Below are 57,671 nucleotides of genomic sequence, written 5' to 3' on the forward strand. Positions count from 1 at the left end.
ATGATGTCTGACTGGCTGCACAGCATCATATTGTTAAACAACGAACGACCGTGATAGACCACCTTACGTCGAGAAATGTCTATGTTGGTGTAGTGGCCTAAGCTGTAGGTTTGATTACGCGTGCGCTCTAAGACGGCATGGCTCTCTCCAAAATATTGCTCTTGAGTCATGCTGCCTTGAATTCGCGGATGCTGCTCGCGGCAAACAATCACAAAGCGCCCATCGAAAAGGTGGGCGCTTTCAATACTGGGTGACTCAGAAACTAAGATGTCGATCATCGCATCAAACTTTTGCGTCACTAACCCTTCATAACTCTTATCGTCATTATCCGGTTGATCGTAGATCTCAAGGGTCACTTGTGTGTCGCTCAACTTAGAGAAACCATCAAGCAAAACCCACTGCAAGTGCTCTGGCGCGGCCAAGACAAATTTACGCTGTGAGGTGCGTGGATTAAACTGTTCGAGCGCATTAAACACCCCACCGAGTTGCTGGATGGGGTCTCGTACTTGTTCGTAGAGGCTTAACGCATAAGTGGTCGGTACCACCCCTCGACCTTGACGGATAAACAGCTCTTGCCCGAGTTCTTGTTTAAGCCTTGCAATCGCCGTACTGATGGTGGATTGGTTGGTGCTTAAATGATCCGCTGCTCGGCTCAGTGAGCCATGCTCTATCACGGTGGCGAATACAGCCAGCAGGTTGAAATTAGGGATGTCGTTGTTTTTCATGAGCTTACTTACCTATCGTATCCGCCGATTCTACTTTTAATTATATATCGTAATTTCGATGGATTGAAATCGTATTGCTCTGTGTTTGCGATGGGTATCAAGTCATACAATCACTGCGAAAGATTAAATGTTTCCTGACAAAATTAAGGTCGTGAAAATGGCAATGACATTGAAAAAACTCGCGCTCCCACTGGCTATCGCAAGTGCGCTCTTCGCAACGGGCTGTGCGACGGAATCTAACACGCCAACCGTTGAAGCAACGTCAACGGTTGGTAGTGAGCTTCGCACTTCTCAAGCGGCTCAATACCAAAATATTGACTTACTGGCTCGCTACAGCAGCGATGTACTTTTTGAACACGAGTCGAACATGTTCTGGGGGCCAGGTGAGCGTATTCAAGTGTTGTCAAAAACGGGTGAATCTTTGGCGTTTACCCAGGAGTCTGACCATGTTCACCCAAGCCTCACCAAGCACGGCCTGAAAATGGACCAAGCCATTATCCAAGTGGATCACAACATCTACCTAGGTTACGGCTTTGGTCTTGATACACCAGTGATGATTGAAGGTGATGACGGCATCATCGTGATCGATCCAGGCGAATCGGTACAAATGGCACAATCAGTGAAAGAGCAATTTGAAGCTATCACAGATAAGCCAGTGAAAGCGATCATCTACACACACAACCACATTGACCATATTGCCGGCGTTCGCGCTTGGGTAACCGACGAGCAAGTGGCGTCTGGTGAAGTAAAAATCATCGCACAAGAAACCCTGACTGCGGCAGTGGCAAACTGGTCATCAAACCTAGGTCCACTGTTTGGTCACCGCACATCTTACACTGGCGCAAAACACGTTCCTGAAGGTGAGTTCGGTACTGTTAATGACGGCCTAGGTCCACGCTTTATGCAAGGCGACATCTCATTCATCGAGCCAAACCTTGAGTTTAAAGATCGTCTAGACATCACGATTGCGGGCGTCAAGCTTGAAATCGTTCACGTACCATCTGAAACGGCGGATGAGCTGGTCGTTTACCTACCAGAGCAAAAAGTACTGCACGCAGCAGAAGTATTGCAAGGTGAAAACTTCCCTAACCTGCATACGATTCGTGGTACCAAATTCCGTGACCCATCGGTATGGTTCAAAGGCATCGACATCATGCGTCAGTTCGACACTGAAGTCATGATTAACTCTCACGGTCGTCCTGTGGAAGGCAAAGAAGCGGTATCGAATGTCTTGACGGCTTACCGCGATGCGATTCAATACGTGCACGACCAAACCATCCGCAACATGAACAAAGGCCTAACACCTGATGAGCTTGTTGAAGCAGTGAAATTGCCAGCACACTTGGCTGGACACCCTTGGCTTGGTGAGCACTACGGTACCGTTGCACACTCAGTTCGTCAGATTTACGTGGGTTACAACGGCTTCTTCGAAGGTGACCCATGGCAGCTAGAGCCAATGGCGTACGAGCAACGCGCGAAAGCGTTTGTTGAAATCATGGGTGGCCGAGACAACATCATGCACACAGCGCAAGCGGCTATCGATGCAGGTAACCACACCTTCGCAGCAGAAATTTTGTCTTACCCAATCACCGTCAACAAAGACGACATGGGTGCGCGTGAACTAAAAGCGACCGCTTACAAAGCGTGGGCTGCTGAGCAGGTCAACATCAACTGGCGTAACTGGGCGCTAAACGCGGCGGCTGAACTTGAGGGTACACGCGACTTCTCTAATATGATCAGCTTTGCATCCGTTGACGTATTGACGGCGCTACCAAGCAAGCAAATCTTTGACATGATGACGGCGACACTGATTGCGGAAAACACGCTTGATGTGAACATGGCGATGACGTACCGCTTTAGCGATACCAACGAAGCGTTCACCATCGAAATCCGCAACGGTATTGCTCAGTTGCACACTACAGCGCTTGATAACGCGGACGTTCAGATTGATACCACTCGTGCTGTATTGAATGAGATTCTTCTTGCGGGACCAAATGCACAACAAGCGATTGGTAAAAATCTGCAAGCTGGTAAATTTGCCTTCGCAGCGGGTGATATTCAAGGCTTTGGTCAGTTCATGAGCTACTTTGATAAGCCAACAGCGCCGCAAGACTTGATGCTGATTGTTCGCTAAGTCGTACATAACGTAGAGTTCATTCATCACTCTACTCAAGGACATCATTGACGACAAAGGGACCTTCACGGTCCCTTTTTGTTAATAGAGTAATGGTTTAATGAGGAATCTTATGCGTACCAAGACGTTCACGCTTTACTGCACCACGCTCGCAAAACGCGGTTTTAGTCTGGTGTTATTGATGCTGTCACCGACGCTACTGGCGTGCGGTTTGCACCAAGCGGCGGGGTTTAACTTTGTCTCAGAGCCAGGCTCGCTTGGAGTGTTTGATAAGGTGATCACCGCACGCCAATCCAACCAGTTCGCCAATCAAGCGAAACCGGAGCAGTTTTACCTGTTTGCGTTTACTCAAGCGTTATCGAAATCGGCGGACACACCAATCCCATTCTCCCTCTTTGAAGCGGTCAAAGGCCACTACAGTGAGGTCGTGTTGGGCGAAAAAGTGTCCATGAAAGGCCGTGATACGCTACCAAGCGAAGATGACCTTTTGTTGGTGACCGAGCTGGATGTGCTGGATGCGTTAGCAACAGGCGTGATCGATTGGCCGCAAGCCAAATCCCAGGGTTGGGTCGTCATCAATGGACAGCCGGCAGAGGTGAAGCAGTTAGATGATTGGTTTACTGCTGTCTTTAAGGGTCAAAAAACAAATTGATGGATTAAGTTGAACGATCGTTCTTGTTGTGCTTGAATAAGTGTTCAAACAAGGAGAGCGAGTCATGCTGACATTCTATTTTCACCACACGCCAAACCCGATGAAGGTGGCGCTATTTCTGCAAGAGGCGGGGCTAGATTTTGAACTGGCGTCCGTTGATACCCTCAAAGGCGAACAACACACTCCAGAGTTTCGTCTCATTAACCCCAATGGCAAGACCCCAGCGTTGCAAGACGATGGCCAACGTGTGTTTGATTCCAACGCGATTTTGCTCTATCTGTCGGAGAAAACCGGTCAATTTGGCGGTGAAGCGAACGATCGCGCGGAACTGCTCTCTTGGCTGATGTTTATCGCCTCTGGTCTTGGTCCGTTCTCGGGTCAGTCGGTGCACTTTAAACGCGCCGCACCAGCAGGCAACGACTACGCGGCAAACCGTTATCACCGCGAAGCGCAGCGTCATTATCAAGTATTGGATTCACATCTTGAGGGGCGTGAGTTCATTGTCGGCGATAGCTACACCATCGTTGATATGGCGGCGTGGGGTTGGATTGATAAAGCGCCGATTGTGTTAGGTGACGACGCTGCCTTAGACTCATACCCGAATCTGAAGCGCTGGTTCAACGCGATCAATGCCAGACCGGCGGTAGAGAAGGCACGCGCGATAGCAAAAACGTGTGAGTTTAAAACTGAGGTGGACGATGTGGCGCGCCGAGCGCTATTTCCGTCTAACTTTCCTAAAGAGGATTAATTCGTTTTAGGCGCGTAATGAAAAACACGGCATCGAGCGCCGTGTTTTTTAGTTTTGGATCACGTGTTTTTAGTTTTGGATCAATGGTGGCTTACGTTCGTATGGGGGACTGGCTAAATACCGCGTCAATCATGTTTTCTATCAACAAGCGGTCGTCACAGGCGCGCGCGTAAGTGCGCAGGCCAATGATTTGCACTTGTAAATAGCGAGCCAGTTCCGCTGGATCTTGCGCCTCGCTCAGTTCACCTTGCGCTTTGGCGTCAATGAGCACCTGCTCAATCGCACTTTCTACCCGTCGAAGCAGCGTTTTCGCTTCAGCGAGCAGCTCAGGATTATCGGACTCGGTCAATTCAGCGACAGATTTTACGATCATACACATCGCGCTTGGCGCGCTGTCCCGGCTATCAATGATTAGGGCGCGCACAAATTGTTTTAGCCCCGCAAGAGGAGTATCGCTTTGCGCGACGCAGCGCTGTAGACGTTCACGACCCAACTCTGCATAGCGGTGCAACGCTTCACTAAAGAGCTTGTCTTTGCTGCCAAATGTGGCGTAGATGCTTCCAGGGCGCATATCAATGGCCTCTTGCAGCGCACGCATGGAGGTGCCGTGATAGCCCTTTTCCCAATAGAGGTCTTTGGCTTTGTCAATGACATCATCACGATTGAATTTGGCTCGGCTTGGCATAGGGATCCTTGATGTTGAGGAATGCGAGTTTGCTTTAGTATAGCGAAGGGAGTAACGATCGTTCAACTTGAGTGATTATGCGCCATGTCGCCGTGCAGAATCTTTCCTTGGTTTACTGAATCAATCAGGCGGTTTGTGTTAGCTTAGTCATATATGAGCTACAATTTGTTTATAACCTTCTTCAACTTGCTGATAAACAACAGAAACATGTGGCGATAATGCGAAGCGCACACTAGACATAGGCTAGGATACTGTTTATCTTTCGTTACAGTTAAAACCAGATGGGTCATTTTTAATGAGAGACTACAACTCACTCCAAGTTTTTCTCGTGTTGATGCAGACACATTCCACCCAATCGGCGGCGCGTAAACTTGGACGTTCTCAATCCTATGTGTCGAAAGTGTTGGCGCAGCTGCGTGAAGACCTCGATGACCCTCTGTTTATTCGCAGCGCAGACGGCCTCACCCCCACTTCCTATGCGATGAGCATTGAGCCCAAACTGCGCAACGCATTTGCGCAAGTCAAGCAGGCGCTCAATCCAGAAGAGTTTGACCCTAAAAACGTCCAGAAAGTCGTGATCCATATGGTGGAGCCATATGTGGTGCAAGCGGGCAAAGAGATCATTATGGCGATTCGAGAACAAACCGACGCCATCATCGAATTACGCGTTTGGAATAAACTCAGCGAATCCATGATCGAAGAGGGTGAAGTCGATATTGGTCTGCACATGCTCAATGACAAACCCCAAGTGTTCTATCAAAAGCGTATTCAGAGTGTGACGGGCGAATTTTCAGGCAATGTCGCTGGCGAATACGTCAAGTTTTTGGTCTCTGGCATCAACGACTACCACAACTACTTTCAGCGCCTTGACCCAAGCATCGAAGCGAGCATTTTTGTCGACAACTATGATTTAATGAATCAATTGATGGATCGTTGTTACACGGTTCGCTATCGACCTGTAAGACCTGATGACGGCCACGCCAAAGTGACGTTGGAAGCGGCGTTGATCACCAAATCATCACGTCGCAATTCGGCTAAAACCAAATGGTTGATGAACATCATTGAGCCCATCATTCTTAATCAAGCGTTGAACTGGCAGCAGTAACGTGTCAATCAAATAGAAAGCAATAAAAAAAGCGCGCTGTGATTCACAGCGCGCTTTTTTACGTCAAGAAATCATTACAAAGCAGAGAGGTAAGCTTTGTATGCTTTCAAACGTACGGTTGCACCACCAATGATGTCCATGAAACCGAGCATCTGGTGCGGCTTTTTCGCCGATACCCAACCTGAACCGGTTGCACCGATTGGGATGTTGTAACCTTCTGGTTCTACAAATTCGATGACAATGGTACGGCCGTGTGAGCCCATATTGTTCCCGACGTGCTGACGAACATGTTGGGAACCGTTGAAGACAGACACTTGCGCTTCACCGGTACCGGTTGTGATGCTGTGTACGCGGCCACGGAAGATTTCACCTGGGTAAGCATCGACGTAAAACTCAGCAAACTGACCAATTTCGATGCCGCTGTATGTTTGATCGGCGATACGCATTTCAACAAACTTTTTGCTGGTATCGTACAGGTGCATGTTACCAATGCGTGTACCTTGAACGATGTTGGTGATGCCTAGCTGACCATCAAACGGCGCGCGGATTTCACGGCGATCGTTTTGCCAATCAGCGGTGGCGATCTGTGCTTCAATATTAAGGATTTGCGCATTCACCGAGGCGATCTTCGCTTCCGTGGTCTCAATGCGAGTACGGGTGTCGTCGCGCTGCGCTTCGTTAGCAAAATCTTTCAGTTTATTGAGACGGTCGAGCGTTTTACGATCGTTGTCCATCTGGCGCACCAGTGCAAGAATTTCCGCTTCCGCCGCTGATTTTTGCGCGTTTAGGCTTTTCATTTGAGACACGGTATCTTCGGTTCTCAGCGTGTAAATCAAGTCGCCTTTTTTCACGTGTTGGTTGTGCGTGACATACACTTGATCGATCTCTTGACCAAGCAGTGGGCTAAGTACCGCGTGCGGCGCTTTAACTGTGGTACTGTCAGTCAGGTCCGCAGGCGACCAGAAGCGGTGAGCGGTAAACAGCGCGATCGCGATGAAAAAGCCTGTCCCGATCATGATAGCCGCGTTGCGTAGTGTCCATTGCACCACACCCGCCTTCACCAAGATCCAACAGATCAGAACGTAAGGTAGCATAATTTCTTTCATGGATTAGTCCTCGACGCGTGCTTGGCTTTCAGGCTTGCGGCCATTGCGAATAATGTTAGAGATTTCGTTGGCTAACACGTCCCAACGAGCGAATGCGATGATGATGGCAAGAACCCACCATGTTTTGTCGATGAACAGGCCACAAAGAGACAATGCAAAAACGATTTGAGTGTGCGCGCTCGACATCTCCGCCGCTTTGTGAACCGCGACTTCGTGAAGTTGCCAAAGTAGGTAGGCGACATAGACGATCAACGCGACGGTAACAAAGAAAACGAAGCCCATGAAGATTTCAGAATCGAGTAGGCGCAAAATGGTGGGATAACCGCCAGAAAAGTACTCTTCAGGGAGTGATTTACCGTGAATGCGACCCAGCTTTGAGAGAGCAAGCGAGGAGCCAACAAGGACGGAAATGGCGACCACAGCTTTGATAATGAACAAAGCTATGTACTTGACGATCCTAATGAATTTTGCACCCGCTCCTTGATTGGATGCTTCGCTTTTTGATGGATTCATGAGCTATATTGCCTTGGTAATTATTCCATCAGCGATAATACAAGAATCTTATGTGCGATTCGGAATAACGGATATTCTGAATCTATATCACAGAATAACACATTGTTTTCACCTCACATACACAGCGATATTTATGAAATACATCTCTATTGGTTATGTTTTAGCGCACAGCAGTATGGTCAAAATGGTCATGGCGAATGAAATGATCGATTTGCTGGGTCACAAAGCGGCTGAATATTAAACTGGTGTGACTGTAATCTTTGGCAATGTGATCAGTCATACCATCGATTTTGGTCTCTTCGAGCGTCACCGTACCATCGGAGGCGACGCTATTGTCCATCATCAACAAGGGGCGTGCGCCGACGGGCAAGGTACCGGCGATGCTGCCTAGTTTTTGTGGTACTCGCCAGACACTCTCCTCATGTTGAGTGAGCCCAAATTCAGGTGCGTTGCCTAAAATCGCGCCGATACCGAGCTTCTGTATTCGCGTTGCGATAGAGGCGCCTTGAAGCGGCGAGCCAATGGCGACAACGTGTGAGATCTCATCTGTGCTCGGTTGGGTCGATTCTAGGTAGTGTTTGACAATCAATCCTCCTAAGCTGTGACCGACCAACACATTTGGTTGATGGCGGCTGAGCGCTGAACTAATGTCAGAAAACACAACTTGCTCATTGATTGCCACACTGTTGTAGCTGACCGTCTTTGTGTCATAGCCAAGGTCTCGTAACCGCTGACTGAGTGGCAGCATTGCCAGGCCATGCATATAGAGTCCATGTAATATCACGATGTTCACAACTGCCTCCCAAGAGAAATCCGCGAAATAAAATGAAGAGTAAAAAGTGGGCGGAAAACAAAATGATGGCCAAGGACTATGATGACGCGCCCGGCCGCCAGAGACAAGAGTGAGCGGCAATGAATGTGTGTTGAGTGATTAATTAGCGAGTGGTTTGCTTGATGGTCATATCGTTGCGCTTACTTGATCCAATCAAAAAGCCCCTTGCGAAGCAAGGGGCGGAAGCGGTTATTTGGCGGCTTTTTTAGCTTGCTCAACCCAAGAGTCAAACAGCGAGCGGTTGGCTTTTATCCAACCTTCAACGTGGGCCTCTATGTCCGCTGAGCTGTTTTTACCTTTGCTCATCATCATATTTTGTGCACTGATATGATTGATATCGAGTTTCATGATTTCAAACAGCTTGGCCGCAGCAGGATTTTGATTGGCGAACGTCTTGTTGGCGACGATTTTCATCGAGTTCATCTCGAACCCGTAGTTTTTGCCATTCGGCAGTGAGGTGTCGACGTCTTTGCGCTCGCCGGGTAAGGCAGAGAAAGGGACTTCCAGCCAAACGACATCTTTGCCTGGGACCAGAACGCCACTTACCCAATACGGTGTCCAAGTGTAATATAGGATTGGCTCACCTTTGTTATAGCGTGAGATGGTGTCGGCAATAATGGCAGCGTAGTTACCTTGGTTGTGCGTCACCGTATCACGGAGTTTATAGGCGTCGAGTTGCGCTTCGACCACCATTTCACAGCCCCAGCCTGGGTTACAGCCAGTAAGGTCAGCCTTGCCGTCTCCATTAGCATCAAACAGCTTAGCAATTTTCGGATCTTGCAGCTGGCCGATGTTGGAGATATTGAACTGTTCCGCGGTCTTCTTATCAATCAAATAACCTTGAGCCGCACCACTGACGTATTCGCCTTGACGGTAGAACACGTCATCGCCGCCCGCCATGGTGTATTTATCGGCATGTAGAGGGAACCAACCGACGGCAAGAAATGTGGCATCGCCTTTTGCTACCGAGGTGTAAGCGACGTTGTAATCCACCTCTTTTGGTTCAGCCACTTCGTAGCCAAGCTCTTCGAGGGCACGGCTGACAACCAGTGTTTGAAAGGTCTCTTCTGCGACGGTGGATTGCACCGGTTGTACCGCGATCCCTTCGCCCGGTAGCGATGCAGCAAAAGCAGCACCTGATAATACCAAGGCCGAGGCCGATGTCAGTTTGAATGTCTGTTTCCATAGATTATTCATTATTGTTTCTCCCTAAGTGAAGTTCCTTGTTTTTGACTGCGTGGGCTGAGTGACTGCCTCGAGCAAGCTTGAACACTGCGCCAACAGGACCAGTGTGATACCAACGGCGCTTGGTATTGCCTGCGTTTTCGCCCAGTGCTTGAGTAATGCGATCAAGCAGTATGGCAAGAATGACGATGCCCAATCCGCCTACGGCGGCTAAGCCCATATCTAAGCGACCAATTCCGCGCAGCACCATTTGACCTAGACCGCCGACTGCGATCATCGATGCAATCACCACCATAGAAAGTGACAGCATTAAGGTTTGGTTTACGCCGGCCATAATCGTAGGCAGCGCTAGCGGCAGTTGGATGCGATACAGCATTTGCTTCTTGTTGGCACCAAAGGCGTGCCCTGCTTCAATCAAGTCTTTGGGCACTTGAACGATGCCGAGTATGGTGAGCCTGACCACAGGTGGCAGCGCGAATATGATCGTCACCACAACGCCGGGCACATTACCTATACCAAAGAGCATGACAATCGGCACCAAGTAGACAAAGGCTGGGGTGGTTTGCATCGCGTCGAGCAGTGGCCTGACGACTTTCGCGGCAGTTGGGTTACGAGCCAATGCGATGCCTAAAGGTAACCCTATGAGCAAACAGAAAAAGACTGAAGTGAGTACCAAGGCCAAGGTGGTCATCGCTTGGCTCCACGCACCAATCAGACCGATAGTGAGCAGCGAAACCAAGGTCGCTACGCCCAGACGCCAATTTGAAAACTGCCATGCCAAAAGAAACAAGGCGAGTATCATGAATGGGGCAGGAGTGGAGACAAGCGCCAGTTCGAATGAGCTCAGGATCAAGTCGATGGGAACGCGGATCGCTTGGAAAAGCGGGCGACCGTGTTCGACCAGCCAGTTTAGGCCCGTCTCAACCCACGCATCGACGGGCAAGAGCGCCTCGTTGAAGGGGTGCATTAAATCGAGCGCTTGAGTTTGCGTCACTTCGGATGTAAGCCAGTCTGCGCCCTCGTCGGATGTCGCCGTTGCCCAAGGATCCGATGGTGTTGTGTTGTCTGCCGTGGTTTGCGACCACGGGTCCGTTTGAGAAGTTTCTTCTGACACCGCGTTACTCCTTATCTAGCGTCTGTAATAGGCGAGATTTGGTGATGACTCCATAGTAGTGGCCGTCTTCTCCAATGACCGGTACGGCATATGGTGAATCGGCAACGATACCAAGAATGTCATTGATGGATTGCTCGGGTGACAATGTCACCTCGTCATCTATTTGAGCACTGGTTAAAGATCGCTTCTCTTTGTGCGCTTGGCGCAGCGAGTCGAGAGAGACGATGCCGGAGTAGCGGCTAGCACGATCGACCACAATGCCAAATTCGCGGTCGTGATTCATCAGCATTTGCAGCGCTGAGCCGGGACCATCGTGCTCAGATTTTTTAAACACGGCGGTCGGCTGTTTTCGGGCGATGTCTTTCGCTGTGAGGACGCTGGCCACATTGACGCCTTTGAAGAAGGCTTCAACGTAATCATTGGCAGGGTTGTTGAGAATATCATCTGGTGTGCCGACTTGGACCACTTGTCCGTCTTGCATGATGGCAATGCGATCTCCAATTCGCATCGCTTCATCAAGATCGTGCGATATAAATACGATGGTGCGTTTATCATCGTTTTGAAGACGAATCAGTTCGTCTTGCATTTCGCTACGGATCAGCGGGTCAAGGGCGGAGAAGGCTTCGTCCATCAACAGAATATCAGGGTCACAGGCTAGCGCCCGAGCCAGTCCGACACGCTGCTGCATACCGCCAGAGAGCTCATCGGGGAAGGAATCCGCATAGCTTTCTAAGCCGACGCGCTCTAGTGCCGATAGAGCACAGCGATTTCGCTCTTCCAAACTAATACCAGCGAGTTCTAGGCCAAAAGCGGCGTTCTCAACCACAGTCATGTGAGGCATTAGGGCGAAGTTTTGAAACACCATGGAGATGTTGTGGCGACGGACTTCTCGCAGTGCCTGCTCTGAAATCGAAGCGATGTCATTGCCTTTAAACAGAACACTGCCACGTGTTGGCTCAATCAATCGATTGAGCAGTCGCACTAAGGTGGACTTGCCAGAGCCCGATAGACCCATGATGACGAAGATCTCGCCTTCATTGATCGAGAGTGAGACATCATTGACCCCGACAGTGAGGCCAGTTTTGTCGAAGATAGTGTCTTTATCCAACCCTTTTTCCAACAGGTCGAATGCGTGATTGGGTTCATCACCAAACACTTTGTACAGTCCCTTTACTTCCAGTATGGGATCCATCAAAGATTTCCTTTTTTGCTCAAAAACGTTAGTACACTAAACAATATTTAATGGAATTTCAAATCGGAGGTGATAAAAATCACATAACCAAATCGGTCTGTTAATGAGTTTTTTGTCACTACATGTCGGTTTTTTTTTGCTTTTTTTGTGATGATTGATAGGTTGTGAATAGGGCCGTACGCCAGTGTTGAATAGCGATGTACAACCCTTGAGAAGCGGTTTTTATTTGAGGTGTAATCAATCTTCTTGGGCAGCGTAAAACGCAGCAACATCGCGCAAGTCTTGTTCGTTGAGTTTGGAAAGTTGCGCTTTCATCATCTGCGCGAGTGGGCCAGTTCGCTCATCTCGTTGATAGGCACGCATCGCGTTGAACAGGTAAGTGGCATCTTGACCGTTGAGATTAGGGTAATTGGGATTGGCGCTTTGGCCGGTGCTGCCGTGACAAAAAACGCAACTGGGTGATTTGACTTGTCCAAGCTGCGCGTCGCCGAAAGGTTTCGCATGTGCCCCGCTAGCGAGTGTTAACGCGGTGCTAGTGGCCAGCAGGCATACGTGGCGTATCCATCGATTCATTTGTACTCTCAATGTCGGTGTGTGTGGACTGAGAATAAAGCTTCCCCTAGGGGGAAGCTCAATGGGCGAGATCAAAGCACACGTTGAATGTGCGCGCAGAGTGTGGAAATGTCGTCTTGGGTCACATCTTTGTGAGTAACAAAGCGGATGGGATTGGATGGTGTGATGAGAATATTCTCTTTGGCCAACGCTTCTGCGATGGCATCTATATCAAGGTGTTTCTCTAGTTTGGCAAAGACGATATTGGTTTGCACGAATTCTGGATTGACTGAAAAACCGGGCAATGTATTTAGGGTATGCGCGAGCTGTTTGGCGTTAACGTGGTCAATAGAAAGCTGAGCTACCTGCTCAGTCAGCGCTAATTTACCGGCAGCGGCCAATATGCCGGCTTGACGCATGCCGCCACCGAGCATTTTTCGGATGCGTCGTGCTTTGGCAATGTAGGCGTGACTGCCGAGCAGCAATGAGCCCACAGGCGCTGCAAGACCTTTAGAAAGACACACGGTCATGGAGTCGAAGTGACGTGCGATCTCAGTGACATCAACATCCAACGCGACGGCGGCGTTGTATACGCGAGCCCCGTCTAAATGCAGGCTTAAGCCGTGTCGGTCGACAAATTCTCGCGTTTGTGCCAGGTAATCGAGTGGCAGAACTTTACCATTAATGGTGTTTTCCAAGCTCAGTAAACGGGTTTTAGCAAAGTGACAATCATCGGGCTTGATGGCGGCTCGAAGTTTGTCGAAATCGAGAGTGCCATCCGGGTTGTTTTCAATCGGCTGGGGCTGAATTGAGCCAAGCACCGCAGCGCCACCTGCCTCAAAGCGATAGTTGTGCGCTTGTTGTCCACATAAGTACTCGTCGCCACGTTCACAGTGTGCCATCAACGCCAGTAGGTTGGCTTGCGTGCCAGATGTGGTAAAAAGTGCCGCCTCAAACCCATGACGCTTGGCCGCGAAGGACTCAAGTTCGTTGACGGTTGGGTCATCGCCGTATACATCATCGCCAACAGCGGCGTGGGCCATCGCTTCACGCATAGCTGGAGTGGGTCGAGTCACGGTGTCAGAGCGAAAATCCATAACCTATCCTTGTTAATGAGGGAAAACGAAATTCAAGAGAGATAGCCGCACAGTTTCGCTTTGCTGATGCATGCGATGGTTTTGGCGTCGGTGATCTCACCTGAAATGATGCGTTGTTCGATGTCGCGCAGCGATAAAGTCAGTACTTCAATCACTTCATCATCATCGCACGTTAAGCGTTTAGAAGCCGTGAGATCTTTGGCCACAAAAAGGTATTGAATCTCATCACAAAAACCTGCGAGCGGTGTGACTTGCCCTAAAGAAATCCACTCTGAGGCGCGATAGCCCGTTTCTTCCTCCAATTCACGTGAAGCGCAGTCGACTATGGCTTCGTTCGCTTCTAGTGTGCCTGCTGGGAGTTCAAGTAGCCACTTTTTAAGTGACGGCCGATATTGGTTCAGCATGACGATATCACCATTGTCATCGATAGGCAGCATAACCGCCGCGCCCGGGTGAGATATCGTGGTATGGGTAATCTGTTGACCATTGGGTAAGGTCACGGGTTCTTCAATAAGAGCAATCCGTTTCCAGGTGTGAATCGTGGTTTGTTTGTCCATTGGGTATGTGGTGTCCCTAGCATGTTGACCCTACCTTACCCATTTCGGCACCCGATGAAAAGTAATGAAGAGCGATGCGTTGGAATGGATTAATAACTCGGTGTGATGAATCGCGCAAATATGCAAACATTGATTACAGAAAATTAAGTAAAAAGCGAATCTGATATAACAAAGGGCTGATTATAATAAACTATACTTGTAACAAAGTAATAACAAATGTATAAAGCACGTTATACATTACGCTCGCTTAGCGCCCCGAGGATCGCCCAATAATGTTCAGTCAAAATAGAGTCCCCCACTCGCAAAAAGCGTTACTGTCGGAACGAATCAATAAGTTGGCTCACGCCCTATCTGACGGTGTCTACGAACGTGAAGATACCATCAAAATGTGTTTACTTGCGGCCCTGGCCGGTGAAAGCGTTTTTCTACTGGGCCCTCCAGGCATAGCAAAAAGTTTGATTGCTAAGCGCTTGATTCAAGCGTTTGATAACTCGTCCTATTTTGAATATTTGATGACACGTTTTTCTACACCAGAAGAGGTGTTTGGCCCGCTAAGCATACAAGAGCTGAAAGACAATGGCCGCTACGTGCGTCTGACTAATGGATATTTACCTACCGCGCAAGTCGTCTTTCTCGATGAGATATGGAAAGCCGGCCCCGCCATTCTCAACACACTCTTGACCGTGGTGAACGAGAAAACGTTTAAAAATGGCAGTGATATTGAGAAAGTGCCCATGCGTCTTTTAGTGTCGGCATCAAATGAATTGCCTGATGAAGACAGTGGTCTCGAGGCACTCTATGACCGCATGCTGGTGCGTTTGTTTGTTAATCGAATTCAAAATAAGCAAAACTTCAAATCCATGCTCACCGTTGGCACGACGCAAGAAGCCAAAATTCCAGAAGGCCTGGCGATTACCGATGAAGAATACCACCTCTGGCAGCAAGAGCTTGATACGCTTGAGCTGAGCGATGATGTGTTTGAAAAGCTGTTTGAACTCAAAAGCTTACTTGAGAAAGAGACTGGCGAAGTGCCCGGTTCGAGTGTGGATAAGGACATGTATGTGTCTGATCGACGCTGGAAAAAAGCCGTTAAGCTGTTGAAAGCCAGTGCCTACTTTAACGGCCGCGATGCGATCAACGCATTGGATCTGTTGCTGCTACAAGATTGCTTATGGAACAGCCCTGAATCTCGTGATGTGGTGCGCCGCGTCATTCGTCAGTTTGCGCTCAATTACGCGTTTGATCAGCAAGAGGTAGAGCAACAAATTACCCTCTGCCGTGAAACGCTACAAGACGTTCAAGAAGAACTCGAAGAGACGTTTGCTATCCAGCTCTCTCTTGAATCTTCAACGGGATTACTGAAGAAGCAGGTTCAGTCGTACGATTTCTCCGATGCACGTTTGTATAAAGTGGGTGTGACTCCGGGTCTTATCAAGTTGGTCCTTCTTCAGGCCAATATGTCGGTGTCTGAATCCGAAAAAGGTGACAGTCGCTGTGTGTTCGTCAGTAAACCCGATCTCGAAAAACTGGTTCGTGATGGCCACGGCGAAGTGAGTGGTTATGTCAACCAATCTACGGCGATTTGTCGTCTTCGTTTTGATGTGGATGCAGCCAATAACTTAGTCATTAAAGACATTGCGAATCGCGCAGTATTGTTGACCCCTGTCACGAGTGAAGGGCTAGACCACGACCGCTTCCAAACTTGGTTAACGCGTTCAGAGGAGGCGTTGAAATCGTTAGAAGAAGCAGAGCACCGCTTGCGTAAAGCGCGCTCCAGTTTCCACGCCGCACTGCCACACAACTTTATCGACGAGGCGATCCCTCGTGAGATGGAAGCTGGGCTACAAGGCTTAACCCAGGCATTGGAAGCGGCCAAATCAGAGAGCGAAAAAGCGCTTTATCGATTGCAAACTTTGCCACCGGTTTTTGAGTAAGGGGAAACGTTGTGCTGGGTGCAGATGGACTTAATTTAGCATTAATGATCGCCGATTCGGGCATCGTTGAAAGCGCGATGAACGATATTGTTGCGCGCTCACAAGTGATGATCATGGCTGAGAACCGAGGAATGAAATCCTCGGTGAAAAATCATCTGTTGAAATGGCGCGGCAGTGTCAAAAAGCGCATCACTAAGGTGTGTGAAACGGAACGTTTTCAACAAGAGCTCGCGCTGTATCAAGAAGTCATTTATTGGGACGAAGCCACGTTTCACGCTCAATTGCCTGAGGTCATTAAAAAGTTGGAGTGGCACTCGGCTTTCTACATGCAGGCGAGGCGTCTTGTAGAGAAGAATAAAGGGGTTAAGAACCCAATGTTCGCTCACTATTTTTGCGATCAATGGTACAAAAGCTTGGTGGATGCGATAAAAACTGCCCAGTTAAGTGAGCTAGAAGCGAGCAAAGAAAAAGCCCTCAAAGATCTCTATCAACGCATGGAAACCATGAAAAACATGGATAACGTTGCGAAAGAGGGAGACGAAGCGAGTGTCGGGCGTCTGTGGGATATGGCTGCGGCGAAGCTGAGTAAAACTGATCTCGGCACCATGAAAAAACACGCGGAGTTTTTGAAAAAGAACAGCGGACTACAAAAAATTGCAGAGCAACTCGGCCGCATGGCGGGGCAAGTCAATGATCCTGATTTAAACCAAGCACCAGTGGAAGCGATTGAAGTCGTGGAAGAGAAAACCGACGAAGCGACAGATGACATTGTCGGTATCCACGAAAGTGATGATCTCAACAAGCTACTGCCCAACGAGACGATGTTTTTGGCATACCCAGAGCTTGAGGTGGTTTTTTACAAGCACCTAGCGGATAAGCGTTTGATGAATTATCGCGTGCAAGGGAAAAATCGCACGTTGCGTAAAGTAACGGCTCAACAGCCTGACAGTAAAAGTATTGAGATTGAAAAAGGACCTTTTATCGTCTGTGTGGATGCCTCTGGCTCTATGAAAGGGGCGCCAGAGCAATGTGCCAAAGCGATGGCCTACGCCTTAATGCAAATCGCGCTGGCGGATGATCGCGATTGCTTTGTTATTCTGTTTTCTACGGAGCAGATTACCTACGAACTGACACGTCAAGATGGTTTGCGTGAAGCGAGTGATTTCTTGTCGTACAGCTTTCACGGCGGCACGGATCTCGAGCCTGTGATTCTTAAATCGATTGATTTGATGAGCAGTGAAAAGTACAAAAACGCCGATATGGTGGTGATTTCGGACTTTATTGCCCCGAAACAGTCACAAGAGGTACTGGATAAGGTCGCGGGCTTAAAAGAGAACAAAAACCGCTTCCACGCCTTGAGCGTGTCAAAGTATGGAAACCCAGAGCTGATGAGCATGTTTGATCATTGTTGGTCTTACCATCCAAATCTAGTCGGTAGATTGATGAAGAAATGGTAACGCCATAGTCTGCCCCAGATCATTATCCAAGTTGATTGAACAATGCCTCGCTTTCGCGGGGCATTGTCGTTTTATGACTTGCTAATTTATATGTGTATGGAAAATTCCGCGCGGTGATCCATTTGTGATATAAATCAATTTATGTGCAATTTAGCGGACTACTTCTCGCCAAGGCAATGATAAGTTTGTATATTTATCAGATAATTATTCGCTGAATGTCACATTTTTTTGCCTTTTTATGCTACCAAGGGGAAATGAGACCACTCAGTACGTTTGACGTATTTTCCTTGCGTGGTTTTTCACATGGACAGTAAAGAAAAAAAAGTAGTTAGACATTACCTGTTCTTCTTTTTAGCCAGTTTATCGTTTGCGCTTGTGACTTTTGCCATCATTCGCTCACCGCTAAATCAAGCCTCTTTCCAGGTACTAGGCCACGCAAATATTGCGCCGCTTACCGCAGGAAACAATGACGCGGGTGCTAAGTTACTCAATGTCTCTGAACGAGGTGTGTCGATACGTTGTAGTGATGCACCTCAAGCAGAGCTTGACATGTGCGGCATCGTATTCCCATTACCTCATGACGTACAAAATGGCCATTTTTTGTCCCTCAGCAAAAAAGCAACACTGAATGTGGAGGTTGAGTCGCTTTGGTCGGGTAGCACAGAGCAGCCGGGGGTCACGATCTTTGCTAAATCCTTATTAACTAAGGAGAAGTCCGAGCATTACGCTGTCAAAGATACCAAATATCAAGCTGTACGGTTTGAACCTAAAAGTACCCAGTCTATCCCTTTGAGTCGATTTCGGGTCGAAACGTGGTGGGAGGAGCTGTTTGATATCCCTTATGAGCAAGCCGATTTAGATTTTAGCCGACTCGTTGCACTTGAGTTCTACACTGGAGGTGTTCCTGTAAAAGCGGACGGAGAGTGGGGGATGACGATTAAAAGCCTCTCGTTTAGTTGGCAAATCCACAATGAATCAACGTTTGTTAAAGTGATGTTTTTTTATTGGCCGCTTCTTCTCGTGGGCTGTTTGGCACATTACCTTTTTTATACTAAGTCACTCCTACTCCTTGCCAAGGATAATGTTTATAGAGACAAGAAAACAGGCTTTTACACGGTAGAGCACTTTGTCAAAAATTATTCAGCTCTAGCCCAATACAATGAACCCGTGAGACTGTACTTGGTCAAGATCAGCAACTATCACGCCTTAAACCACCATTTTGGTAATCCTGCGGTCATCAAAGTTATGGAACGAATGTGGCAAAAAATGGTGCGAGAATTATCTAATCATAAGCTGACGATTTATCGGGTGACAGAAGATGAATTGTTGATCGAGTGTGTGGGTGAGAATTTAACTTCTCAGCAGTCTCAGTATGTACTTGATTTGAATGATTTAGGTGTCAATCTTGATGGGATTGGTCATCTAATGCTGGAAATCGTCATTGGCTACGTATCCAGTGACTTTTTACCTGAAACGGGCGTGAAAGCATTAGAGCGAGCGCGATTTGCTGTCAATATTGCCAAGCGAAATGAGCAGCGATCCGCCGAATTCAACTTCGATACTATGATGGCTCATGAAGAAGAGTATCAAATTGCAGACAGTGTGCGTATGGCGCTACAGAGTGAGCAGTTCTACTTGCTGTTTATGCCGATATACGATGCCGAGAAAGAGCAAATTGTTGGCGCGGAAGCACTGTTGAGGTGCCATTCGGAGAGTTTACGTCAACTCTCACCTGAGGTGTATATTACGGTCGCAGAACAATATGGATTGATTCGTGACATTGATCTTTGGGTTGTCGAAGCGTGCTTTAAAACATATCAAACCTATCGTGATAAATTGCCGGATGATTTTCGGTTGTCTATCAACATTTCATCACGAGAACTTCTTGATAAACAATTTATCAACGATTTTAAACGCCTACTTCGCCAGTATCGTGTACCAGAGCGTTTAGTTTGTTTAGAAATCACGGAAACCTTCTTTGTTCAGATGAAAGATTTCCATCTCAAAAGTATTGAGATTCTGCGTGAAATTGGCTGCCATGTTTCTCTGGATGATTTTGGTACCGGTTACACCTCTTACAACCATCTGGTTAATATCCCAGTTGATGAAATTAAAATTGATCGTAGTTTTGTCAATCAAATGGACACTGTCCAAGGTAAGGCCATTATCGAATCCATGATAAAGATAGCAGACTCGTTCAAATATGATGCTGTTGCGGAAGGTATTGAAACACAGAAACAATTTACTGAACTTCGAGCCATGGGATGTCGTTACTATCAAGGTTACTGGTTCTCGAAGCCGATCTCGATTGACGCGCTATGTTGTTTTGTAGATAAACCGGTTCACCTCACTTCTTAAATGGCCTGTACCCATAATTTTTCGATGGTTAATAGATATGTAATTCATTGAATTAACGAATGAAAAAACTACTATGCATTTGGTTTTATAGTCTAAACTAAAGCATGAGTTGGCTATGGAAGCAGAGCAATGAGAATTACAGATAAATCCTTGGTTGAGCAACAACAGATCTCAGAATCTGAGCTCAAACAACGGCTTCAGTTATTTCGCCTAACGTCGAGTGAGCTAGTGGAGCTACGTTCACTGAAAGGCGTAATAGTTCGCCAGTTAGATTCAATCGTTGCAGGCTTTTATGAGCATCAGACGAATACACCTGATGTAGAGACTTTAATTGGCGATGCCGGCACTCTGCAACGCTTGATGAGCGCTCTGCGTCAGTATGTGATTGATTTGTTCTCTAAAGAAGTCGATCTCGACTACGTTGAACATAGATTGAGAATCGGGTTGGTACACAAACGCATTGGCGTTGATCCAAAACTCTACTTGTCTGCCGTCAGTTACCTCAAAGAAGTGCTTTCATCGACGATCCGCTCGAATATTTCTGATGCCACCATAGCCAATTATCAATGCGAAATTTTAAGCCGTTTGATGGATTTTGATGTCTCTTATGTCTTTGATACTTACATTAAAAGCATGATGAATGAAATCGAGATGGAGCGGAATAAATCCTACCAATACGTCAATGAATTGGAGGAGATGGTCAGGGAAAGGACCAAGCACATTGAACTGATGGCAAGCCAAGATCCTCTCACCAATTTATACAATAAACGCGCATTTGAAGAAGTGGCAGAAAAGCTCTTCACAGAGTGTCATGAGCACGGAGATGGTATCACCGTGCTCTATATGGATATCGATAATTTTAAGGCGTTTAACGATAACTTTGGTCATGAGGAGGGGGATAACGTTTTGATCGCGGTGGCGGATGCTATTCGAGGGATTTCTAGGGGCATTGACAAAAGTTTCCGCTTTGGCGGCGATGAGTTCGTGGTGTTGATGCCAAGCTGTAAAAAGCAAGATGCTCAGAAGACCTATGTGCCACGTCTGATTGAACGTTTGGCGGAAATCCGCGATGACGTCTCGATCAGTATTGGTGTCTCTGAATCAACGGCGCAGCACCCAGTGTCGATGCGAGACGCGGTGAGACTCGCCGATCAACAAATGTATCGTGATAAAAAAAAGCACAGTGAGGCGGCCAGATCGCAGGTCATCACCAGTATTGTCAGTAAGCAAAAGTCGACATAACAGCGGCGTTCACTGAATGGCGAGTCGCGCTATTTCACAAACGACATATCGAACTCGGTTGATCGGTTTCGTCCGGATTCTTTGGAATAGTAGAGCGCTTTGTCTGCATGTTGTAACCAAGTTAGGTGGTTGGGTTGTTGTTCGGTCAACTCGCACACCCCGAGGCTGATGGTGTAGCGAACAGCGTACCCTTCGCACTCGACAATCGACTGTTCGATACGTTTTCTAAGGCGCTCGGTAAAATAGAGCGCTTGCTCAGAGCACGTACCTGGTAAGATAACCGTAAACTCTTCACCGCCGTAGCGGCCACAAATATCACTGCCACGAGAGGCTTTGATGAGCTCTTTTGCCGTGTGGCGGATCACCATGTCCCCGACAGTATGACCATAGTTATCATTAACTCGCTTGAAGTGATCAATATCGAAAATAACCAGTGACGCTGGTTTCCCGGTCACTTTAGCGTGATCAAACTCTTGCTGAAGACAACTTTCCCAGTAGGCACGATTGTAGAGTTGAGTTAAGCCGTCTGTGCGACTGAGATCCGACAGTTTTTGATTGGAATCGATGAGGTGGGTTTTGTTTTTCGCGACGTCCGTGACGTCATTGATGATAAGACTGACATGAGAGACTTCGCCGTTCACTGACGTTAAAGGGGAGAAGGTGATGTTTTGGCGCATCTCAGGTAAGCCGTTGGAGATTGGGCTGAAGTTTTTAAATTTGAACAGGTAAGGGCGGTCTTCCCAGCAAGAGAATCCGCGGCTGTTCAAACGAAACGAGGTGTCGACTTTATTACGCAGCCAAGTTTCAGGTAAGTCTTGCATAACGTCAAACAACACTTGGCCAATGATTGCTTCGGCGCGAATGCCACTGTACGACTGCATAAACGAATTCCACGCCAAGACTCGGTAGTGCTTATCCAAGACGATAAGTCCTGCATCCAGCTCGCCAATGATCTGCATCGCCCAGTGAAAATCCCCCATATCATGCTTGATCACATTACACACTCCAATACGGATTCGATGGACTTCATTGAGTCATTGTCCATAAGGAAAATCACGTCACAGGCGACATCGAGATTTTCGGCGTGATAAACAAACTCAATGGTAAAAATCTCTTGCTCGTAGCCGTTTAAAAACTGAGAGCAGCTTAGCGCTCGTTGTAGCGGCTCTTTTTCCAGCACGATGGGCTGGCGTAAAGAGATAGCAATGTCGAGCTGCTTGCTAAATGACACCAAAAACGAGGAGACTAATAAGTTAGCAATATCCAGGATCGCTTCGTTGGTTTCGGCATGAAAGTTGTCAACCGTAACAGCCGAAAATTGATCAATGCCTTGCCCGTGTAAGCAGACGAGCGCCTCACCATTGATGCCATTGCCAACAAAGCGCTGTGACACGGCGCGATATTCTGCATTGTTGACGATGTCTTGAATCGTCATTTTGAGTTCCGATTGATGCAAGGAGGCAACGTTAGGCAAAGGCATTTCAATAAATCGCCCGGTTTGTTCTGCGATGAGTGAGGCACTGGCACCGAGAGCGATATTGCTGATCTCTTTGATGTTATTGAGTAGCTCGTGAGCGGAGAGCTGCCGTGTGGGCTGTGTGTGCACCGAAGGGCACAGTGGGATCCCATAGCGTTCAAATACCGCGTGAAGATCCATCGCGCTGAACGGCTTCTCAATGAAGTCGTGGGCGCCGAGCTCCCGGCAGCGCTGTTTTGCCTGATTTTGAATATCCCCTGATACCACGATAACCTGGGTCGGGTGCGCATGGACAGGTAGCGAGGCAAGCACTTCGAAACCATCCATGACAGGCATGGTCAAATCGAGGAACAGGACGTCGATAGGCTCAGATGCAAGGCGCTCTAAAGCGCTCTTTCCATTTTCTGCTTGGTAAAGAGTGATTGCCTGTGTATCAATGTTCGATAAAATCGCTTTGCGCGCGATTTTAGAGTCATCACAAACCAGAATCTTCATAAGATGATGGTTGACCCAGTCGTCGTTGCCATAAAATCAAACCCTCTCGGCTTGCATTGGTGTCAATAATGAGACATTGCTTCAAAATTGCTGCGGGTTAGTAAACCCTTTTGCTATTGATTTTTCGAGTTATTTTTTTCTATCAGTAAAAGAAATTAGACTTTACGCACATATTACACTTGCATAAGTGTTTGGTTGGTTATGGTTTTTGTGTGTTTGATGTGCCACATGAATCGTGTCTATTTTGAAATACTGAGTGATTGGTTCATCTTCTCCTTTTGCCATCGAGGACGATCCCGTAGACTTGGCCCTTTATGACATAAGGAGCTTAACCAAATGGAACTCACCACCTTCATCCACACCCTTGAACACTCTCCGGAGACGATAGAGTTTGATCAGACCATGGCAATCATTGAGCGTTACTACACGTTTACGCCTACCGCGTTCACCAATGGTGACACCTTTAATGAGGTGAATCAGAACAATGGGTCTTGCAAGATTTTTGCGTTTGGCCAAAAGAATCAACTGTCAGAGTCACAAACCCTCGCTTGCTTTGGGCGTTATTATCGTGAAGATGTCCTCAACCATCCGGCAGGGGATGATCACGCGAACATCCGCAATTTTATGCAAACCGGTTGGCAAGGTGTGAATTTTGAAGGTCAAGCATTAGCAGATAAAGGGTAAGCGTCGTCAAAGACAGGCGAGAGGTGGACGACTATATTGGATGACCATTTCGAACAATGTCTGCTCTAATTGGCGCATTTGTCAGCGAACACGCCTAAAATAGGGATTTTTGTTTGACTCCTCGTGCTGAATACGTAAAGTAAGCGCCGAACACAGCACTGAGACTCAGTGCTGTTCTAAAAAGGCGCGTTGGCAGAGTGGCTATGCAGCGGATTGCAAATCCGTGGACCTCGGTTCGACTCCGGGACGCGCCTCCATTCTTTCTCTATCTTGTTATTCCATCAACTCAGACAATAGCTGATAAGAACGCAGTTTTTCGCTCTGATCATACACCATTGCGTTGACCATAATCTCATCGGCACCAGTCCGTTCAACCAGTGATTCAATAGCGTGTTTAACATGAGCTTTGTCACCATGAATCGACTCTCGCAACTGGGTTTCAACGTGCAGTTTTTCTTGCGCCGACCAAAGCGGTGCCATGCTGTGTACCGGAGCGGGCAGCTTTTCACGACGGCCGCGTACCATTTTCAAAAACTTCTGTTTTTCTGTCGTCGCCAAATACTCTGCGTGCGATTGGCTCTCTGCAACAATGACGTTAGCACCAATCATCACGTAAGGTTTTGCTAAGTGCTGCGACGGAACAAACTCATCACGATAATAAGCTAACGCTCGAGACATCGCGTCTGGTGCGAAGTGTGCGGCGAACGCAAAGGGCAGTCCTTTCTGCGCGGCCAAACGAGCGCTGTACGTACTCGATCCCAGCAACCAAATCGGTATTGACGTGTTGTTACCAGGATAAGCCGCAACGGGTTGGTTTTGGGATACGGGACCGAGAAAAAATGTCAACTCTTCTAGCAGCTCAGCGAAGTCGGGATCCATACGCTCTGGATCGCGCCTTAGCGCATGCATTGTCGGATAGTCGGTGCCAGGCGCTCGTCCCAGCCCAAGATCGATCCGCCCTGGGTAGAGCGCGTCCAATGTGCCAAATTGCTCTGCAATAACAAGGGGCGCATGGTTGGGCAACATAACGCCACCGGAGCCTAAACGGATCGAGTGAGTGTGAGCGCCGATATGGCTGAGCAACACACTGGTGGCGGCACTGGCAATATCAGGCATATTATGGTGTTCCGCCATCCAAAAACGGTGATAGCCCCAAGATTCGACGGCTTGCGCCAATTCAACTGAACGTTGAAAAGTCTGAGAGAAGTCTGTGCCGTCAGAAACGGGCGCCAAATCAAGAACGGATAAGCGTGGGAAAGACATAGATGAGTATGGCCTGTTGATGAATGTTATCTAACACATGGTGTCGAGTACGTAGGTTTAAAAGGGCAAATTTGCCCTTTCACAGTGGACAAATTTGTCCTTAATCTCCGCTTAGATGAGACGCGTGATCGCTGCTGCGGCAATACCTGCTGCGATTGCTGGCAACGGTTTTTTGGTGGTAAAGCTCACGATGGCAGTCACCAAAAGTGCAACGCGAGCCCCTATGTCACCTTCCACCGCTAAGGGGGCCAACAGCGCGATTAACACCGACCCCGACATAGCGGTGATAAATTGCTGCACTCGGTAGCTAATTGGTACAAACGACATGACGAACACGCCACCCCAGCGTGTGAGCAGGGTGATCAGTGCCATGGCGATAATAATGATTAACGTGCCTTGCCAATCGGTTGAGATCATCATGCTTGTTTCTCCGTCCAAAAGGCGCCGAGCAACCCTCCTGCGAGCGCGCCAACCACAACATGGCTATTGTCGGGCAAATAATAATAGGCCAGCAAGGATGCGCATGCGGCCACGCCCCAAATAACGAACATACGCAGGCTCTTAGGTCCAATTGCTACCATAGAGAGTAAAAAGCAGCCCATGACCATATCGAGGCCTAAACTGATTGGGTCACTGATCAAGTTGCCAAACGCATAGCCAAGCCAGGTGCCTAGCATCCAAAAAGACCACAACGCCACACCGCCACCGAGCAGAAGGCCGAGTCCTCTCTGATGGCGGCCAAACGCATTCATCGACATAGCCCAGTTGGCGTCTGAGGCAAATAACATAACGCCATAGCGTTTGCTGGCCGGAAGGTGGCGTAGCCAAGGGTAAAGGGTCGCCCCCATTAACAAATGACGCGCATTAATGGCAAAGACGGTCACTAAAACGGGAATCAACGCGACCTCTTGTCCCCACATCTCTAACGTCGCGAACTGTGACGCCCCTGCGAAGACTAATCCACTCATCAGCATAATGGATAACGGTTCCAAGCCGACTTGGACCGCAGCGACACCAAACGCAATACCGAAGATAATCACAAAGAATGACAGCGGAACCAGCTCTCGAAAACCGTTCCAAACATCATGACGAGTAAAATGGTGCAGCTCAGTGCTGTCCACTTGTTGAGTTTGAGTAAGCATGACTTTTCCTAGCCCAGTGTGCAGTGAAGTGATTTGCCACTGATTTATTATAAGAGCGTCTATCAGTACCATGAATATGTGCTAGACGCAAAAGGGTTGTGACGATGAATATTTGCACGGATTGATGGCTTTTTATCTAAACGGTTCAGCGAGTTACAGTTTTTTGTTGACCGCTTCTCTCAATTCGTTAAAGTACACCTTGTTCTCACGGCAATCGCCGAAGAGAAATGGTGTAACCTTCGCATCTATTGCGTTGCCCTGGTGGTGGAATTGGTAGACACAAGGGATTTAAAATCCCTCGGCGTTCGCGCTGTGCCGGTTCAAGTCCGGCCCGGGGCACCATTAACTCAAGTAGAGCAGGCTTATCAAGTTGTAGATACAAAGGCGCGTTGGCAGAGTGGCTATGCAGCGGATTGCAAATCCGTGGACCTCGGTTCGACTCCGGGACGCGCCTCCATTCTTTCTCTATCAGAAACTCTCTTCTAAAGTTGGCGCAAAAATCGGCTTGTTGCGACTCTATTTTCCAATATTTTTCTTTGTGATTGATTTTTGAGTGACATACTCTTATCGAGCGACGTGTTAATCGTAACGTTCTCTCAAACAGATAAATGGAAAAAGCGCCGAGAGTATCGGCGCTTTTGTCTTATTCTCAGTAATCTAAAGGCTGCTGATGCGCACCTTATACTAGTGAGGTCAGCATCTCTTCACTGTACGGAGTGAGCGCTTGGCCCGATTTCACTTTTTCAACGTAATCTGGGTTGGCAATCAGAGGACGGCCAATCGCAAGTAAATCAAACTTGCCTGCTTCAATCGCCTCATTGCCGGTTTGAGCATCAAAACCACCCACGCCGATCAAGGTTTTCGAGTATTGAGCGCGCATGTATTGCGAGGCGGTACCGCCTAGGTGCTCAAATGCCATAGCGTCATCGAAAATGCCCACATGTAAGTAGGCCAAATCACGTACTTCGAGTTGCTTTAGCAAGTAATCGAATACGTCACGATCACGTGGGTCGGCCTCGACGTTAAAGTAAGCGCCAGGGGAGAGACGCAGACCAACGCGATCCGCGCCGATCGCTTCCACGACAGCGTCCATCACTTCTAGCGCAAAACGAGACATATTTTCCGCTGTTTGGCCATACTCATCATCACGTTGGTTGCTGCTGTAGTGAAGGAATTGGTCGATGAGATAGCCGTTTGCACCGTGGATCTCGACACCATCAAAGCCTGCTTCGATGGCGTTTTGAGAGGCCTTGGCAAAATCGGCGACTAAGCGCTGAATCTCTTCTTTGCTGGCTGGGGTTGGCGTTAGATAGGTGAGGTGGCGCATGCGTGGCACGGTGCCTTCGACACCAATCGCAGAAGGGGCAATCACTTTATCGCCACCAAAAAACGACGGGTGCGCAACGCGGCCGGTGTGCCATAGCTGAGCGAAGATCTTTCCGCCATTTTGATGCACACGCTGAGTGACTTTTTTCCAGCCCTCAATCTGCTTATCAGTAAAGAGCCCAGGGGTGTTAGGGTAGCCTTGACCGTCAGCACTGATCAAGGTCGCTTCGGTAATGATTAAGCCTGTGTCGGCGCGGCGGCCATAGTATTCCACCATTGCATCCGTTGGCACCAGATCCTCGTCAGACATGCAGCGAGTTAGGGGAGCCATCACAATGCGGTTGTTGAGCGTTAGCGTCTCATTGAGCTTGAACGGTTGAAATAGGGTATTCATCGACGTGTCCTTCGAGAGTATTTGAATGCCTATTCAAGTTAGAATATTTTGAATGCTCATTCAAGTATTTTTTGAATGCACATTCAACATCAGTTACTATGTGGGTATTCCAACCTTAAGAGTGATGTTATGCGCAGCGCAGAATTTGACCGTCAAGTGGTATTAAGGCAAGCAATGGCGAAGTTTGTCGAGAAAGGCTATGGCAAAACCAGTATGCAAGATCTTAAGTTGGCAACCGGGCTACATCCCGGGTCGATTTATTGTGCGTTTGACAACAAGCGTGGTCTACTGATCGCCGCATTGGAGCAGTATCAACTCGATAGACACCAAGCGATGGAAGCGCTGTTTGCGTCTTACCCAACGGTGTTTGAAGGGATTGAAGCCTACATGGAGTCGGTGCTCGAAGAGTGCGAGCAAGAGCAGATTAAAGATTGCTTGCTGCAAAAAGCGCTGAGCGAGCTGGCTCATCAAGATGAACAAGTTGAGGCTTTGATCAGCGACATGTTGCGCCGTTGGCAGCAATGGCTGGTGGATAAGATAGCCGTTATGATGGAGCTTGGGGAAATTGCCAATCATCGCTCGCCTGAGCTGGTGGCACAGTTTTTAGTGATGGGGATTTATGGCATGCGTACCTTGTCTCACACTCAGCCCGATTCTGGTGTACTTCGCGCACTGAACGACGAGCTATTGCGCTACATCAAGGGCTAGTTGCTAAACAAACCCGCACAACATTAATACGCGCGGCGTCTCGGCCGCGCAATGGTTAAATGTCGAAGACGTCAGTCAGTTTACTCAAACAGACTCTTTTCAATCTTGATCACGACTTTACGCACCGGCGCTGGCTGGTTGTTGACAGCAACCAATGGACGGTGAGGTTGGCCCGGGTAGAACACCACAAATTCACCGGCTTTAATGGTGACAAATTGCTCTTGTTGTAGCTGTTCACTGAACGCCAAATCTTTATCCGCTAGGTAATCTTCATCCAACCCAGTATACGGCAGTAGGCTGTAGCCAAACGTCTCTTCACCTTCGAGCAGCAATTGCACGTCAAGGTAGCGTTGGTGGCACTCTGACTTACGCTGTTCAAGTGGTTGAGTGTTGTCATCCATCACCAAGAAAAAGGCGCTGTCACCTTCCAGATCATGACGGCCATTTTCGATAGGTTGAGCAGTTTGTTCCATTACGCGTTCAATCAGCTCGATGAGTTTAGGCTGTAAGAAGCGGGCAAAGGAGAGCTCTGCAGTGCTAGCAGTAAACATAGTGAATCCTTAATATTTGTATGACAATAACACCTGAAATATAAAATAGCTCTTCAAAAACAACAATCACTATTTATGAGAGTGTGATTGAGTGCGCGTTCGTCAACCGTTCAGTGAGCGAAGTAGAGACGCGCACTGTGAGGATCCTGCTCCGCACATAATTGGTGCAATTTAGGGTGTTGAAAATATTTAATCGTCTGATTTTATTAATTTTTCTATTTGGCATCTTCATTGCTTTACCCTAAGTGACCTAAGTAAATTCGTGCTCAGTCACACAATACAATAACAACGTCAACGGCAAAGGAGCCTCTTCCCAACAGGAAGAGGCTTTGTTGTTTTTAGAGGAAGGAATCATGGCAAAGGAATGTATCAAATCGGCCTGTCCGTACTGCGGCGTCGGCTGCGGAGTCGAAATTGGCCCACTCGGTATTGTTGGAGACAAAGCCCACCCAGCCAACCAAGGCGCACTGTGCGTTAAAGGCGCCGCGCTTGCAGAGAGCATGAAAATGCCGTCGCGCCTGCTCTACCCCAAATTTCAGGGCAAGGAAGTGAGCTGGGATGAAGCGGCAGAGCGCATTGCCGGTGCGATGGCGGAGGCGATCCACACGCAAGGCGCGGATTCGGTCGCCATGTACGTTTCAGGGCAACTGTTGACAGAAGATTATTACGTTGCCAATAAGCTGATGAAAGGCTTTGTTGGCAGTGCCAACATCGATACTAATTCACGTTTGTGCATGTCTTCGGCGGTGGTGGCACACAATCGCGCGTTTGGAGAAGATGTAGTGCCGGTCAATTATGATGACCTTAATCATGCCAATCTGATTGTCATTTGTGGAGCGAATACGGCGTGGACACACCCTGTGCTGTTTCGTCGAATCCAACAAGCACGCGATAAGAATCCAGAGATGAAATTGGTCGTGATTGATCCACGCGAAACCGTCACCGCGAGCCAAGCAGACTTGCATATTCCTATTGCCAATGACGGCGATGTGGCGCTGTTTCACGGACTGATTCGCTATCTACATCAACATGACGCGTTGGACCATGACTTTATTACCAACCACACAGAAGGCTTTGAGGCATTGTTGACTGAAGTGAACGCTAGCCAATATCAGTTGGATGCGATTGCGGAACGTATCAACGTCGAGTCGGCGAAAATTGCGACCTTCTATGGCTGGTTTGCGCAAGAGCGCAAGGCGATCACGCTGTTTTGCCAAGGCGTTAACCAATCGCAAAGTGGTGCAGACAAAGGCAATGCCATCATCAACGCGCATTTAGCTAAAGGGGCGATCGGTTATCAGGGCGCAGGGCCGTTTTCTATCACCGGGCAACCGAATGCGATGGGCGGACGCGAAGTCGGCGGGCTCGCCAATCAGTTGGCTGTGCATCGCGGCTTCGATGATGACTCCATCGCACTGGTCGAAGACTTTTGGCAAGCGCCTAATATCGCCAGAAAGCCTGGTTTAAAAGCGATCGAGATGTTTGAAGCGGTTGAGCGCAACGAGATCAAAGTGATTTGGATCATGGCAACCAATCCGGTGGTCTCGATGCCAGATAACCACTATGTGCGCCGCGCACTTGAAGCCTGTCCTTTGGTTATCGTGTCAGACATCACCGCCGATTCAGACATCGCTCAATACGCAGATCTGCTGTTACCCGCCGCAGGTTGGGGAGAAAAGCAGGGCATGGTGACCAACTCAGAGCGCACCATGTCGCGCCAAAGACAGTTCACGCCACCACCGGGGCAGGCTTTACCCGATTGGCGTGCGATTAGCGTTGTTGGCGCGCTTTTGTGTGAAAAACTCGGTGTGAGCAACGGATTTGATTTTCAAAGCGAAGCGGACGTGTTTCGTGAGTATGCAGCCATGACGGGCATCAATGCAACGTCTCCACGTTTACTGGATATCAGCCAATATGCTGAGCTAACGGATGAGGAGTATCGTCAATGGCAACCTAAACAATGGGGCGGGGAGAGACCTTACGCCGAGCTGCGTTTTAGTTTCGCCGACGGTAAAGCGCGTTTCATTGCCGCGAAAGAGGGCGCATTGCAACGAGGCTGGTGGCTCAATACCGGCCGTCAGCGCGATCAATGGCACACCATGACGCGCACAGGGCATGTGGTTCATCTTGCCGCCTCAGAAACGGAGCCGACGGTGTACATGAACGCGCTATCGGCAAGCCATTTGGGTATTGAGGCCGGCCAACTTATACGTATCTCACCTGTCAAACTTGCATCGGCGCAAGGGCCGCACACCACTATTGTGGCGAAAGTGGGCTTGGATGAGACCTTGAGTTACAAACAGCTCTTTATGTCGATGCACTGGGCGGCGGCGTATGGCGGAAAGTCACAAGTGAACGCCGTCGTGAGTCGAGATGCCGACCCACACTCTGGTCAGCCCGCGTTTAAGTCAAGCGAGGTCGAACTTCTGCCAGTATCGGTTAAGACCTATGGCCTCTACATTGGCAGCCAATTTGACCCTGACGATTGCCTATATCACTCCTTTCAAGTGGAGAATCGTGTCGGAATTTGGCGCTTTGCCCATGATAAGCCCGCAGATAAGCAGACGTTGTGTGTGGGTGACAGACCTAGCCGCCTCAACCATATCAAAACCCGCCGAGTTGTCCTTGATACCTCTTCTGGATGGTTAGCGGTGGATTTTGATGAGGTTGGAGATGAGCGCATTGTCCGCTCTTTATTGGTCACATCAGAGCAACCTATTCACTCCGATTACACAAAATTAGTGGAGTTGGTTGGCAAGGCGCTCAATTTCAGCCGTCTTATTTCTCTTGCAGCGCAAGAAGGGCAGAGCGAGCTTATTTGCAGTTGCTTTAGAGTGACCGATGAGCAGATTTTGCAATCGCTCAGCGAAGGGGAGTGTTCGAGCGTAGCGCAGTTGCAAACCAGATTGAAGTGCGGCACCAACTGCGGCTCTTGTTTACCACAAGTCGCACGTTTGGTGGAAGAGTTCGAGCAAACGCGGGTTTCGCCTGGCACAACGACACAAAGCATCACAGTAGTAGATACGTCGCCGAACGCGACAATGAGGTAAGTGCTATGGATAAGTTACAGCATCAACACAATGACACATACCGACTTCGAGAAGGGGCTGGCAAAAGCCTATCCAGCGCTGGATTTATCGACCACGATGCCCAGCGTGGCGCATCGCTGAAATTGGCGACCCCAAAACCCGGCACGGGTCGCGTCTTTTTGACGGGCGCAGGGCCCAATGATCCGGAATTGCTGACCGTCAAAGCGATGAAGGCTATTCAGAATGCAGACGCGATCGTCTACGACCGATTAGTGAACGTCGATATCTTAGATTTGGCTAAACCGAGCGCGACACTCATCTACGTGGGAAAACGCTGCGGAAAACCGAGTCTAAAACAGGAAGAGATCAGTCAAATCTTAGTGGATTTGGCGATGCAGGGATTAGAGGTTGTGCGCTTGAAAGGGGGAGACCCTTTTATCTTCGGCCGTGGCGGTGAAGAAGGGTTGCGACTTGCCGAGCAAGGCATTGAGTATGAGGTGATCCCAGGCATCACCGCCGCCATTGGTTGCGCAGCGAGCAGTTTTATTCCCCTCACGCACCGAGAGGTCGCGCGCAGTGTAACCTTCGTGACGGGGCAAGTGGTGTCGGGCGCACTGCCGACCTGGGCACATTTGGTCGGACAGGGGCAGACATTAGTGTTTTATATGGGGCTTGAGAAATCCGCCGACATACAACAAGGGCTGATGGCCAATGGGTTGGCGGCAGATTTCCCGCTTGCGATCGTGACGCACGGTTGCAGTCGTCAGCAACAAGTCCATATCTCAACACTCGGGGCGCTGTGCGAGATGGCTCAAGCGTTAAAAGGCGTGAGTCCAACGTTGATTATCTTAGGTGAAGTGGTCAAACTACGAGAACAATTAACGAAGACCATAGCGTCTGTGGCTTATGAGGCTGTATGAGCACAATAAAGGAATGTATTCGCACGGTTGGGCGTGGGGAGAGGGGGCGCAAACCTCTGAGTTTTGAGCAAGCCTATCAGGTAATGGATGAATATCTCGATGGGCAGGGCGCGGACGATCAAATGGCCATGCTGCTGATGCTGATTCGCGTGCAAAATGAGACCAAGCAAGAGATTGCCGGTTTCGTCAAAGCGTTTCAGTCACGCATGCCACAGCTTGGTGCCGACATCGATTGGCCTTGTTACGCCGGTAAACGCCCAGCCAGTGGTAAGCCGTGGCATGGACTAGCGGCCAAAATTCTTGCCAACGCTGGGCACAAGGTGCTGCTGCATGGCTATCATGACCTTGCCGCGGGGCGAGAGCATGTTGAGGATTATTTGACCGTGCTTGGTATCGAGATAGCGCAAACGCCAGAACACGCCAAAACAATGCTCGAGCAGCATGGTATCGCTTACTTGCCACTGCGCCATTTTGCGCCCAAAGCGCAAGAGATGATCGGTTGGAAAAATCGCTATGGGCTCAGAACGCCGATCAACACGGTGGTTCGCGCCCTGAACCCAAGTGGCGCAGCGATTGGTATTCGTGGCAGTTTCCACCCAGGTTTTCAGCAGTTGCATGCAGAGGTAGAGCATGAAATTGGCTTGACCAAACATGCGGTGGTCTCTTTCAAAGGCCAATCGGGAGAATCAGAATATAACCCCAAGGTAAGCCAAACGGTCTGGATGAGCTCAGAAAACGGCGTGACCTCCCACTACCAGGCAGAGCAGCTGCTCACCGATGTGCCACTACCGAAGGCGTGCCCTTTAGAGACGCCGCAAAGTGATTGGAACATGATGGCGAACACCATTATCGCGACCATGGCGACTGTGTTGTTCCCGCGGCACAACGATTACAGTCAAGCGTTTGCGTCGGCCTATCAGCTTTGGGAGGACTACTGCGCCACTGCTTGAACCTGAAGCATCTAAAAAAATCGAATCTATTCAAATAGATAGGGTCTCATTTCTTTCTGTCTGACAACCTTGGCACATTCCTTGTTTTGAAAAGCTTAGCTGGAGCAATAAAACAAGGAATGTCTATGTACCAAGCCATGTCGAAAATTCCGATCATCGTCTGTTGCGATTCACTCAAAGAGCAAAGCCGAATCAGTGCAATACTCGCCCAAGATTTTGATGCAATTTTAGGCTGCCAACTGGCGCAATTTGACGCGCTCATCACGCAGCACCCCAACTCATTTGTGGTGGTCGGATGGCGACAACCGTGCGCTGAGCTCACCTTGCTGATCGAACGTTGCCGCGAGAAAAAATTGCCACTACTGGTGATTGTTCAGTCATTGAGTTCTATGGATATCAATCGCTTACCTAAAAAAATGGATTATGTGCTACTCCCAAGCGATAGTGGTTGTTCGCTGGCGCCTTGGGCACTGCACGCCGCTTCCGTTCGCCAGTCGATGTTAGATATGGAACAGGAAATGGCCGAACTTGCCAGCAAATTGGAAGAGCGGAAATGGATAGAAAAAGCCAAAGGGTTATTGATGAAGCACCACGGTGTGGACGAGTCTGCCGCCTATAAAGCGATGCGCCAATCGGCGATGCAATCGAGTCAATCTATGGTTCAAGTCGCGAAAAACGTACTGATCACCTTAGAGACGTTAAAAGGTTAGGCTACCACTTTGGGGTTACAAGAAAAATTCCAACTCGGTGCGAAGTGCACTAAGGCAAAGCAGAACCAATAGGAATAGTCAGTGATATTGGGTTAAGCCATTGAATTTTAAGTATTAAATAAGTTGGCATGCTACTTGGAATAGGAATAACTAAGGTTAGAAGCGTGATTCATTACGACTTTGCGCAACCACACAATTTGTTCAATTGTACTTAAGGTTTATCAACGGCGGTAAATCGTTAAGTCAGCATCGGCGCTACTGCTCATCACGAGCAGTAGCGCTTTTTTATTGGAGAAAGAGTATGAAATGGAAATCAACCCTGAACACCGCTGGATTGCTTAAAAGCACGGCGTTAGCTGTCACGCTATCACTGTCTGCCTACGTGCCAATGAGTGCTGCCGAGGTCGGTGAGCCTGAACTGGAAGATCTCAAGTTCGGTTTCATCAAACTGACCGATATGGCACCGCTCGCGATTGCGTATGAAAAAGGCTTTTTTGAAGACGAAGGCTTATACGTCACGCTTGAGGCGCAGGCCAACTGGAAAGTGCTTCTCGACCGAGTGATAGATGGTGAGTTAGATGGCGCGCACATGCTATCAGGTCAGCCGCTCGGTGCCACCATTGGTATAGGTACACAGGCGGAAGTGATCACCGCATTCAGTATGGATCTCAATGGCAACGCGATTACTGTCTCCAACGATACATGGGCAGAGATGAAACAGTACGTGCCTAAGCAAGAGGATGGCCTCCCTGTTCACCCGATCAAGGCGGATGCGCTCAAGCCTGTGGTTGAGGGTTACCTTGACCAAGGCAAGCCATTCAATATGGGCATGGTATTCCCTGTGTCCACTCACAACTATGAACTGCGCTATTGGCTTGCCGCAGGGGGCATTCACCCTGGCTATTACGCGCCAGAAGCAGGAGATAACAGTGGCCAGCAAAGCGCGGATGTGTTGTTGAGCGTGACTCCGCCACCGCAAATGCCCGCCACAATGGAAGCCGGCACGATCAAAGGTTATTGCGTCGGCGAACCGTGGAACCAACAAGCGGTGTTTAAAGGGATCGGCGTGCCTGTGGTCACCGATTACGAAATCTGGAAAAACAACCCAGAAAAAGTATTTGGCGTCTCAAAAGAGTGGGCAGAGAAGTACCCGAATACGCACATTCGTGTGGTGAAAGCGCTGATTCGCGCGGCCCATTGGCTTGATGAGAACAACAACGCCAACCGTGAGGAAGCGGTTAAGTTGCTGGCGAAAAGTGAATACGTCGGTGCTGACTACGAAGTGATCGCCAACTCCATGACTGGCACATTCGAGTATGAAAAGGGTGACAAACGTGAAGTGCCTGATTTCAACGTTTTCTTCCGCTACAACGCGACTTACCCCTACTACAGTGATGCGATCTGGTATTTAACCCAGATGCGCCGCTGGGGACAAATCGCCGAAGGTAAGTCAGATGACTGGTACATGGACGTAGCGAAGAAAGTCTACCGCCCTGATATCTACCAACAAGCGGCACAAGCCCTCGTCGAAGATGGTGTTCTGACGCAAGGTGACTTCCCTGATTTTGGTCAAGAAGATGGTTTCCGTGCGCCGCAGACGCATTTCATCGATGACATCGTTTACGACGGTCGTCAGCCTAATGCCTACCTAGAAAAATTCAATATTGGTCTAAAAGGCAGCGACAAAGTCTAACGCCCAAGATTGGGTCAAATCGGGGGGAGGTGGCTCCCCCCCACATTAGGAAAGCCCGATTGAGCGCTGCGCTCAATCACACAGTCAACAAGACGTAACAAGGATGTAATAGGAGTGCTTATGTCGAGTAATGTCATTTCCCTCATACCGAGTAAATCGGTGGTAGCGAACAAAAGCAAAATCGTTCTGCTACCGCTTATCGGCATATTGATGTTTTTGATGATGTGGCATTTAAGTGCACGTCAGGTCGAAACGTCATTAGGCACCTTGCCTGGCCCGGTGCAAACGTTCGAGCAATTTAGCAATTTAGTGGACGATCATTGGAATGAGCGCCAAAAAGAACAAGCCTTCATTGAACGCCAAGAAAAGCGCAATGCGAAGAAGCTCGCCAAAGATCCCAACGCCGAGGTCAAAATTCGCCCCTACACAGGCAAACCGACATTTTTTGATCAGATTGTCACCAGTTTAGTGACGGTGGCAAGTGGCTTTATTCTCGCTACGGTGATTGCTGTACCTCTGGGTATTGTCCTTGGGCTAAACCACGGTTTGTATCAAGCCTTTAACCCAATTATTCAACTGCTTAAGCCCGTTTCGCCCCTTGCTTGGTTGCCTATTGTGACCATGGTGGTGAGTGCAACCTACGTCAGTGATGACCCGCTTTTTGCTAAATCTTTTGTCAACTCACTGCTTACCGTTGCGCTATGTAGCTTGTGGCCCACCTTGATCAACACGGCGGTTGGCGTGACAAGTGTGGACAAAGACCTGATTAACGTCAGTAAAGTGCTGCAGCTTTCTTGGTGGCAACACATTCGTATTATTGTCCTGCCGTCGGCGATCCCGATGATCTTTACAGGGCTTCGTTTGTCGCTCGGTATTGCGTGGATGGTCCTGATTGCCGCTGAAATGCTGGCGCAAAACCCCGGTCTTGGCAAGTTCGTTTGGGATGAGTTTCAAAATGGCAGTTCCGCCTCACTTGGGCGCATTATGGTCGCCGTTATTGCCATCGGTTTTATTGGTTTGTTGCTCGATCGCGGCATGTTGCAGCTACAGAAGTGGCTCTCATGGAACAAACAGCAAGCATTGCGTTAATAGGAGTTCATCATGTCTAAACCGTTACTCGATCTTACTCAACTTGGCATGCGATTTCCGACGCCCAACGGCGAATTTATCGCGCTCAAGAATGTTAATTTACAAATCCAACGTGGCGAGTTTATCTCCCTGATTGGTCACTCGGGCTGTGGTAAATCGACCGTGCTCAATTTGGTTGCGGGTTTGCATATGCCCACCGATGGCGGCGTGATTGTCGATGGGCGAGAAGTCAGTGGCCCTGGCCCCGAGCGCGCAGTGGTATTCCAAAATCACTCGTTGCTGCCTTGGCTAACCGTGCACGAAAACGTGGAAATTGCGGTCAAACAGGTGGCCGCAGGGCAGAGCAAAGCATGGATCAAACAGCAAACCGAGCACTATTTGGAATTGATCCACATGTCTCACGCTGCAGACAAAAAGCCAGATGAAATTTCCGGCGGCATGAAGCAGCGTGTCGGTATTGCGAGGGCGCTGGCGTTGCAACCGAAAGTGCTGTTGATGGATGAGCCGTTCGGCGCGCTCGATGCGTTAACCCGCGCGCACTTGCAAGACTCCTTGATGGAAATCCAAGCTGACTTGAACAACACCGTCATCATGATCACGCACGATGTGGACGAAGCGGTGTTGCTCTCAGACAAAATCGTCATGATGACTAACGGACCGGCGGCCACGATCGGCGAAGTGCTTCAGATTGATTTGCCAAGACCCCGTGACCGAGTGGCGTTGGCGGATAACCCGCAGTATCAAAAATATCGCCAGTCAGTGTTGAGATTCCTCTATGAAAAGCAGGCCAAACCTGAGCCTACGGCATCAAAAACCAAGACAGCGTTAAGAGCAAGCGCGAGCTCGTCCACCCAAGACGATGCGAAATCAGCGGCAAAGACCGCCTAAGGAAGTGAACATGGAACGGATAGTAATTGTTGGCAATGGCATGGTCGGCCACCATCTGGTGGCTCAATTGGTCGAGCGCGGCGCGCATCTCGAAAAACGCATTACCGTGATTGGCGAAGAGCGCTTTATCGCTTATGACCGAGTTCAGCTCTCGGCACTGTTTTCGGGCAAATCCCATCAAGATTTGATGCTGAGCAGCGAAGAGTGGTATCAAAAACATGGCATCGAGTTGGTGCTCGGTGCCAAGGTGACTGCCCTGATGCCAGAGCTCAAACGCATAGAGCTCGATGGAGAAACCGTGATGGGGTATGACCAATTAGTGCTCGCCACCGGTTCTTACCCATTTGTGCCACCGATTGAGGGGCATGATCGTGAGCAAATTTTTGTCTATCGCACCCTTGATGATCTCTCTGAAATCAAAACCGCCTGCCAAGGGGCGAAAACCGGCGCGGTGATCGGCGGTGGTCTGCTCGGGCTTGAAGCCGCGAACGCTCTGCGTTTGCTCGGGGTGGAAACTCACGTAGTCGAATTCGCCCCAAGGCTCATGCCAGTGCAGCTCGATGACGGTGCAGGCACTGTACTGAAAGAGAAAATAGAACAGCTTGGCCTATCAGTGCATACCTCGACCGCAACGGAGCGCATTTGTGATGGTGAGAGCGCAAAGCATCGCATGGTCTTCAAAGATGAGGACCCGCTTGAAGTAGACGTGATCGTCTTTTCCGCGGGGATACGTCCACAAGATGCCTTAGCGCGCGGAGCCGGGCTGACCATTGGTGAGCGCGGCGGGATTGTGATTGATGATCGCTGCGTGACCAGTGACGACTCCATTTTTGCCATTGGCGAATGCGCCCTTTGGCAAGAACGCATTTTTGGCCTGGTTGCGCCTGGCTATACGATGGCGCGTGTCGTCGCTGACGTTCTGACCCATCGTGACACCCAAGGGTTCACCGGTGCAGACATGAGCACCAAACTGAAACTGCTTGGTGTGGATGTCGCATCAATCGGTGATGCGCACAAAGCGACCCCGGGCGCGCAAGAGATGGTTTTGCAAGACGCGGTCACAGGCGTCTACAAAAAGCTGGTGGTCGATGCGACGGGCACCCAACTGCTTGGCGCTATCTTGGTTGGCGACAACAGTGACTACGACGCCTTACTGCAATGTTACTTAAACCAAACTATGCTGCCCGATCACGCTGCAAATCTTCTGTTTGATACCAGTATGCTCGATGGTGAAATGAACGACACCGCGGTGATTTGTTCCTGTCACAATGTCACCAAGGGCGATTTGGTGGCGGCGATTCAAGCGGGCGCGCAAGATTTGGACTCTCTTAAAGCGCAGACGAAAGCGGGCACCGGCTGTGGTGGTTGTAGCAACATGGTCAAATCGGTGCTCGATGCTGAATTGGTAGCGATGGGCGTTGAAGTCAACAACCATGTCTGTGAACACTTTGCGCTGTCACGCCAAGAGTTGTTCCATATTTGCCAAGTCGAAGCAATCAAGGATTTTGACACCTTAATCGCTCGCCACGGCCAAGGGTTGGGGTGCGATCTGTGTAAACCGACCGCCAGTTCGATCTTCGCCTCGCTGTGGAATGAACACATCATGGAGCCTCAACACAGCCGTTTACAAGATTCCAATGATGCCTTTATGGCGAATCTGCAAAAAGATGGCTCTTATTCGGTCGTACCTCGTGTTGCCGGCGGCGAGATCACACCAGATAAGCTGATTGTCTTAGGAGAAGTGGCCAAGAAATACGATCTCTACACCAAAATTACGGGTGGGCAGCGAGTCGATCTGTTTGGCGCACAAGTTGAGCAGTTACCGGATATCTGGCGCACGCTGATCGACGCGGGCTTTGAAACCGGCCATGCTTACGGAAAATCGGTCCGAACAGTGAAATCTTGCGTGGGCTCAACCTGGTGCCGCTACGGTGTCGATGATTCGGTTGGCCTCGCCATCGAACTTGAAAACCGCTACAAAGGGCTACGTTCGCCACACAAACTGAAGTTTGCGGTGTCAGGCTGTACCCGAGAGTGCGCTGAAGCGCAAAGTAAAGACATCGGCGTCATCGCCACGGAAAACGGCTGGAACCTCTACGTGTGTGGGAATGGTGGCATGCGCCCGCGTCACGCGGATCTGTTTGCCTCCGATCTCAGCAAACATGAATTGATCACTCTGATTGACCGCGTGTTGATGTTCTACGTTCGCACCGCAGACAAATTGCAACGCACCTCAGTGTGGATGGATAACCTGGAAGGTGGGTTAGCGTACCTAAAACAAGTGGTGATAGAGGACTCTCTCGGCCTTTGCGAGTCATTGGAGACGCAAATGCAGCACGTGGTGGATACCTACCAGTGTGAATGGAAGAGCACGTTGGATAACCCTGCCAAGCTCACTAAGTTCCGTCCATTCATTAATTCAGGAGAACCGAGTCAAGCATTGCCTTACCAACGCATTCGTGGCCAACGTATTCCAGTCAAGGAGGAGAATTGATGGACGTACTCGAGAAAATCAAGGTGTGCGACTTAAGCGCACTGTGCGCCTACGAAGGGCGAGTCGCCTTGGTGGATGGCCAACAAGTTGCGCTGTTTCTCATCCCTAATCAAGGTGTGTTTGCGGTGCAGAACTGGGATCCTATCGGCAAAGCTTTTGTGCTTAGCCGCGGCATTGTCGGAGATGTTAAGGGCAAATTATGTGTCGCTTCCCCTTTGTACAAACAGCATTTTTGCCTGCGCTCAGGCGAGTGCTTAGAAAACAGCGACGTGCGTTTAGCTCATTGGCCCGTGTTGCTGGAAAACGATGAAGTGTTTCTTGAATGGCACGCGAAGGCGTAACAAGGTTTTCGCGAGTGACTCGTGTTTCACCCTAGCCCTATCCTTCCAGGGGGCAAATACCAACCTGTTGATCAGGTTGGTATTTTTTTGTGCGATGTTTTAATTAACGCGGTACTAATTTATTCACCGATCGCTGCTTTGCGTTTACCCCGTATCGAGGCAAGCAACATATAGATGCTAGTAGCAAGCAGCGCCGCGAACAAATAGCCCATCAATCCTTGAGGGCCAGAAAGAAACCCATCTGCTACCACAGGTCCCACTACAGAACCGACACTGTAACTGAACAGCATCACTTGTGTTGCGCAGACGATGTATTGGGCGTTCAAGCCATCACAGCCTAAGTTGATCGCAATGGGGTAGAGTGCGAAGGTCGCCATACCAAGTACAAATAGCCCTGCACCCAGTGCTCGCAGACCCGGCACCATAGAGGTAAAGGCAATCGCAGCCACGCCCACCAAGCACAAGAGTGCCATTAATGGTGTGCGACCGAACACTTTCGCCAATGCTGGCACTAATGGCTGAATCGCCATACCGCCCAAAACGATCAGAGCCATTAAGCCGCCAATGTCATCATGGGCAATGCCACGTTGACTCAACTCGACAGGCATCAGGCCGTACACTGCGCCGAGGGTGAGACCAGACACAACACAGCCAATGATTGCGGCATGGCTTAATTTGCTCATCTGCTTAAAAGAGAGTGAGGTACTCTCTCCGTGCTCGGGTTGATCAGAGTCACCAAACATCAGCACGATGATGGCGAGCAATAAAAGGGTAGTGATAGTAATAAAAGGCACACCACCCGATACGCCAATGACGCCAATACCTAATTGGCCTAGCGCCGCGCCGCCATACAACGCGCCCATGTAAAGGCCAAGGCGTTTAGCGCGTGACTGTTCGTCACCGTGCAGCAACCAAGATTCGACCACAACAAAGACGACTGCAACTGCCGCGCCCGCGACAAAGCGAGCGATCAACCAGCTACTTGCATACGGCATTAATGGCAAGGCCACAATCGTGAGTAGAAATAGTGCTAAACACCAGACAAACGCGGCTTTGTGCCCTGATCGGCGCACCAAAGGCTCTACACCCATCGCGCCAATCAATAAACCTGCGTAAAATACGCTCGCAAGCCAACTGGCGAGTGAGGTATCCAGATCGTAGTGAGGCAGCATCAGCGGAATCAAACTCATCAAATAGCCCGATGCAACGGCGTATAGCGCCAATGCAATCACAGGAACCGTGACACGGATAGTGCGGGTAGGAATAAGAGTGTTGTCCAACGTCGTCGCCTCAAAACGGACAATCCTTGGCCATAAGGGACCAAGGATTGAGAAATTAACCAGTGAGTTTTCGCGCGAATATGGACTGAATAGTGGCGTGGGTAAAACGAAAAGAATTAATCGACTCGACAAGAGATTTTTGTCGAGTCGTTAGTGGGAACTAAGGTTATTTATTGATGGCTTGAGTTAGCCATTGGCTAAATTGCGAGCGAGGAAGCGCACCGTTAATCACATCCACGCGCTGGCCGTTTTTGAATACCATCACAGTCGGAATACTACGGATCTGAAACTGAGCGGCCAACGCTTGCTCAACTTCGGTGTTGATTTTGACAAATCGTACTTCGCCCTGTCTGGCGGCGGCTTCGTCTTCAAAGACAGGTGCAAAGCCCACACAAGGGTTGCACCAAGGCGCCCAAAAATCGACCACCACAGGTTGGCTGCTTTGCAACAGGGCATTAAAGTTCAGCGACGTGCCTTCTATCGGTTGGCCATCGAGCAACGCCGATTGGCATTTACCACATTTAGGGCTTTCCGATACGCGCTCGAGCGGCACGCGGTTGACACCAGAACATGATGGGCATCGTGTATTGAAGGTAGACATGACTTTTCTCTTTATTAATTATTTCAACTCAATGACACACTAGTTATACTCTGAAAACGCCAAGTGACTCAAATAAGAATGTAAAAAGGCACATAATGACCAGCTATTACGCAGAAATTACCGGTTGGGGTAAATGCCTACCGCCAGCCACGCTCTCCAACGATGACCTCAGCACTTTTCTAGATACTTCCGATGAATGGATTAAGACGCGCACTGGTATAGAGCAGCGCCGCATCAGCCATGTGAATACGTCAGATCTTGCAACCGTTGCCGCCAAACACGCACTCGCGTGTGCCAATGTCAGTGTTGATGAGGTGGATCTCATTATTGTTGCGACCTGCTCACCCGACTCACTGATTCCCAATACCGCGTCTAAAGTCGCCCAAAACCTCGGCGTTCAAGCCGCCGCAGCGTTTGACTTGAACGCAGCGTGTACTGGCTTTGTTTACGGATTAGAAACGGCGACTCGTCTTATTCAATCAGGCAATTACCGCCATGCAATCGTGATCGGCGCAGAGCGCCTCTCTTTCTTTATCGATTGGACCCAGCGTGATACGGCGGTGTTATTTGGTGATGGCGCAGGCGCAGCGGTGTTGAGCTGCACAACGGAAAAAGTGGGCTTGCAACAGGCGCAGCTTGGCTGTGATTCGGCTGGGCGTGATATTTTGGCGGTGCCCAAGTTCGGTACCTCAATGGATCGTTTCGCTGCGGACAACGGCTACTGGGCGTTTGATTTTGTCGGCAAAGAGATCTTTAAGCGTGCGGTGAAAGGCATGGGCGCAGCCGCTCAATCGGTGCTGGCGCGCAGCGAACTGTCGACTGACGATGTTGATGTGGTGATCCCGCACCAAGCAAACATCCGCATCATTCAAACCTTGTGTGATCTTTCCGGGATTGCTCAAGACAAAGCGTTTGTTAACATCCAGAACTATGGCAACACCTCTGCGGCCACTGTGCCGATTGCCTTGTGTGAAGCGCTGGAACAAGGCTTTATTAAGCCTGGTGACAACCTACTGCTCGCCGCCTTTGGCGCAGGTTTAACTTGGGGCGCAGGCCACATAAAATGGGGTGAGCGAGTTACGCCACTAGGCCAAAGCGATGCCACACTTCCTCCAGTAGAGGCGTCTGCACTTGAGTTATTGGAACAAGCGATCGCGTTTTGTAAAACACACGCAGAGTAAACAGGCCTAAATTTACAAGGCAACGCAGCCTCAACAAATACGCTTAGGTCAATACAATGAGAAGTCGCGAATTGTCGCGACTTTTTTCATGATGGCCGATGGCTGGTTGGCAGTATCACATAAGGACAACGACGTAAGATGAAATTTCTTCACACCTCGGATTGGCATTTAGGACGACAGTTTCACAATGTGTCGCTGATTGACGATCAGCGTGTGGTGCTCGACCAGATGGTGGAGTACATGGCGCAGCATCCCGTCGATGCACTGGTGATCGCTGGTGACATTTATGATCGCTCGGTGCCGCCGACCGCGGCGATTGAACTGCTTAATGAAACGCTAAATCGTGTTTGCCAGGAGTTAAACACGCCCGTCATTTTGATTCCGGGTAATCACGATGGCGCGCAGCGCCTCGGGTTTGGCTCTGCGCACATGAAAGGCGCTGGGCTGCACATTATCAGTGATTTTCAGCAGATGCTAGAACCTGTTGTGTTGAGCAGTGACCAAGCCGGAGAGGTGGCATTTTATGGCATGCCGTTTAACGATCCAGAGACAGTGCGCCACTACTTTAATCACACCTTTCAACAGCAAGATGAAGCAACGCCTGAGGCGCAAAAGCCGATTGCTACTCACGATGACGCTCATGCTGAGTTGGTTGGTTTGATCACGCCTCATCTTAATTCTTCACAACGTCATGTGTTGATTAGCCACTGCTTTGTTGATGGTGCGATCAGCTCAGAGTCGGAGCGTCCACTCTCGATTGGTGGATCTGAATGTGTCAGTCATGAGCATTTTGTCCATTTTGACTATGTCGCCCTCGGCCATCTTCACCAGCCACAATACAAAGGCGAAGCCCATATTCGCTACAGTGGCTCATTGATGAAATACAGCTTTTCAGAGCAGCACCATAAAAAAGGCATGACTTTAGTGGAGCTTGATCGCAACGGTTTGGTTGCGACCACGCACATTCCGCTGCAAGCGCCGCATGAAATGCGAATCATCGAAGGGGAGCTGGAAGCGATCCTCGCGGCGGGTAAAACCGATCCTCGCGCCCACGACTATTTGTTGGTGCGATTAACCGACCAACACGCCATTCTCAATCCGATGGAGAAGCTGCGTACTGTCTACCCAAATGTGTTGCATTTGGAGAAGCCCGGCATGTTAGTGGGGGTAGAGCAGTCGATGGCGCAAGCGACGCTATCGCGCAGCGAAGTCGATATGTTCCGCGACTTTTTCAAAGAAGCGCAAGGCAATGAGCTGACTCAATCGCAAGAGAGCGCGGTTTCGGCCATTATCAAACAACTGAGCCAGCAGTAAGGGGCGCTCATGAAACCCATCACCTTAGTTATGCAGGCCTTTGGGCCGTTTTCGGGCACCGAATCGATTGATTTTCGTCAACTGGGCAGCAATCCGCTGTTTTTGATCAATGGCCCAACGGGTTCAGGAAAAACGACGCTGCTTGATGCGATCTGCTTTGCGCTTTATGGCGAAACCACCAGTAATGAGCGACTCGGCGCCCAGATGCGCAGTGATAGCGCTAAGTTGGATGTGCCGACAGAGGTGACGTTCGAGTTCAGCTTGCACGACAAACGCTTTCGCGTAACGCGTTCCCCAGAGCAAGAAGCGCCAAAAGCGCGCGGGGAAGGCACAACGACACGCAAACACAGCGCTGCGCTCTATCAGTTGGGTGACGAAGAGGTACTTTTGACGAGCAAAACGGCTCAGGTCAAAACGTTGGTCACCGAACTGATTGGTCTTAATGAGACCCAATTTCGTCAAGTCATGGTCCTGCCACAGGGTAAGTTTCGTGAATTGCTGCTTGCCAGCTCGAAAGAGCGCGAAGAGATTTTCGGCCAACTGTTCCAAACCGATATCTACAAAAAAATTGAGTACGCGCTCAAAGACAAAGCCGCCTCGATCAGCAAAAGCAAAGATGAGTTTGACAACCAAATTCGCGGCGCGCTTGAGGTGGGCAATGTCGCAAGTATCGAAGAGCTTAATACCTGCTACGAGTCTGCGTGTGTCGCTCTTGATCAGCGAAAACAGGAAGAAGCCGCAGCGCAAGCAGCGCTTAGTGCATCGAGCTTAGCGCTTCAGCAAGGGCAGAAAATACGCGATGATTTCGCCAAGTTGTCTCAGGCCAAGCAATCTTTCACGCAGCATCAAGCGGCAAAGTCTCAGATAGCGGAGACTCAAGTCCGTTTGCAGCGTGCAAAGCAGGCGGCGAGTATTGAACTGCCTTATCAAAATCAATGGCAGAGCGCACAAGACGTCATTCGTTTTGAAACCAAGTTGACCGAACTGCAGCAGAGCAAACAGGCGCTAGATAACGACTTAGCAGCAGCGAAAGTCGCGCATGAAGAGGCAGAAAAAGCAGCTGTACAGTTGCCGGCACTCAATGATGAGCGTTACAAGCTCGAGACCATCAAACAAAAATGGTTGGAAAGACAAACGCTCATCTCACGCCAGAAAGAGGCGCAGCAGCACAGTAGGGTACTTGACGAGAAGCTCGCTCAGTACCTCTCTCATAAAGAGAAACTCCAGCGTGATTTAACGCGTGCGAAAAACGATCACAAGCAAGCCAGTGAACAGCGACTAGAGCAATCTAAGCTTCTGCAACAAAAGTCGGAATTGACGCGCGCGGTGAGCGATCTGCGCAAACTGACCCAAATGGAGCAAGACGCGGTCAATCAGGCTGCAGAGCTTAAATTGGCACAGGCGGCATTGGACAAAGTCACTCAAGCGTTTGAACAACAACAGCAGGCGGCGAATCGTGTTGAACTACGCTGGCACCAAGCGCAAGCGGCCATTTTGGCGCAAACACTCGTAGAGGGGGAGCCTTGTCCGGTTTGTGGCAGCGAGGCGCACCCGAATATTGCGCAAATTGACGGCGAGTATGTAAGTAAAGATCAGGTGACTCAGGCGCGCAGTGAAGAGACGCAGGCGCACTCACAGTGGGTGAAAGCTCAGGCGCACGTGTCACATCTTAAGCGGGCGTTAAACCAAAGCCAGCAAGCGGTGGAAGCGTTTAAAGCCGAATTAGGCGAGGTCGCCGTTCAGGGGCTGTCGGCAACACAAGTGAGCCTAAGTGAGGTTGAGGCTCGCTTAAAGGTGCTGATGTCATTGGATGTAACAGTGCTTGAAGCGCAGGTGAATGAACTGACGCAGCGCTGTGAAACCGGCGAGCAAAAAATCAATGAGATCAAACAGCAGATAGCGGCCAATCACAATACCGTCAGTTCCCTCGCGGCGAACATCGAAGAGATGACGCAACAACTTGGCGGCGCAACACAAGATATTGAAGAAATAGAGGACGCGCGCTCTGCGCTATTAAGTCAAATCGAAGCGATAGAGAAAGAGCAGCAACGGGCAAACCAGCATTATCAAGCTAGCACGCTCAAGCAGTCTCAGTGCGCCTCTGAAGTTGGCACACACCAATCGCTGTTGCAAGAGGCCAAAGTGCGATCCGAGCAAGCGAACGCACAGTGGCAGCAGGCCTTAGAGCAAAGTCAGCTGGCAACGCTTGACGCTTTTGTCAGCGCGAAAGCCACAGCCGAGCAAATGGCGCAGTGGCAAAGTGAATTGGACGACTATAACCAAGCCACGATTCGTCTTGAGCAAACCATTCAAGACATCACCACCGCGTTGGAAGGGCAGTCGACGCCGGATCTTGAAGCGCTGCAAAACGAACTCAATCACCATCAGCAACATCATGCGCAGGTGAGAGAGCAACTCGATGGCGAACGAGCGACAGTTGAGACGTTGCAAAACGTACAGCGCAAGATCGAGCGTCTAAAAGAGAAAAATGCCGAATTGGAAAAAGAGTATCAGGTGTTCGGCACCTTGTACGATGTTGCCAGCGGTAAAACGGGCAGCCGCGTCAGTTTGCATCGCTTTGTGCTCGGCGTCTTGCTTGATGATGTCCTGATTCAAGCGTCACAACGTCTGTCGCTGATGAGTAAAGGGCGTTACATACTCACGCGTAAAACGCACGGCTTTCGCGGCGCCGCCGGTAGGGGCTTGGATTTGATGGTTGAAGATGGCTACACAGGCAAAGCGCGCGATGTCGCGACCTTATCCGGCGGGGAGTCTTTTATGGCTGCGCTCTCGTTGGCGCTTGGATTATCCGATGTGGTGCAGTCTTACAGTGGTGGGATTCGACTCGACACCTTATTTATTGATGAAGGCTTTGGCAGCCTTGATCCTGAATCGTTGGATTTAGCGGTGCAAACGTTAATCGACTTGCAACAAACGGGTCGCACAGTGGGGGTGATTTCACACGTCAGTGAGTTAAAAGAGCAAATGTCTCACAGAATAGACGTGGTCAGTGCAAAAACGGGGAGCACGATTCGCGTTGTTGGCCCAATGTTGAGCTAAACTTAAGTTGTGCAATTGGTTTCTTCTTTCACTGTAGTAGGATGTTTTGTATGATCATTGTACTCGTTGATGGTTCATAGTGACCAATTGAGTAAGTAGTACGATAGTTGAAGAGTGAAGACAACACGACATTGGATGTGACGACACGATATGGATGCGGTTAAAAAGGTCTACCAGTATGCAGAGCCCAATCTCTCCCTTGTTGGGTGGATGGGGGCGATTGGTTTTCCTCTCTACTATCTGATTTGGCAATACATTTATCCTCAGCCTTATGAAGATCTGTTGCTGAGAAGTGTCTGCTCCGTGATGCTGCTCGTACTCGCTTTGCGCGAGTTTCTTCCGGCCACATTGCAGCGCTATATGCCCTATTACTATTTAGGCTGTGTGGCTGTCTGTTTACCGTTTTTCTTCTCCTACATGCTGTTTAAGAACCACTGGTCAACGGTGTGGGCGATGTCGTTTATGGCCTCGATCTTTTTGCATGTCTTACTGGTGCACGAAACAAGGGTCATGTTGGCGCAAGCGTTTGTCGCTGTTGGCTTTGCCTATTTGTTCGCCGGCGACTTGAACATGGTCAACTACAACCCCGCACCGGATGTGGTTTGGCCATACATTCCCATCTTTTTGTTCACTTATGTCTTTGGCAACCTGTTCTATTTTCGCAATCAGGTTGAACATGAAGCGAAAGTGGCGATTGCGAAGTCGTTTGGCGCAGGGATTGCTCATGAGATGCGCAATCCGCTCAGTGCGCTGAAAGCCTCCGTGGATGTGGTGAACTCCTCTTTACCGGATGTCAGTCATCAAGATGAAGAGGTCAAGATGTCAAAACAGAATGTTCAAGTTATCAAAGAGATCCTGAACAACGCTGACGTCATCATCAATAACGGCAATGAAGCGATCGATCTGTTGCTCACCTCCATTGATCAAAATCGTGTCTCTCGCTCTACCTTTGTGCGCCATAGCGCCGCTGAAGTGGTAGAGGACACACTGGAGAGTTTCTCATACCCCGGTGTGCACTCCAAAAATCTCGTCTCGCTCCATATTGAGCACGATTTTGACTACTTTGGTAGTGACGTATTGCTCAAGTATGCCTTGTATAACCTATTGAAAAATGCCTTTTATTATCAAAATAGTGAAGATTTTTCGATCACTGTGACGCTCGCCGTTCATCACGATGTCAACACCATCACCGTGAGAGACACCGGGGTCGGGATAGAGCCGAAGAAGCTTCAGCATATTTTTAAAGACTTTTACACCTCAGGGAAGAGCTCCAGTCATGGGCTAGGCTTGCCGTTTTGTAAACGGGTAATGCACTCATTTGGTGGCAGCATCAGTTGCCAATCTGAGTATGGTGAATGGACGGAATTCACGCTGTTTTTCCCTAACTACGTCTCTGAGCAAGTCAGTCATATCAAACACGATCTGATGAAAGACAAAGCGATTGTCTACATCGGCGAAGACGCCAAAATCATGCGCAAACTGAACGAGGACGCCTTCTACTCCGGTTTCAAAATGATCCGATGGTCGTACAGTGAAGCCAGCGCGCGTGAAGAGTTTGAATTTGAGTACGATCTGATTTTCGTCGATCTGGATGGTTTAAACGAAGCGCAGTTTAAGCACTTGGAATCCAAGTTGCACTTTACCGAAGCCAAACTGGTGTATCTGTTTGAACCTAATCGCGTCTATCACGACGCGTTTAATCGCTACGTCACCTTTTATCCTCTGGAAAAGCAGCGTGTGATCTCAGAGGGCATCGCGCTCATCGATGAAGTGATTTTTGATTCAAGAGAAGGGAATCGCAACCTTATTCCTCGCAAGCGACCTACGGCAGTGAAGCGCATTATGATTGCTGATGACAACAGTTCGCTACGCTCGCTCACCGCGATTTTGTTGAGCAAACAAGGTTATCAAGTCATTGAAGCGCAAGACGGTAATGATGTGTTGGAGAAACTCTACCAGGAGCCGGTTGATTTGGTCATCATGGATATTGAAATGCCCAAGTTAGATGGCTTTGATACCACGCAGAAGATTCGTCACTCTCAGCAGTCTTACGCCAATGTGCCGATCGTCGGCCATACCGGTGATAATCGTAAAGAAACCATGGCGCGCATAAAAGAGGTGGGTATGAATGACTACCTCATTAAACCGGCCGATAAAGAACACTTATTTGATAAAATATCTGAGTACCTATAAGAATAAAAATAGGGCGAATTTATCGCCCTATTTTTATTCGAAATGACACCTTTCCTCGTTTAATTTGAATAAATACTGTTTAGATTAAACGTAATTTTTGATCGTGAAATGCCGATTCAGCCACTAACGCAATTTTGTGCAACTCCTCTGCTGTTAATGCACTGTGCAGCGACAGGCGAAAAATATTTTTATTGTCGGGCGTTGCTGGCGTACAGAATACCGATCCGAACACGCCACGTTGCTCAAAATAATCACGAACTTTGCGGGTATTGGTCTTATCTCCGGTTTCTAAGCCGATGATCTGTGATTCGCTACGAATATCAAATCCGATATCTGCCAGCGCTCGGCGCATCCAGGCCGCATTTTGATGCAACTGTTTACGCGCTGGATCACTTGCCTTGATCACCGCGAGGGTTGCATCTATTCTGTCGAGTTCACACGCCATCATCGCCGAACTAAATATCGATGGGAACGAGACATAGGGCATCACTTCGCCTGTGTCGTTGTTACACCAAACGGCTCCAGCGCGGTAGGCAAAGGTTTTGGCAAGGCTGGCAGTGAGAAAGTCAACCTGCTGCGTTAAACCGAGTGAAGCCACCAACCCTGCGCCTTTCGGGCCATGTGTACCCAATGAATGGGATTCATCGACAACAATGGCGCAACCCAGACTTTTCGCGGCCTCAACCAGTTCTGTAAGTGGGGCAATAGTGCCAAGGGTGCTGTAAATGGAGTCTATCAGGACGATGCCTGGACCGTGTCGTTTGATTAAGCGCTTAAGGTGTCTCACATTGTTGTGCATGAAAGGATGGATATCAGCACCGGCGATTCTCGCGCCCTCCCAAAGCGACATATGGGCGAAAAAGTCGATATAGACCTTGGTATCTGAATCACATAGGGTCTGTAATAGACCGATATTCGCGATCCAGCCAGAAGGGGCGATGGTGCAGTGTTCAAAACCGGTATAATCCGCCATTCTCTGCTGCACCGTTTTGTCGAGGGCATCACTATGAAGAAAGACGTTCGACATAAACGCACTCTCTTGCCCCTGTCTGAGGGAATTAACTTGCGCGTCAATAATCTTAGGGTGATTGGCGAGTGATAAATAATCGTTGGATTGGAGAAGAATATCTCCTTGTTTAGGCTTCTTACCCAACACTAAATTACGACCATTATCTTTTGTTTTAATTAGGTCATCAACATAGTGCGAAATACGTTCATTAACGAACGTCGGAAGTGGCGAACACTTATCAAGTGTAAACATAATCATATCCTTTTCTCAAAACAAGTGAATGGCCAGCTGACAAGGATATGTATGAACCTAATAGATTATTCCGTCTAGTAAAATAGTTTATTTTTTGAGCGTATTAGCAAACAAAAAAAGTGTGTAATGACTATTAATTAATATTTATTACCCTTTTGGGGTCTAACTCATGCAAAATCATTAAACGTTAGCGTATCTCAGTCTCTATATTTAGGTGACGCTTGAGGGTAAATTCAAGATTGTGAGGTGTGATTGCGATCCAGTTCTGGCCAATACATCTTGATGTAGCCAATGCAAACCCAAATCACCAATACGGTCGCAATGGTGAGCTCAAACAGACCAAAGTTATGCAGCCAGTGCCAGTGTGGGTGAGCTTGTTCAAAGAATGACGTCAAGCGGTGCATAGCGATAGCGCTGATAACCGAAGGAAAAGTCACCGCAGCAATGGACGGTTGGAACTTGAGCCTGAGCAAACGGATGTAGCACAGGTAGATAAGCAGGGTCATGGTGATAGCAATCCCCGCTAGCGCGCCGGTGAGGATCGGGTCTGGCTCGCTGAAATTGACCAAATAGGTGGCTAAGGTGAGGTTGATAGGCGCAGCCATAATTGCCAAGGTGGGCCTGGCTCGGCGCGGTAACATCCCCTCGAACACTAGGCGATAGAGTACGAGCGGCAGCATAAAAAAGTAGATGGTGATACAGATGGCAACAATGGTTTCAGAAAATAGCGTTAAACCAAATTGGGAACCTGCGAGCGAGCTACTGATCACGCCAACAGGATAGAGAAACCAACTCGGCACAATGTTGGACATCTTAAAGTTGCGAAGTTGAAAGCCAAAGAACAGCACCATCATGGTTAAGTGCAGCATTAACGCTGCGAACCAAAGCGGGTAGGCGATAATAGGAGAGATGATCGCCAGATAGTCACACAAGATGAGCAACGCCATACTCATCGGTGCCATTAGACTGCCACTAAGAGGGTGGCGAATGTCATTCATGAAGGTATGGTAGTTCGAATACTTGATCAGAACGGGAGTCAGCAGCAGTGCGCCGGCAAACGCAAAATAGGGCCTAAGTATGTCACCAACGTCGGGCATATAGAGTGCCCATGCTTGCCCAAGGCCTATCATGCCAAGTGCCAAAGAAGACTGAGAAGGGGGGACGTTGTGAAATTGTGTTAGGCGTTTCCAGTTCACCGGATTTCCGTTTCTATTGTGCGTGAGTATTGCGGATTGATTGAGGGCGAATGGTATCAAGCCAAACAGTTGCCAAGCAAGTGTTGACGAACGTTAGCGTGATTTCGCCGCACAAGTGGTCATTATACCTGTGGTTAGCGTTAGCCCAATCGATAATCGTGCAAAGTTGAATTGCAATTTTGTGAGAAAAGTTCAACTTTTAATCGATACACGAGAAAATAGTGCCGCAGAAAACTTGCGAACTGGCCGAAATCGACCATAGTTAAAGTGTAAGGCAAATGACCCGACCCGCATGGAGGAATATACCGCCTTACCTACAATTTGGATGGATTCAACAAGTCAATTCAGTAGCCTCGTTTTTAGATCTCGAAGCAGACATAGACTTCAAGATTCGCAGACTCACGATTGAGTAACGAGGGATAGGGCGCACAACCAAGTGCGCCTTTTGTCGTTTAGGAACCCGTTAAACGAATGTTCTCGTCAATGGCGATATGGTAACGCAAGTGCGCCAATTTGTGACCACTGTGCTTGTGTAACCCTCCCCAAAAAACTGGTCACTATCTTTTTTCACTAAATGTTCTCTCTTGCGAATCATTTTTTAATCCGCGTATACAAACGGGGCTTTTTAGTTACTTTGGGTTTTGGCGGCAGTTTAAGGACGCCTTTTTGCAAAATCAGGTTGTTGGGGTAGGTGATGATGTGGCCCTTTTCGTGTTTGATGTGAACATGAAAAGTGGTGATGTCGACGATCACTCCGGTGACGTCCTCATCTTTATCGATCACTTTGACCAAATCGCCGACGCGGTATGGGAAGACAAAGAAAATTAAAAAGCTGGCAGTGACGTTACTGAGTATCGACCACTGAGCAAACAAGGCGACGCCGAGCACAGCGAAAATCGACGAGAGAAACAGCGAGACATCGCCATATCCAATCCCTGAGGCAATCAAAAACAGCGAAATAAACACAAAGTAGAGGGCAATGTTCAAGCCGCGAATGATAAAAAAGGTACGATTATTCTTCGCCTGCTTTTTACGCGCCATGGCGTGAATGGTTTTCACTAGGATGTGTTTGATGAGCTTTAAGGCGATGAATAGAAGGAAGGCGAACAGAAGTTTACCAAGAAGCGATTCAGAGACGTTGAAGCCGAAAATTTGCATAGTGTCAGTAATGTCGTTGGGTTAAGCCGTGAGCACAGTGGAGCCATCATGTGGTAATCCGGTCTCCTTGTCTAGCGATACTGGTTTGGCTCACAAACGCTGAATAAATATAGCAGAGTGGAAGTTCAAGGTTGCCATCACTGAGCGCGGTGTAACCATGCGCTCAGTGATGGGCAAAAGAGACGACTCTCAGCGAGAGATCACGACTCGTTGTCGGGTTTAATGAAGGTGCCGTAAATATCACTGCGGCGATGTTTGAGGTTGGTGACCGAACCTTCGGTGTTAAGCTGCTTAAGCTTGGTCAAATCGACATCGGCAAAGATGATCATTTCGGTGTTGGCGCTCGCTTCGGTTAAGGTCGCGTCGTGAGGGAAATAGATGTCGGACGGCGAGAAGACCGCAGACTGAGCATATTGAATATCGACATTATCGACCCTTGGCAAGTTGCCGACACTGCCGCCAATGGCGACATAACATTCATTTTCAATTGCCCGAGCCTGAGAGCAGATCCGCACTCGCTGGTAGCCGTTTTTGGTGTCGGTCCAGAAAGGCACAAAGATGATTTGCACGCCTTGTTCGGCCATGATTCGGCCCAGCTCTGGGAATTCACTGTCATAGCAGATCAAAATGCCGACTCGACCCGCATCGGTGTCGAATACTTTCACATTGTCGCCACCATCAATCACCCAGTCTTTTTGCTCGTGCGGGGTGATGTGGATTTTGTATTGCGCGTCAATGTCGCCATCACGGTGCAGCAGATAGGAGACATTGTAGAGCTGATCGTCTTCCACCACTGGCACACTGCCGGCAATGATATTGATGTTGTACGTGACGGCCATTTGTGAGAAGCGGTTTTTGATCTCTTCACTGAAACTGGCGAGAAAACGAATCGCTTCGACGGAGTTTTGGCCAGTCTGCAAGCCCATTAACGGGGCATTAAAAAACTCTGGGAATAGCGCGAAGTCCGCTTTGTAGTTAGAGAGTGAGCTGACAAAGTACTCGGCTTGGTCCATCAAATCGTCGAGATCGCGCATGGCGCGCATTTGCCACTGAATCACGCCGATGCGGACTAAGGTTTTTTCAATGTCGTGAACAGAGATGATGTCCTCTTCATAGAAGAAGTTGTCCCACTCAAGCAGGGTAGCGTAGCCTTTCGATGCGTCATCTTCAGGCAGATAATTACGCATCAAGCGCTTTACATCAAAATCGTTGGCCAGCTGGAAAGAGAGAATCGGGTCGTGCAGTTTGCGACGTTTGACCTGATCGATGTACTCGGGCACGGTCATTTTGTCGGCGTATTTGTGATAGTTGGGGATACGTCCCCCCGCCAAAATCGCCTTGAAATTCTTGTTTCGGCACAGTTCTTTGCGCGCGTCATAGAGGCGGCGTCCCAAACGTAGGCCTCGATAATCTGGGTGGACAAATACATCCAGCCCGTACATGGCATCACCCGAGGACTGGTTTTGAATCACGTTTTGCTCGGTAATGATGTCTGTGTAGGTGTGCGGCAGAGAGAAGCGGTTGTAATCGACTTTAATCGTCAGCGCGGCGCCAACAATTTTATCGTTATCAACAATACAGATTTGCCCATCAGGAAATTGGTGAATCAGGTCCATGATGGTCATTCGTGGCCATGCGCCACCCACATCGGGAAAGACGAGGTCCATCAGCTCTGCAAGCTGAGGGTAATCACCCGATTCAATTGTACGTAAAGAGAGTCTTGGAGTAGTGCTATCCATTTAATCATGTCCTTGTTACCACAACGAAATCAGCATGCCACAAGCGCGAGTTAACATAAACATAACTGATGTAAAAAGTCCCTTTAACGCTTTGAAATAAGTCACATAAAAAATATGGTTATTGCGGCATGCTGAATCGGTATCCCAGTTGAAGTCCCGATGTATTTGCCCTTAGGTGGTCCTATGCAGAGCGTTATTCGAAAACTCACATGGAAGACGATTCGGCGGTAATCCCGCCCACACTCCCACGCCGATGACCCCACTCTAGGGGATATGACCACGTACAGAAGCTAGGAGGCGTTATGCCACTTAATAAGATACGCAATATTGCATTTGTCGGTCAGGCAGGTAGCGGTAAAACCACGCTGATCGAAAAACTGCTCTTCACCTGCGATGCCACCACACATCTTGGCAGCGTTGAAAAAGGCGATACTGTCACTGATTTCGACGCTCAATCGATCCAATATCAACACAGCATTGAAGCGACCCCTGTTACCCTCAGTTGGCAGCAGCACAGACTCAATATTATCGACACCCCAGGACAAGCAGAGCTGCTTGGGCGCACATTCAGTGTCTACCCTGCGGTTGAAACCACGGCGCTAGTGATTGACCCGCAGATGCCCATCAACCAAACCGCTGACCGTCTCTACGCCTTTGCTAAGGCGCAGAAAAAATGTCAGATGATCATCATCAACAAGCTGGATAATCATGGTGATAGGCTTGAGCAAGTGATGGAGATGATCATTGAACATTTTGGTGATTACTGTTTGCCGATTAACCTGCCTTCCCGTGATGGTAAGACAGTCGTCGATTGCTATTTTGAGCCCAACTATGAACAATCAACACTGCTTACCGATGTCGAAGCGGCGCACGAAACCTTGATTGATCAAGTGATCGAAGTCGATGAAGAGCTGATGGAACTCTACCTTGAGCAAGGTTCAGAGTTGACGGCGGGTCAACTGCATGACCCTTTTGAAGAGGCATTGCGCACCGGGCACGTTATCCCGATCTGTTTTGTTTCTGCCCAAACCGGAGCTGGTGTGGAATTGCTGCTGCGTACGCTCAGTGAAATTATGCCAATGCCAAACGAAGGTAACCCGCCGCTGCTCGTCAAACACGGTAAACAAGTGCGCGTCGATTGTGAGACCTTGTCGCACAGCGTGGCACACGTCTACAAAGTGAGCGTTGACCCTTATATGGGCAAACTGGCCTATTTACGAGTGTTCCAAGGTGAAATTAATGCCGGGAGCCAACTCTTTATAGGCGATGGTAATAAACCGTTCAAAGTTGGGCATCTCTATCAGTTGCAAGGAAAAGAGCGGCGCGAGATTTCAAAAGCGTTAGCA

General features: G+C 49.1%; 48 protein-coding genes and 3 tRNA genes (2 of these 51 running past the window's edge). 27 read left to right on the forward strand and 24 right to left on the reverse strand.

What is annotated here, in order from left to right; genetic code table 11:
• Window positions 1–725 carry the 5' portion of a LysR family transcriptional regulator gene (locus AC6R03_RS10980; RefSeq protein ID WP_500629516.1) on the reverse strand. Its footprint begins 220 nt before the window's first position, so only the first 725 of its 945 coding nucleotides appear in the window; it begins with the start codon at window positions 723–725; its stop codon lies off the left edge, out of view.
• 157 nt (window positions 726–882) lie between these two features.
• Between AC6R03_RS10980 and AC6R03_RS10985 the strand changes: the two genes are divergently transcribed.
• The 3 genes from AC6R03_RS10985 to AC6R03_RS10995 all read left to right on the forward strand — a co-directional run bounded on the left by AC6R03_RS10985 (window position 883) and on the right by AC6R03_RS10995 (window position 4,259).
• On the forward strand, window positions 883–2,859 hold the full coding sequence (locus AC6R03_RS10985; protein WP_487902287.1) for an alkyl sulfatase dimerization domain-containing protein: 1,977 nt from the start codon (window positions 883–885) through the stop codon (window positions 2,857–2,859).
• Window positions 2,860–2,971: 112 nt separating this feature from the next.
• Window positions 2,972–3,511: a hypothetical protein gene (locus tag AC6R03_RS10990; protein WP_500630753.1), complete on the forward strand. Its 540-nt coding sequence runs from the start codon at window positions 2,972–2,974 to the stop codon at window positions 3,509–3,511.
• Between the two features lie 64 nt (window positions 3,512–3,575).
• Window positions 3,576–4,259, forward strand: a complete 684-nt coding sequence (locus AC6R03_RS10995; RefSeq protein WP_500630754.1) for a glutathione S-transferase family protein — start codon at window positions 3,576–3,578, stop codon at window positions 4,257–4,259.
• Between the two features lie 91 nt (window positions 4,260–4,350).
• Here the strand turns inward: AC6R03_RS10995 and AC6R03_RS11000 are convergent, their stop codons facing one another.
• Window positions 4,351–4,944, reverse strand: coding sequence for a TetR/AcrR family transcriptional regulator (locus tag AC6R03_RS11000; protein WP_487902284.1), 594 nt, complete (start codon window positions 4,942–4,944; stop codon window positions 4,351–4,353).
• A 295-nt stretch (window positions 4,945–5,239) separates the two neighbouring features.
• Between AC6R03_RS11000 and AC6R03_RS11005 the strand changes: the two genes are divergently transcribed.
• Window positions 5,240–6,049 (forward strand): LysR family transcriptional regulator, encoded by an 810-nt coding sequence (locus AC6R03_RS11005; protein ID WP_334552034.1) that lies wholly within the window; start codon window positions 5,240–5,242, stop codon window positions 6,047–6,049.
• A 74-nt stretch (window positions 6,050–6,123) separates the two neighbouring features.
• On the opposite strand, the gene AC6R03_RS11010 is transcribed toward AC6R03_RS11005, so the two are convergent.
• The 9 genes from AC6R03_RS11010 to AC6R03_RS11050 form a co-directional block, all read right to left on the reverse strand.
• Window positions 6,124–7,155, reverse strand: a complete 1,032-nt coding sequence (locus AC6R03_RS11010) for an HlyD family secretion protein (protein ID WP_487902282.1) — start codon at window positions 7,153–7,155, stop codon at window positions 6,124–6,126.
• 3 nt (window positions 7,156–7,158) lie between these two features.
• Window positions 7,159–7,668 carry a magnesium transporter gene (locus AC6R03_RS11015; protein WP_334552032.1) on the reverse strand — a complete coding sequence of 170 codons (510 nt, stop codon included), beginning with the start codon at window positions 7,666–7,668 and terminating at the stop codon, window positions 7,159–7,161.
• A 160-nt stretch (window positions 7,669–7,828) separates the two neighbouring features.
• Window positions 7,829–8,461: an esterase/lipase family protein gene (locus AC6R03_RS11020; protein ID WP_500626676.1), complete on the reverse strand. Its 633-nt coding sequence runs from the start codon at window positions 8,459–8,461 to the stop codon at window positions 7,829–7,831.
• A 228-nt stretch (window positions 8,462–8,689) separates the two neighbouring features.
• A complete protein-coding gene (gene proX, locus AC6R03_RS11025; RefSeq protein ID WP_500629510.1) occupies window positions 8,690–9,697 on the reverse strand; it encodes a glycine betaine/L-proline ABC transporter substrate-binding protein ProX in 1,008 nt (335 codons plus the stop codon).
• Complete coding sequence (gene proW, locus AC6R03_RS11030; protein WP_500630755.1) at window positions 9,690–10,799, reverse strand: glycine betaine/L-proline ABC transporter permease ProW; 1,110 nt, start codon at window positions 10,797–10,799, stop codon at window positions 9,690–9,692. Before proW ends, proX begins: the two co-directional genes overlap by 8 nt.
• 4 nt (window positions 10,800–10,803) lie before the next feature.
• Window positions 10,804–11,991 carry a glycine betaine/L-proline ABC transporter ATP-binding protein ProV gene (gene proV, locus AC6R03_RS11035; protein ID WP_500630756.1) on the reverse strand — a complete coding sequence of 396 codons (1,188 nt, stop codon included), beginning with the start codon at window positions 11,989–11,991 and terminating at the stop codon, window positions 10,804–10,806.
• Window positions 11,992–12,228: 237 nt separating this feature from the next.
• Entirely contained in the window at window positions 12,229–12,564 is a 336-nt protein-coding gene (locus AC6R03_RS11040; protein WP_500630757.1) for a c-type cytochrome, read from the reverse strand.
• Between the two features lie 71 nt (window positions 12,565–12,635).
• Window positions 12,636–13,640, reverse strand: a complete 1,005-nt coding sequence (gene ltaE / locus AC6R03_RS11045) for a low-specificity L-threonine aldolase (RefSeq protein ID WP_500630758.1) — start codon at window positions 13,638–13,640, stop codon at window positions 12,636–12,638.
• Between the two features lie 32 nt (window positions 13,641–13,672).
• Window positions 13,673–14,197 (reverse strand): NUDIX hydrolase, encoded by a 525-nt coding sequence (locus AC6R03_RS11050; RefSeq protein ID WP_500630759.1) that lies wholly within the window; start codon window positions 14,195–14,197, stop codon window positions 13,673–13,675.
• Window positions 14,198–14,469: 272 nt separating this feature from the next.
• On the opposite strand from AC6R03_RS11050, the gene AC6R03_RS11055 reads away from it, so the two are divergent.
• From AC6R03_RS11055 to AC6R03_RS11070, 4 genes are all read left to right on the forward strand, one after another.
• Window positions 14,470–16,131: an ATPase RavA domain-containing protein gene (locus tag AC6R03_RS11055; protein ID WP_500630760.1), complete on the forward strand. Its 1,662-nt coding sequence runs from the start codon at window positions 14,470–14,472 to the stop codon at window positions 16,129–16,131.
• A gap of 11 nt (window positions 16,132–16,142) precedes the next feature.
• Window positions 16,143–17,588 carry an ATPase RavA stimulator ViaA gene (gene viaA, locus AC6R03_RS11060; protein WP_500630761.1) on the forward strand — a complete coding sequence of 482 codons (1,446 nt, stop codon included), beginning with the start codon at window positions 16,143–16,145 and terminating at the stop codon, window positions 17,586–17,588.
• A 303-nt stretch (window positions 17,589–17,891) separates the two neighbouring features.
• Complete coding sequence (locus AC6R03_RS11065) at window positions 17,892–19,946, forward strand: EAL domain-containing protein (RefSeq protein ID WP_500630762.1); 2,055 nt, start codon at window positions 17,892–17,894, stop codon at window positions 19,944–19,946.
• Window positions 19,947–20,075: 129 nt separating this feature from the next.
• Window positions 20,076–21,188, forward strand: coding sequence for a GGDEF domain-containing protein (locus AC6R03_RS11070; RefSeq protein WP_500630763.1), 1,113 nt, complete (start codon window positions 20,076–20,078; stop codon window positions 21,186–21,188).
• 29 nt (window positions 21,189–21,217) lie between these two features.
• Here AC6R03_RS11070 and AC6R03_RS11075 read toward each other — a convergent pair whose 3' ends face one another.
• Window positions 21,218–22,168: a sensor domain-containing diguanylate cyclase gene (locus AC6R03_RS11075; protein WP_500630820.1), complete on the reverse strand. Its 951-nt coding sequence runs from the start codon at window positions 22,166–22,168 to the stop codon at window positions 21,218–21,220.
• An 11-nt stretch (window positions 22,169–22,179) separates the two neighbouring features.
• Window positions 22,180–23,160 (reverse strand): response regulator, encoded by a 981-nt coding sequence (locus tag AC6R03_RS11080; protein ID WP_500630764.1) that lies wholly within the window; start codon window positions 23,158–23,160, stop codon window positions 22,180–22,182.
• 336 nt (window positions 23,161–23,496) lie between these two features.
• Between AC6R03_RS11080 and AC6R03_RS11085 the strand changes: the two genes are divergently transcribed.
• Window positions 23,497–23,844: a HopJ type III effector protein gene (locus AC6R03_RS11085; protein ID WP_500630765.1), complete on the forward strand. Its 348-nt coding sequence runs from the start codon at window positions 23,497–23,499 to the stop codon at window positions 23,842–23,844.
• A 183-nt stretch (window positions 23,845–24,027) separates the two neighbouring features.
• Window positions 24,028–24,101, forward strand: a tRNA-Cys gene (locus AC6R03_RS11090).
• A 16-nt stretch (window positions 24,102–24,117) separates the two neighbouring features.
• Here the strand turns inward: AC6R03_RS11090 and AC6R03_RS11095 are convergent.
• The 3 genes from AC6R03_RS11095 to AC6R03_RS11105 form a co-directional block, all read right to left on the reverse strand.
• The gene (locus tag AC6R03_RS11095) at window positions 24,118–25,107 is read right to left on the reverse strand and encodes an LLM class flavin-dependent oxidoreductase (protein ID WP_500629499.1); all 990 of its coding nucleotides are present in this window, start codon (window positions 25,105–25,107) and stop codon (window positions 24,118–24,120) included.
• Between the two features lie 111 nt (window positions 25,108–25,218).
• Window positions 25,219–25,527, reverse strand: coding sequence for an AzlD family protein (locus tag AC6R03_RS11100; RefSeq protein WP_500630766.1), 309 nt, complete (start codon window positions 25,525–25,527; stop codon window positions 25,219–25,221).
• Window positions 25,524–26,249 carry an AzlC family ABC transporter permease gene (locus AC6R03_RS11105; protein ID WP_500630767.1) on the reverse strand — a complete coding sequence of 242 codons (726 nt, stop codon included), beginning with the start codon at window positions 26,247–26,249 and terminating at the stop codon, window positions 25,524–25,526. Before AC6R03_RS11105 ends, AC6R03_RS11100 begins: the two co-directional genes overlap by 4 nt.
• A gap of 255 nt (window positions 26,250–26,504) precedes the next feature.
• Between AC6R03_RS11105 and AC6R03_RS11110 the strand changes: the two genes are divergently transcribed.
• Together AC6R03_RS11110 and AC6R03_RS11115 are read left to right on the forward strand one after the other, a co-directional pair.
• Window positions 26,505–26,591, forward strand: a tRNA-Leu gene (locus AC6R03_RS11110).
• A gap of 41 nt (window positions 26,592–26,632) precedes the next feature.
• Window positions 26,633–26,706 (forward strand) — tRNA-Cys (locus tag AC6R03_RS11115).
• Window positions 26,707–26,928: 222 nt separating this feature from the next.
• Here the strand turns inward: AC6R03_RS11115 and AC6R03_RS11120 are convergent.
• A complete protein-coding gene (locus tag AC6R03_RS11120; protein ID WP_500630768.1) occupies window positions 26,929–27,969 on the reverse strand; it encodes an alkene reductase in 1,041 nt (346 codons plus the stop codon).
• A gap of 129 nt (window positions 27,970–28,098) precedes the next feature.
• On the opposite strand from AC6R03_RS11120, the gene AC6R03_RS11125 reads away from it, so the two are divergent.
• Window positions 28,099–28,677 (forward strand): TetR/AcrR family transcriptional regulator, encoded by a 579-nt coding sequence (locus AC6R03_RS11125; RefSeq protein WP_500630769.1) that lies wholly within the window; start codon window positions 28,099–28,101, stop codon window positions 28,675–28,677.
• 80 nt (window positions 28,678–28,757) lie between these two features.
• Here AC6R03_RS11125 and AC6R03_RS11130 read toward each other — a convergent pair whose 3' ends face one another.
• Window positions 28,758–29,228 (reverse strand): NanQ anomerase/TabA/YiaL family protein, encoded by a 471-nt coding sequence (locus AC6R03_RS11130; protein WP_334552009.1) that lies wholly within the window; start codon window positions 29,226–29,228, stop codon window positions 28,758–28,760.
• A gap of 353 nt (window positions 29,229–29,581) precedes the next feature.
• On the opposite strand from AC6R03_RS11130, the gene AC6R03_RS11135 reads away from it, so the two are divergent.
• The 9 genes from AC6R03_RS11135 to nirD all read left to right on the forward strand — a co-directional run bounded on the left by AC6R03_RS11135 (window position 29,582) and on the right by nirD (window position 41,342).
• Window positions 29,582–32,278, forward strand: a complete 2,697-nt coding sequence (locus tag AC6R03_RS11135) for a nitrate reductase (RefSeq protein WP_500630770.1) — start codon at window positions 29,582–29,584, stop codon at window positions 32,276–32,278.
• Window positions 32,279–32,283: 5 nt separating this feature from the next.
• Entirely contained in the window at window positions 32,284–33,177 is an 894-nt protein-coding gene (gene cobA / locus AC6R03_RS11140) for a uroporphyrinogen-III C-methyltransferase (RefSeq protein ID WP_500630771.1), read from the forward strand.
• Window positions 33,174–34,127, forward strand: coding sequence for a glycosyl transferase family protein (locus AC6R03_RS11145; RefSeq protein WP_500630772.1), 954 nt, complete (start codon window positions 33,174–33,176; stop codon window positions 34,125–34,127). Before cobA ends, AC6R03_RS11145 begins: the two co-directional genes overlap by 4 nt.
• A gap of 125 nt (window positions 34,128–34,252) precedes the next feature.
• A complete protein-coding gene (locus AC6R03_RS11150) occupies window positions 34,253–34,837 on the forward strand; it encodes an ANTAR domain-containing response regulator (RefSeq protein WP_500627273.1) in 585 nt (194 codons plus the stop codon).
• Between the two features lie 301 nt (window positions 34,838–35,138).
• Complete coding sequence (locus AC6R03_RS11155; protein ID WP_500630773.1) at window positions 35,139–36,530, forward strand: CmpA/NrtA family ABC transporter substrate-binding protein; 1,392 nt, start codon at window positions 35,139–35,141, stop codon at window positions 36,528–36,530.
• A gap of 120 nt (window positions 36,531–36,650) precedes the next feature.
• Window positions 36,651–37,619: an ABC transporter permease gene (locus AC6R03_RS11160; protein WP_334552004.1), complete on the forward strand. Its 969-nt coding sequence runs from the start codon at window positions 36,651–36,653 to the stop codon at window positions 37,617–37,619.
• A 12-nt stretch (window positions 37,620–37,631) separates the two neighbouring features.
• Window positions 37,632–38,507 (forward strand): ABC transporter ATP-binding protein, encoded by an 876-nt coding sequence (locus AC6R03_RS11165; protein ID WP_500630774.1) that lies wholly within the window; start codon window positions 37,632–37,634, stop codon window positions 38,505–38,507.
• A gap of 10 nt (window positions 38,508–38,517) precedes the next feature.
• Entirely contained in the window at window positions 38,518–41,001 is a 2,484-nt protein-coding gene (gene nirB, locus AC6R03_RS11170; RefSeq protein WP_500630775.1) for a nitrite reductase large subunit NirB, read from the forward strand.
• Window positions 41,001–41,342: a nitrite reductase small subunit NirD gene (gene nirD / locus AC6R03_RS11175; protein WP_487902256.1), complete on the forward strand. Its 342-nt coding sequence runs from the start codon at window positions 41,001–41,003 to the stop codon at window positions 41,340–41,342. The genes nirB and nirD overlap by 1 nt, the downstream gene beginning before the upstream one ends.
• Before the next feature lie 119 nt (window positions 41,343–41,461).
• Here the strand turns inward: nirD and AC6R03_RS11180 are convergent, their stop codons facing one another.
• Together AC6R03_RS11180 and trxC are read right to left on the reverse strand one after the other, a co-directional pair.
• A complete protein-coding gene (locus AC6R03_RS11180) occupies window positions 41,462–42,622 on the reverse strand; it encodes an MFS transporter (RefSeq protein WP_500630776.1) in 1,161 nt (386 codons plus the stop codon).
• 166 nt (window positions 42,623–42,788) lie between these two features.
• Window positions 42,789–43,223, reverse strand: coding sequence for a thioredoxin TrxC (gene trxC, locus AC6R03_RS11185; protein WP_487902254.1), 435 nt, complete (start codon window positions 43,221–43,223; stop codon window positions 42,789–42,791).
• A 95-nt stretch (window positions 43,224–43,318) separates the two neighbouring features.
• Between trxC and AC6R03_RS11190 the strand changes: the two genes are divergently transcribed.
• The 4 genes from AC6R03_RS11190 (at window position 43,319) to AC6R03_RS11205 (ending at window position 50,971) form a co-directional block, all read left to right on the forward strand.
• Complete coding sequence (locus tag AC6R03_RS11190; protein ID WP_500629489.1) at window positions 43,319–44,404, forward strand: ketoacyl-ACP synthase III; 1,086 nt, start codon at window positions 43,319–43,321, stop codon at window positions 44,402–44,404.
• Between the two features lie 138 nt (window positions 44,405–44,542).
• A complete protein-coding gene (locus AC6R03_RS11195; protein ID WP_500630777.1) occupies window positions 44,543–45,718 on the forward strand; it encodes an exonuclease SbcCD subunit D in 1,176 nt (391 codons plus the stop codon).
• 9 nt (window positions 45,719–45,727) lie between these two features.
• Window positions 45,728–48,778, forward strand: a complete 3,051-nt coding sequence (locus AC6R03_RS11200) for an AAA family ATPase (protein WP_500630778.1) — start codon at window positions 45,728–45,730, stop codon at window positions 48,776–48,778.
• Window positions 48,779–48,928: 150 nt separating this feature from the next.
• Window positions 48,929–50,971 carry an ATP-binding response regulator gene (locus AC6R03_RS11205; protein ID WP_500630779.1) on the forward strand — a complete coding sequence of 681 codons (2,043 nt, stop codon included), beginning with the start codon at window positions 48,929–48,931 and terminating at the stop codon, window positions 50,969–50,971.
• A gap of 79 nt (window positions 50,972–51,050) precedes the next feature.
• Here the strand turns inward: AC6R03_RS11205 and cqsA are convergent, their stop codons facing one another.
• The 4 genes from cqsA to AC6R03_RS11225 all read right to left on the reverse strand — a co-directional run bounded on the left by cqsA (window position 51,051) and on the right by AC6R03_RS11225 (window position 56,325).
• Window positions 51,051–52,232, reverse strand: a complete 1,182-nt coding sequence (cqsA, locus tag AC6R03_RS11210) for an alpha-hydroxyketone-type quorum-sensing autoinducer synthase (RefSeq protein WP_500630780.1) — start codon at window positions 52,230–52,232, stop codon at window positions 51,051–51,053.
• A gap of 233 nt (window positions 52,233–52,465) precedes the next feature.
• Window positions 52,466–53,428, reverse strand: coding sequence for a TDT family transporter (locus tag AC6R03_RS11215; protein ID WP_500627262.1), 963 nt, complete (start codon window positions 53,426–53,428; stop codon window positions 52,466–52,468).
• A gap of 591 nt (window positions 53,429–54,019) precedes the next feature.
• The gene (locus AC6R03_RS11220) at window positions 54,020–54,586 is read right to left on the reverse strand and encodes a mechanosensitive ion channel domain-containing protein (RefSeq protein WP_500629476.1); all 567 of its coding nucleotides are present in this window, start codon (window positions 54,584–54,586) and stop codon (window positions 54,020–54,022) included.
• A gap of 200 nt (window positions 54,587–54,786) precedes the next feature.
• The gene (locus AC6R03_RS11225) at window positions 54,787–56,325 is read right to left on the reverse strand and encodes a GNAT family N-acetyltransferase (RefSeq protein WP_500630781.1); all 1,539 of its coding nucleotides are present in this window, start codon (window positions 56,323–56,325) and stop codon (window positions 54,787–54,789) included.
• Window positions 56,326–56,627: 302 nt separating this feature from the next.
• Here AC6R03_RS11225 and fusA point away from each other — a divergent pair, with 302 nt between their 5' ends.
• Window positions 56,628–57,671, forward strand: the 5' portion of a protein-coding gene (gene fusA / locus AC6R03_RS11230) for an elongation factor G (RefSeq protein WP_500630782.1). 975 nt of this gene lie beyond the right edge of the window; the window shows 1,044 of its 2,019 coding nt (coding positions 1–1,044); the start codon lies at window positions 56,628–56,630; the stop codon falls past the right edge of the window.

It is taken from the genome of Vibrio sp. R10-SG-ISO4, from assembly GCF_059834135.1.

Excerpts from the sequence above, each read along its gene's own strand:
- AC6R03_RS11095 (WP_500629499.1), bottom strand. The coding sequence starts at position 25,107 with ATGTCTTTCCCACGCTTATCCGTTCTTGATTTGGCGCCCGTTTCTGAC.
- AC6R03_RS11065 (WP_500630762.1), top strand. The coding sequence starts at position 17,892 with ATGGACAGTAAAGAAAAAAAAGTAGTTAGACATTACCTGTTCTTCTTT.
- cqsA (WP_500630780.1), bottom strand. The coding sequence starts at position 52,232 with ATGTTTACACTTGATAAGTGTTCGCCACTTCCGACGTTCGTTAATGAA.
- AC6R03_RS11085 (WP_500630765.1), top strand. The coding sequence starts at position 23,497 with ATGGAACTCACCACCTTCATCCACACCCTTGAACACTCTCCGGAGACG.
- AC6R03_RS11155 (WP_500630773.1), top strand. The coding sequence starts at position 35,139 with ATGAAATGGAAATCAACCCTGAACACCGCTGGATTGCTTAAAAGCACG.
- proX (WP_500629510.1), bottom strand. The coding sequence starts at position 9,697 with ATGAATAATCTATGGAAACAGACATTCAAACTGACATCGGCCTCGGCC.
- nirB (WP_500630775.1), top strand. The coding sequence starts at position 38,518 with ATGGAACGGATAGTAATTGTTGGCAATGGCATGGTCGGCCACCATCTG.
- AC6R03_RS11145 (WP_500630772.1), top strand. The coding sequence starts at position 33,174 with ATGAGCACAATAAAGGAATGTATTCGCACGGTTGGGCGTGGGGAGAGG.
- AC6R03_RS11165 (WP_500630774.1), top strand. The coding sequence starts at position 37,632 with ATGTCTAAACCGTTACTCGATCTTACTCAACTTGGCATGCGATTTCCG.
- AC6R03_RS11220 (WP_500629476.1), bottom strand. The coding sequence starts at position 54,586 with ATGCAAATTTTCGGCTTCAACGTCTCTGAATCGCTTCTTGGTAAACTT.
- AC6R03_RS11190 (WP_500629489.1), top strand. The coding sequence starts at position 43,319 with ATGACCAGCTATTACGCAGAAATTACCGGTTGGGGTAAATGCCTACCG.
- AC6R03_RS10990 (WP_500630753.1), top strand. The coding sequence starts at position 2,972 with ATGCGTACCAAGACGTTCACGCTTTACTGCACCACGCTCGCAAAACGC.
- AC6R03_RS11055 (WP_500630760.1), top strand. The coding sequence starts at position 14,470 with ATGTTCAGTCAAAATAGAGTCCCCCACTCGCAAAAAGCGTTACTGTCG.
- cobA (WP_500630771.1), top strand. The coding sequence starts at position 32,284 with ATGGATAAGTTACAGCATCAACACAATGACACATACCGACTTCGAGAA.
- AC6R03_RS11005 (WP_334552034.1), top strand. The coding sequence starts at position 5,240 with ATGAGAGACTACAACTCACTCCAAGTTTTTCTCGTGTTGATGCAGACA.
- AC6R03_RS11100 (WP_500630766.1), bottom strand. The coding sequence starts at position 25,527 with ATGATGATCTCAACCGATTGGCAAGGCACGTTAATCATTATTATCGCC.
- AC6R03_RS11125 (WP_500630769.1), top strand. The coding sequence starts at position 28,099 with ATGCGCAGCGCAGAATTTGACCGTCAAGTGGTATTAAGGCAAGCAATG.
- AC6R03_RS11070 (WP_500630763.1), top strand. The coding sequence starts at position 20,076 with ATGAGAATTACAGATAAATCCTTGGTTGAGCAACAACAGATCTCAGAA.
- AC6R03_RS11160 (WP_334552004.1), top strand. The coding sequence starts at position 36,651 with ATGTCGAGTAATGTCATTTCCCTCATACCGAGTAAATCGGTGGTAGCG.
- AC6R03_RS11075 (WP_500630820.1), bottom strand. The coding sequence starts at position 22,168 with ATGGGGGATTTTCACTGGGCGATGCAGATCATTGGCGAGCTGGATGCA.
- AC6R03_RS11200 (WP_500630778.1), top strand. The coding sequence starts at position 45,728 with ATGAAACCCATCACCTTAGTTATGCAGGCCTTTGGGCCGTTTTCGGGC.
- AC6R03_RS11000 (WP_487902284.1), bottom strand. The coding sequence starts at position 4,944 with ATGCCAAGCCGAGCCAAATTCAATCGTGATGATGTCATTGACAAAGCC.
- AC6R03_RS11195 (WP_500630777.1), top strand. The coding sequence starts at position 44,543 with ATGAAATTTCTTCACACCTCGGATTGGCATTTAGGACGACAGTTTCAC.
- trxC (WP_487902254.1), bottom strand. The coding sequence starts at position 43,223 with ATGTCTACCTTCAATACACGATGCCCATCATGTTCTGGTGTCAACCGC.
- nirD (WP_487902256.1), top strand. The coding sequence starts at position 41,001 with ATGGACGTACTCGAGAAAATCAAGGTGTGCGACTTAAGCGCACTGTGC.
- AC6R03_RS11205 (WP_500630779.1), top strand. The coding sequence starts at position 48,929 with ATGGATGCGGTTAAAAAGGTCTACCAGTATGCAGAGCCCAATCTCTCC.
- AC6R03_RS11120 (WP_500630768.1), bottom strand. The coding sequence starts at position 27,969 with ATGAATACCCTATTTCAACCGTTCAAGCTCAATGAGACGCTAACGCTC.
- AC6R03_RS10985 (WP_487902287.1), top strand. The coding sequence starts at position 883 with ATGGCAATGACATTGAAAAAACTCGCGCTCCCACTGGCTATCGCAAGT.
- AC6R03_RS10995 (WP_500630754.1), top strand. The coding sequence starts at position 3,576 with ATGCTGACATTCTATTTTCACCACACGCCAAACCCGATGAAGGTGGCG.
- AC6R03_RS11225 (WP_500630781.1), bottom strand. The coding sequence starts at position 56,325 with ATGGATAGCACTACTCCAAGACTCTCTTTACGTACAATTGAATCGGGT.
- AC6R03_RS11130 (WP_334552009.1), bottom strand. The coding sequence starts at position 29,228 with ATGTTTACTGCTAGCACTGCAGAGCTCTCCTTTGCCCGCTTCTTACAG.
- AC6R03_RS11135 (WP_500630770.1), top strand. The coding sequence starts at position 29,582 with ATGGCAAAGGAATGTATCAAATCGGCCTGTCCGTACTGCGGCGTCGGC.
- AC6R03_RS11040 (WP_500630757.1), bottom strand. The coding sequence starts at position 12,564 with ATGAATCGATGGATACGCCACGTATGCCTGCTGGCCACTAGCACCGCG.
- AC6R03_RS11015 (WP_334552032.1), bottom strand. The coding sequence starts at position 7,668 with ATGAATCCATCAAAAAGCGAAGCATCCAATCAAGGAGCGGGTGCAAAA.
- AC6R03_RS11105 (WP_500630767.1), bottom strand. The coding sequence starts at position 26,249 with ATGCTTACTCAAACTCAACAAGTGGACAGCACTGAGCTGCACCATTTT.
- AC6R03_RS11050 (WP_500630759.1), bottom strand. The coding sequence starts at position 14,197 with ATGGACAAACAAACCACGATTCACACCTGGAAACGGATTGCTCTTATT.
- ltaE (WP_500630758.1), bottom strand. The coding sequence starts at position 13,640 with ATGGATTTTCGCTCTGACACCGTGACTCGACCCACTCCAGCTATGCGT.
- AC6R03_RS11010 (WP_487902282.1), bottom strand. The coding sequence starts at position 7,155 with ATGAAAGAAATTATGCTACCTTACGTTCTGATCTGTTGGATCTTGGTG.
- AC6R03_RS11150 (WP_500627273.1), top strand. The coding sequence starts at position 34,253 with ATGTACCAAGCCATGTCGAAAATTCCGATCATCGTCTGTTGCGATTCA.
- AC6R03_RS11080 (WP_500630764.1), bottom strand. The coding sequence starts at position 23,160 with ATGAAGATTCTGGTTTGTGATGACTCTAAAATCGCGCGCAAAGCGATT.
- proV (WP_500630756.1), bottom strand. The coding sequence starts at position 11,991 with ATGGATCCCATACTGGAAGTAAAGGGACTGTACAAAGTGTTTGGTGAT.